The sequence below is a fragment of the Streptomyces sp. NPDC104381 genome (assembly GCF_055583745.1).
Map to the genome: position 1 here is coordinate 171,698 of NZ_JBVJNK010000002.1, position 56,735 is coordinate 228,432.

Annotated in this window: 48 protein-coding genes and 1 pseudogene (2 of these 49 running past the window's edge); 21 read left to right on the plus strand and 28 right to left on the minus strand. The window is 72.8% G+C overall.

Features of this window, described 5'->3' with window-relative positions; translation table 11 throughout:
* Positions 1-101: pseudogene (locus tag ACZ607_RS05790) on the plus strand (LysE family translocator); it begins 521 nt to the left of the window's first position.
* 130 nt (positions 102-231) lie between these two features.
* The gene (locus ACZ607_RS05795) at positions 232-606 is read left to right on the plus strand and encodes a PaaI family thioesterase (RefSeq protein WP_469733400.1); all 375 of its coding nucleotides are present in this window, start codon (positions 232-234) and stop codon (positions 604-606) included.
* 50 nt (positions 607-656) lie between these two features.
* On the opposite strand, the gene ACZ607_RS05800 is transcribed toward ACZ607_RS05795, so the two are convergent.
* Together ACZ607_RS05800 and ACZ607_RS05805 are read right to left on the minus strand one after the other, a co-directional pair.
* Positions 657-1,400 (minus strand): class I SAM-dependent methyltransferase, encoded by a 744-nt coding sequence (locus tag ACZ607_RS05800; protein WP_469732120.1) that lies wholly within the window; start codon positions 1,398-1,400, stop codon positions 657-659.
* Between the two features lie 68 nt (positions 1,401-1,468).
* Positions 1,469-2,410: an aldo/keto reductase gene (locus ACZ607_RS05805; protein ID WP_469732122.1), complete on the minus strand. Its 942-nt coding sequence runs from the start codon at positions 2,408-2,410 to the stop codon at positions 1,469-1,471.
* Positions 2,411-2,493: 83 nt separating this feature from the next.
* On the opposite strand from ACZ607_RS05805, the gene ACZ607_RS05810 reads away from it, so the two are divergent.
* Both ACZ607_RS05810 and ACZ607_RS05815 read left to right on the plus strand, forming a co-directional pair.
* On the plus strand, positions 2,494-3,111 hold the full coding sequence (locus tag ACZ607_RS05810) for a TetR/AcrR family transcriptional regulator (RefSeq protein WP_469732124.1): 618 nt from the start codon (positions 2,494-2,496) through the stop codon (positions 3,109-3,111).
* A 261-nt stretch (positions 3,112-3,372) separates the two neighbouring features.
* Positions 3,373-4,335 (plus strand): LysR family transcriptional regulator, encoded by a 963-nt coding sequence (locus tag ACZ607_RS05815; protein WP_469732126.1) that lies wholly within the window; start codon positions 3,373-3,375, stop codon positions 4,333-4,335.
* Between the two features lie 7 nt (positions 4,336-4,342).
* Here ACZ607_RS05815 and ACZ607_RS05820 read toward each other — a convergent pair whose 3' ends face one another.
* The 5 genes from ACZ607_RS05820 to ligA all read right to left on the minus strand — a co-directional run bounded on the left by ACZ607_RS05820 (position 4,343) and on the right by ligA (position 11,906).
* Positions 4,343-4,648 carry a 4a-hydroxytetrahydrobiopterin dehydratase gene (locus ACZ607_RS05820; RefSeq protein ID WP_469732128.1) on the minus strand — a complete coding sequence of 102 codons (306 nt, stop codon included), beginning with the start codon at positions 4,646-4,648 and terminating at the stop codon, positions 4,343-4,345.
* 47 nt (positions 4,649-4,695) lie between these two features.
* The gene (locus tag ACZ607_RS05825) at positions 4,696-5,493 is read right to left on the minus strand and encodes a YoaK family protein (RefSeq protein ID WP_469732130.1); all 798 of its coding nucleotides are present in this window, start codon (positions 5,491-5,493) and stop codon (positions 4,696-4,698) included.
* 163 nt (positions 5,494-5,656) lie between these two features.
* Positions 5,657-7,966 carry a protein translocase subunit SecD gene (gene secD / locus ACZ607_RS05830; RefSeq protein ID WP_469732132.1) on the minus strand — a complete coding sequence of 770 codons (2,310 nt, stop codon included), beginning with the start codon at positions 7,964-7,966 and terminating at the stop codon, positions 5,657-5,659.
* A gap of 854 nt (positions 7,967-8,820) precedes the next feature.
* The gene (locus ACZ607_RS05835) at positions 8,821-9,666 is read right to left on the minus strand and encodes a rod shape-determining protein (RefSeq protein ID WP_469732134.1); all 846 of its coding nucleotides are present in this window, start codon (positions 9,664-9,666) and stop codon (positions 8,821-8,823) included.
* 146 nt (positions 9,667-9,812) lie between these two features.
* The gene (gene ligA / locus ACZ607_RS05840; RefSeq protein WP_469732136.1) at positions 9,813-11,906 is read right to left on the minus strand and encodes an NAD-dependent DNA ligase LigA; all 2,094 of its coding nucleotides are present in this window, start codon (positions 11,904-11,906) and stop codon (positions 9,813-9,815) included.
* A 238-nt stretch (positions 11,907-12,144) separates the two neighbouring features.
* Between ligA and ACZ607_RS05845 the strand changes: the two genes are divergently transcribed.
* From ACZ607_RS05845 to ACZ607_RS05855, 3 genes are all read left to right on the plus strand, one after another.
* Positions 12,145-13,080, plus strand: a complete 936-nt coding sequence (locus tag ACZ607_RS05845; protein ID WP_469732138.1) for a DUF1996 domain-containing protein — start codon at positions 12,145-12,147, stop codon at positions 13,078-13,080.
* A gap of 93 nt (positions 13,081-13,173) precedes the next feature.
* Positions 13,174-13,803, plus strand: a complete 630-nt coding sequence (locus ACZ607_RS05850) for a DUF305 domain-containing protein (protein WP_469732140.1) — start codon at positions 13,174-13,176, stop codon at positions 13,801-13,803.
* 7 nt (positions 13,804-13,810) lie between these two features.
* On the plus strand, positions 13,811-14,866 hold the full coding sequence (locus ACZ607_RS05855; protein ID WP_469732142.1) for a LacI family DNA-binding transcriptional regulator: 1,056 nt from the start codon (positions 13,811-13,813) through the stop codon (positions 14,864-14,866).
* An 11-nt stretch (positions 14,867-14,877) separates the two neighbouring features.
* On the opposite strand, the gene ACZ607_RS05860 is transcribed toward ACZ607_RS05855, so the two are convergent.
* Together ACZ607_RS05860 and ACZ607_RS05865 are read right to left on the minus strand one after the other, a co-directional pair.
* Positions 14,878-17,223: a phage holin family protein gene (locus tag ACZ607_RS05860; RefSeq protein ID WP_469732144.1), complete on the minus strand. Its 2,346-nt coding sequence runs from the start codon at positions 17,221-17,223 to the stop codon at positions 14,878-14,880.
* Between the two features lie 102 nt (positions 17,224-17,325).
* Positions 17,326-17,742, minus strand: coding sequence for a hypothetical protein (locus tag ACZ607_RS05865; protein WP_469733402.1), 417 nt, complete (start codon positions 17,740-17,742; stop codon positions 17,326-17,328).
* A gap of 179 nt (positions 17,743-17,921) precedes the next feature.
* Between ACZ607_RS05865 and ACZ607_RS05870 the strand changes: the two genes are divergently transcribed.
* Positions 17,922-18,698, plus strand: coding sequence for an MBL fold metallo-hydrolase (locus ACZ607_RS05870; RefSeq protein WP_469732146.1), 777 nt, complete (start codon positions 17,922-17,924; stop codon positions 18,696-18,698).
* Positions 18,695-19,315: a DedA family protein gene (locus ACZ607_RS05875; RefSeq protein ID WP_469732148.1), complete on the plus strand. Its 621-nt coding sequence runs from the start codon at positions 18,695-18,697 to the stop codon at positions 19,313-19,315. Before ACZ607_RS05870 ends, ACZ607_RS05875 begins: the two co-directional genes overlap by 4 nt.
* A 15-nt stretch (positions 19,316-19,330) precedes the next feature.
* Here ACZ607_RS05875 and ACZ607_RS05880 read toward each other — a convergent pair whose 3' ends face one another.
* The 4 genes from ACZ607_RS05880 to ACZ607_RS05895 all read right to left on the minus strand — a co-directional run bounded on the left by ACZ607_RS05880 (position 19,331) and on the right by ACZ607_RS05895 (position 23,343).
* Positions 19,331-20,356 (minus strand): MBL fold metallo-hydrolase, encoded by a 1,026-nt coding sequence (locus tag ACZ607_RS05880; RefSeq protein ID WP_469732150.1) that lies wholly within the window; start codon positions 20,354-20,356, stop codon positions 19,331-19,333.
* A 13-nt stretch (positions 20,357-20,369) separates the two neighbouring features.
* Positions 20,370-21,608, minus strand: coding sequence for an aminotransferase class I/II-fold pyridoxal phosphate-dependent enzyme (locus tag ACZ607_RS05885; RefSeq protein ID WP_469732152.1), 1,239 nt, complete (start codon positions 21,606-21,608; stop codon positions 20,370-20,372).
* A gap of 116 nt (positions 21,609-21,724) precedes the next feature.
* Entirely contained in the window at positions 21,725-22,573 is an 849-nt protein-coding gene (locus ACZ607_RS05890) for an SMP-30/gluconolactonase/LRE family protein (RefSeq protein ID WP_469732154.1), read from the minus strand.
* Positions 22,570-23,343, minus strand: coding sequence for an IclR family transcriptional regulator (locus ACZ607_RS05895; RefSeq protein WP_469732156.1), 774 nt, complete (start codon positions 23,341-23,343; stop codon positions 22,570-22,572). The genes ACZ607_RS05890 and ACZ607_RS05895 overlap by 4 nt, the downstream gene beginning before the upstream one ends.
* A 213-nt stretch (positions 23,344-23,556) precedes the next feature.
* On the opposite strand from ACZ607_RS05895, the gene ACZ607_RS05900 reads away from it, so the two are divergent.
* From ACZ607_RS05900 to ACZ607_RS05910, 3 genes are all read left to right on the plus strand, one after another.
* The gene (locus ACZ607_RS05900) at positions 23,557-25,053 is read left to right on the plus strand and encodes a phosphatase PAP2 family protein (protein WP_469732158.1); all 1,497 of its coding nucleotides are present in this window, start codon (positions 23,557-23,559) and stop codon (positions 25,051-25,053) included.
* Positions 25,054-25,152: 99 nt separating this feature from the next.
* On the plus strand, positions 25,153-25,962 hold the full coding sequence (locus ACZ607_RS05905) for a class I SAM-dependent methyltransferase (RefSeq protein ID WP_469732160.1): 810 nt from the start codon (positions 25,153-25,155) through the stop codon (positions 25,960-25,962).
* Positions 25,963-26,020: 58 nt separating this feature from the next.
* Positions 26,021-26,374, plus strand: coding sequence for a VOC family protein (locus ACZ607_RS05910; protein WP_469732162.1), 354 nt, complete (start codon positions 26,021-26,023; stop codon positions 26,372-26,374).
* 13 nt (positions 26,375-26,387) lie between these two features.
* Here ACZ607_RS05910 and ACZ607_RS05915 read toward each other — a convergent pair whose 3' ends face one another.
* The 3 genes from ACZ607_RS05915 to ACZ607_RS05925 all read right to left on the minus strand — a co-directional run bounded on the left by ACZ607_RS05915 (position 26,388) and on the right by ACZ607_RS05925 (position 29,710).
* Entirely contained in the window at positions 26,388-27,305 is a 918-nt protein-coding gene (locus ACZ607_RS05915; protein WP_469732164.1) for an arginase family protein, read from the minus strand.
* A gap of 127 nt (positions 27,306-27,432) precedes the next feature.
* The gene (locus ACZ607_RS05920; protein ID WP_469732166.1) at positions 27,433-28,473 is read right to left on the minus strand and encodes an NAD-dependent epimerase/dehydratase family protein; all 1,041 of its coding nucleotides are present in this window, start codon (positions 28,471-28,473) and stop codon (positions 27,433-27,435) included.
* Between the two features lie 52 nt (positions 28,474-28,525).
* On the minus strand, positions 28,526-29,710 hold the full coding sequence (locus tag ACZ607_RS05925; RefSeq protein ID WP_469732168.1) for an alcohol dehydrogenase catalytic domain-containing protein: 1,185 nt from the start codon (positions 29,708-29,710) through the stop codon (positions 28,526-28,528).
* A 292-nt stretch (positions 29,711-30,002) separates the two neighbouring features.
* Here ACZ607_RS05925 and ACZ607_RS05930 point away from each other — a divergent pair, with 292 nt between their 5' ends.
* Positions 30,003-30,449: an SRPBCC family protein gene (locus ACZ607_RS05930; protein ID WP_469732170.1), complete on the plus strand. Its 447-nt coding sequence runs from the start codon at positions 30,003-30,005 to the stop codon at positions 30,447-30,449.
* Between the two features lie 15 nt (positions 30,450-30,464).
* Here ACZ607_RS05930 and ACZ607_RS05935 read toward each other — a convergent pair whose 3' ends face one another.
* The 8 genes from ACZ607_RS05935 to ACZ607_RS05970 form a co-directional block, all read right to left on the minus strand.
* Positions 30,465-31,553 (minus strand): glutamate--cysteine ligase 2, encoded by a 1,089-nt coding sequence (locus tag ACZ607_RS05935; RefSeq protein ID WP_469732172.1) that lies wholly within the window; start codon positions 31,551-31,553, stop codon positions 30,465-30,467.
* A 97-nt stretch (positions 31,554-31,650) separates the two neighbouring features.
* On the minus strand, positions 31,651-31,884 hold the full coding sequence (locus ACZ607_RS05940; RefSeq protein ID WP_469732173.1) for a LapA family protein: 234 nt from the start codon (positions 31,882-31,884) through the stop codon (positions 31,651-31,653).
* Between the two features lie 115 nt (positions 31,885-31,999).
* The gene (locus ACZ607_RS05945; protein WP_469732174.1) at positions 32,000-33,787 is read right to left on the minus strand and encodes a CocE/NonD family hydrolase; all 1,788 of its coding nucleotides are present in this window, start codon (positions 33,785-33,787) and stop codon (positions 32,000-32,002) included.
* 129 nt (positions 33,788-33,916) lie between these two features.
* Positions 33,917-34,861: a S66 peptidase family protein gene (locus ACZ607_RS05950; protein ID WP_469732176.1), complete on the minus strand. Its 945-nt coding sequence runs from the start codon at positions 34,859-34,861 to the stop codon at positions 33,917-33,919.
* Positions 34,858-36,858 (minus strand): S9 family peptidase, encoded by a 2,001-nt coding sequence (locus ACZ607_RS05955; protein WP_469732178.1) that lies wholly within the window; start codon positions 36,856-36,858, stop codon positions 34,858-34,860. Before ACZ607_RS05955 ends, ACZ607_RS05950 begins: the two co-directional genes overlap by 4 nt.
* A gap of 35 nt (positions 36,859-36,893) precedes the next feature.
* Positions 36,894-38,237, minus strand: coding sequence for a M20/M25/M40 family metallo-hydrolase (locus tag ACZ607_RS05960; protein ID WP_469732179.1), 1,344 nt, complete (start codon positions 38,235-38,237; stop codon positions 36,894-36,896).
* Entirely contained in the window at positions 38,230-39,063 is an 834-nt protein-coding gene (locus ACZ607_RS05965) for a M55 family metallopeptidase (RefSeq protein WP_469732181.1), read from the minus strand. The genes ACZ607_RS05960 and ACZ607_RS05965 overlap by 8 nt, the downstream gene beginning before the upstream one ends.
* A gap of 177 nt (positions 39,064-39,240) precedes the next feature.
* The gene (locus tag ACZ607_RS05970) at positions 39,241-40,242 is read right to left on the minus strand and encodes an aldo/keto reductase (RefSeq protein ID WP_469732183.1); all 1,002 of its coding nucleotides are present in this window, start codon (positions 40,240-40,242) and stop codon (positions 39,241-39,243) included.
* A 124-nt stretch (positions 40,243-40,366) separates the two neighbouring features.
* Between ACZ607_RS05970 and ACZ607_RS05975 the strand changes: the two genes are divergently transcribed.
* Entirely contained in the window at positions 40,367-41,254 is an 888-nt protein-coding gene (locus tag ACZ607_RS05975) for a LysR family transcriptional regulator (RefSeq protein ID WP_469732185.1), read from the plus strand.
* 200 nt (positions 41,255-41,454) lie between these two features.
* On the opposite strand, the gene ACZ607_RS05980 is transcribed toward ACZ607_RS05975, so the two are convergent.
* Entirely contained in the window at positions 41,455-42,462 is a 1,008-nt protein-coding gene (locus ACZ607_RS05980; RefSeq protein ID WP_469732187.1) for a chitinase, read from the minus strand.
* Between the two features lie 294 nt (positions 42,463-42,756).
* Between ACZ607_RS05980 and ACZ607_RS05985 the strand changes: the two genes are divergently transcribed.
* Genes ACZ607_RS05985 through ACZ607_RS05995 form a run of 3 tightly spaced genes read left to right on the plus strand, consistent with a single transcriptional unit; the run spans position 42,757 to position 46,525 of the window.
* Positions 42,757-43,203 (plus strand): hypothetical protein, encoded by a 447-nt coding sequence (locus tag ACZ607_RS05985; protein WP_469732189.1) that lies wholly within the window; start codon positions 42,757-42,759, stop codon positions 43,201-43,203.
* On the plus strand, positions 43,203-45,452 hold the full coding sequence (locus ACZ607_RS05990) for a bifunctional polysaccharide deacetylase/glycosyltransferase family 2 protein (protein ID WP_469732191.1): 2,250 nt from the start codon (positions 43,203-43,205) through the stop codon (positions 45,450-45,452). Before ACZ607_RS05985 ends, ACZ607_RS05990 begins: the two co-directional genes overlap by 1 nt.
* Positions 45,452-46,525, plus strand: a complete 1,074-nt coding sequence (locus ACZ607_RS05995) for an acyltransferase family protein (protein ID WP_469732193.1) — start codon at positions 45,452-45,454, stop codon at positions 46,523-46,525. Before ACZ607_RS05990 ends, ACZ607_RS05995 begins: the two co-directional genes overlap by 1 nt.
* Before the next feature lie 56 nt (positions 46,526-46,581).
* Here the strand turns inward: ACZ607_RS05995 and ACZ607_RS06000 are convergent, their stop codons facing one another.
* Positions 46,582-49,050 (minus strand): MFS transporter, encoded by a 2,469-nt coding sequence (locus tag ACZ607_RS06000; RefSeq protein WP_469732195.1) that lies wholly within the window; start codon positions 49,048-49,050, stop codon positions 46,582-46,584.
* 200 nt (positions 49,051-49,250) lie between these two features.
* A complete protein-coding gene (locus ACZ607_RS06005) occupies positions 49,251-49,694 on the minus strand; it encodes an SRPBCC family protein (protein WP_469732197.1) in 444 nt (147 codons plus the stop codon).
* A 147-nt stretch (positions 49,695-49,841) separates the two neighbouring features.
* On the opposite strand from ACZ607_RS06005, the gene ACZ607_RS06010 reads away from it, so the two are divergent.
* From ACZ607_RS06010 to ACZ607_RS06020, 3 genes are all read left to right on the plus strand, one after another.
* The gene (locus tag ACZ607_RS06010; RefSeq protein WP_469732199.1) at positions 49,842-50,891 is read left to right on the plus strand and encodes an Rv2578c family radical SAM protein; all 1,050 of its coding nucleotides are present in this window, start codon (positions 49,842-49,844) and stop codon (positions 50,889-50,891) included.
* A gap of 126 nt (positions 50,892-51,017) precedes the next feature.
* Positions 51,018-52,610: an alpha/beta hydrolase gene (locus ACZ607_RS06015; RefSeq protein WP_469732200.1), complete on the plus strand. Its 1,593-nt coding sequence runs from the start codon at positions 51,018-51,020 to the stop codon at positions 52,608-52,610.
* Between the two features lie 148 nt (positions 52,611-52,758).
* Positions 52,759-54,315: an oxidoreductase gene (locus ACZ607_RS06020; protein WP_469732202.1), complete on the plus strand. Its 1,557-nt coding sequence runs from the start codon at positions 52,759-52,761 to the stop codon at positions 54,313-54,315.
* 70 nt (positions 54,316-54,385) lie between these two features.
* Here ACZ607_RS06020 and ACZ607_RS06025 read toward each other — a convergent pair whose 3' ends face one another.
* Positions 54,386-54,958 (minus strand): adenylosuccinate lyase, encoded by a 573-nt coding sequence (locus ACZ607_RS06025; protein WP_469732203.1) that lies wholly within the window; start codon positions 54,956-54,958, stop codon positions 54,386-54,388.
* A gap of 348 nt (positions 54,959-55,306) precedes the next feature.
* On the opposite strand from ACZ607_RS06025, the gene ACZ607_RS06030 reads away from it, so the two are divergent.
* Positions 55,307-56,735: the 5' portion of a 3-hydroxyacyl-CoA dehydrogenase family protein gene (locus ACZ607_RS06030; RefSeq protein ID WP_469732205.1), read on the plus strand. The gene runs 353 nt beyond the window's last position; only the first 1,429 of its 1,782 coding nucleotides appear in the window; the start codon lies at positions 55,307-55,309; its stop codon lies off the right edge, out of view.

Genomic DNA, 56,735 nt, shown 5'->3' on the forward strand with positions numbered 1-56,735 from the left:
GGACCCGGCCCCGGGCCGCCCGGGGCGTCACCCGGATCTCGGGTGTCATGATGATCGCGATCGGCGGCTTCCTGCTGCTGGAGCGTACGGCCGGCTGGTGAGCGAGCCGCCCGTGGAGCCACGGAAGGAGATCTGATGCAGGAGCACCCCGCAGAGGACGCGAAGGAACCGGCGGAAGAGAGCCCAGGGACACAGGCCCGTATCCGCGACAGCTTCGCCCGCCAGGGGCTGATGGGCCATCTCGGCGCCCGGATCACCGAGATCGCCCCGGGCCGTGTCCGTATCGTCCTGCCGAGCCGCCCCGAAGTCACCCAGCAGCACGGCTACATCCACGCCGGCGCCACCAGTGCCATCGCGGACAGCGCCGGAGGCTACGCCGCGCTCACCCTGTTCCCGGAGAACACCGAGGTCCTCACCGTCGAGTACAAGCTCAACCTCCTCTCGCCCGCCGTCGGCGAACAGGTGGAGGCGGTGGGTACGGTGCTGCGGCCAGGACGCACGCTCACCGTGTGCCGGCTGGAGGTGTTCGGCGTGCAGGACGGCCGGCCCAAGCTCGTCGCGGCCGGTCAGCAGACCCTGATCCGCGTGGACAGCCCCGCAGCGTAGCGACGGTTTCCCGAAGTCCCCTCCCCCGCAACGGCGTTCGAGGCCCGCCGTCAGCCGCGTACCCGGAAGGCCAGCAGCCGGTACGAGGGATCGGCGCGCGGGCGGTCCGGGTCGGGCAGTGCGGTGAGCTCGGCGGCGAGCCGGGTGGCGGCCGTCCCGGGCAGGGCGAGCCGCGAGGCGTAGTCGCCCCGCAGCACCGCCCGGGCGGTGCGCAGGGGTGAACGCCCCTGCCCGTGCCCCGTGAAGCCGGCCTCACCGACCGGCTCAAGACCGCAGGTCCGCGCGTGACCGGTGACCAGATCCGCCGCGTCGGCCGGCCGTGAGCTGCGATAGGGAGCGAGGACCGCGTCGATGTCGCTGCCCACGTCGTGCCCCGCGTCCTTGTCGACCGTGGTGAGGAAGACCCCGCCCGGCCTCAGCACCCTGGACACCTCGGTCACCACCTCGCGGACAGGCCCGTCACCGCGCAGCAGGTGCAGCAGCCACACAGCACTGACCGCGTCGACCGCGTCGGCGGACAGGGGCAAGCGCCGTACGTCGGCGAGGACGACCGTCCCGATCCGCTGCCGGGCCAGCCGTGCCATGCCGTACGAGGCATCCGCGCCGAACACCCGGAGTCCCGGGCGGCCATGGGCGATCCGCCGGGTGACCAGCCCCGTGCCGCAGCCGATGTCCAGCAGCGTACGGGCGGAGCCGGGCAGCAGCCCGAGGACGGCGCCCGCCGCGGCCTCGGCCCGGGGCTCCCCGCCTCGGGTCCTGTCGTACCGGGCGGCCTGCTCGTCGTAATCCAGCACGCCGCCACTCTAAGGGCTGCCCCGCGATTCCTGGCGGGACAGCCCTCGGGCGGTGAACCCGGCCGTACTCAGCCCAGCGCGATGTCTCCCGAGCGGGGCGGCACGGCGTCGAGGGTGGAGAGCGTCGCCTCGTCGAGCGTGAGCGCTCCCGCCTCGACGTTCTCCTCCAGGTGACCGGGGTCGGCCGTGCCGGGGATCAGCAGCAGGTGCGGGGCGTGGTGGAGCAGCCAGGCCAGGCCGACCTGGGCGGGTGTGGCACCGAGGTCACGGGCGGCGGCGATCACCGCGGGCTCGTCGGACACCTTCGGCAGGCCGTCGAAGGCGCTGCCGAGGGGGAAGTAGGGCACCCAGGCGATGTCCTCGGCGAGGCAGAGCCGGAGCGCGTCCTCGTCGTCCCGCGTCAGGAGGCTGTACGCGTTCTGCACACAGGCGATGCCGGCGGGAAGGGCCCGGCGCACTCCGTCGGCGGTCACGCTGCTGAGGCCGATCGCACCGATCTTGCCCTCGTCCCGCAGGGCGGTCATCACGGCGAGCTGGTCGTCGAGGCCGACGATCTGGTCGCCCTCGGCGCGCAGCCCGGGGCCGGTGTCCGGCCGGCGCAGATTGACGAGGGGGATCTGTTCGAGGCCGAGGCTGGCCAGGTTGTCCTCGACGCTGGCGCGCAGCTGTTCGGGGCGCTGCGCGAAGCGCAGGGGTACGGGGCCGTCGGGGTCGGGATCGGCCCCGACCTTGCTGACCACGATGACGTCGTCCTCGGGGCGGACGGCTTCGCGGATCACGTCGTTGACGAAGCCGTGGCCGTAGAACTGGGCGGTGTCGATGTGGTCGATCCCCAGCTCCACGCTGCGGCGCAGGAGTGCCACGGCCGCCTTGCGGTCGCCCCTCAGACGTTCGAGTTGCATGGCGCCGAAGCCGACGCGGGAGACGGTGCGGCCCGCGAGCCGGCCGGGCCCGCCGGCGCGCCCGGCGCCGGATGCCGTGTGCTGGAGAGATCGGGTGGGAGAGGCCATGACGGTCCCGTTCTCGTGAGACGATGAGTTAAGCGGAGTGACTCCGCTTAATCCAGGCTAGCAGTAAACGGAGGACCTCCGCTTTGTCCGAGCCCGAATCCCCGACCACCGGCTCCGGCGCGCCGTCGCCCGGACGCCCGGTACGGGCCGACGCACGGCGCAACCGCGACCGGATCCTCTCCGTCGCACGTGCCGCCTTCGCCTCGACCGCCGATACCGTCCCTCTGGACGCGATCGCCCGCGAGGCCGGTATCGGGATCGGCACGCTCTACCGCCACTTCCCGACCAGGGAAGCGCTCGTCGAGGCCATCTACTCCGCGGAGCTGGACGAGGTCGTCTCCAGCGCGCCCGCACTGCTCGCCGAGCTTCCACCGGAAGCCGCCCTCCGCGCCTGGGTGGCCAGGTACGCGGCGTTCGTCGAGGTCAAGCGCGGGATGTCCGCCACCCTGCGCGCGGGCTGGGCGTCCGGCAGCATCGCCACGCCCGCGACGCGGGAGCGGATCACGGAGGCCATCGCGGTGATCCTGGCCGGTGGTGTGCGGGACGGTTCGCTCCGTGCGGACGTCGGGCCGGAGGACGTCACGATGATGCTGCTCGGGGTCTTCCTCTCCACGACGGCGAGCGACTCCCCCGAGCGGACCGGCCCGCTCCTCGACCTGGTGGTCGACGCGCTCCGGTGCTCGTCGGGGGGCAACGGCTAGGGCCTCTCGTTTGGATCATGCCGGGCTCGCGGGGTCTGGCACGCACATCTGCGGCGTTGTCGTCAGTCGGCAACGCTCCGCGTTGACTCCCTCCTCCGCCTTGCAGCTGCACGCACCAGACCCCGCTCCCTGATCCGGCCTGATCCAAACGAAAGACCCTAGCGGTCCGGACCAGGTGGCGGGCAGGCGCGGCGGGCCGCCCGTCGGGACGGCCGCGACCCGCGTATTGCCGGTGGGGGCCGGCGGCCATAACGTGCGCTCATGGAGCTGGAGTTACGTCATCTGCGTACCGTACGGGCCATTGCCGACACCGGCAGTCTGACGAAGGCCGCGGCGGCTCTGGGGCTCGCCCAGCCCGCGCTCAGCGCCCAGTTGCGGCGGATCGAGAAGGCGCTCGGCGGCTCGCTCTTCGACCGTGACCACACGGGCGCACGGCCCACCCTGCTCGGTGAACTGGTGCTGGAGCGGGCCCGGGTGGTGCTGCCCGCGGTGAGCGGGCTCCAGGAGGAGGCGGTGCGCTTCGCCAACACCTGGGCCGCCGTGGAGCGCTTCCGTCTCGGCGGGACGCACGGCCCGCTGCTCGGCGGTCTGGTCGACCGGCTGGCCGCCGCGCATCCGACGGCGCCCGTGTCCACGTACACCTCGTGGTCGGTGGCCGAGATCGCCTCGCTGCTGATCGAGGGCAGGCTGGACTTCGCCCTGATCGGGGCGTGCGGGGAGAGCCCGCCGCCGATGGCGGACCGGCTCGTCTGGCAGGTGATCGGGGTCGACCCGGTGTTCGTCATGCTGCCCGAGAACCATCCGCTTGCGGACCGGGAGGAGCTCGAACTCTCCGCGCTGGCCGACGAGTGCTGGGCCGACGTGCCCGGCGACGGCTGCTTCGCGGACTGCTTCACCGCGGCGTGCACGCGGGCCGGCTTCACCCCGGCGTCGGTGTACGAGACGGACACGGTGTCCGTCGTCCACCTGGTCCAGGTGGGCCGGGCGGTCGGACTGTGCAGGGCCACGTTCCCGCCCGCCCCGGGCCTGGTGACGCGCCCCCTCGCCGGTGCGCCGCTGAGCTGGCGCCATCTGCTGGGCCGTCACCCACGGTCCTCCACCGCCGGTGCCGCGTCCGCCGCGGTGAGCGGGCACACCCGCGCGGCGTACGCGGAGGCGGTGCGGCGCAGCGACAGTTACGCGAACTGGCTCGCCGCACACCCCCGCTTCGGCCCCGCCCCGTGAGGGCCGCCTACTGCGCGCCGTACCCGGGGGCGATCGCCTCCACCCGGGCGGCCAGCGCGAGGTCCTTGCGGGTGACGGCACCCCCGGCGTCGTGCGTGTGCACCGCGAGGGCCACCGTGTTGTAGCCCAGCGTCAGGTCCGAGTGATGGTTGAGCTCGTCCTGGATCTGGGCGACGTGGACGGTCAGCGCGGCGGCCGCGAAGTGGGACGGCAGCCGGTAGGTGCGGACGATCCGGTCCCCCTCCAGCTCCCAGCCGGGCAACTCGCGCAGACCGGCCTCGATGTCGTCTGCGGACAGCGGTTCGGTGGGCATACGGCGACTCCTGGGCGTATCGGTGCGGTCGACGGGTGCCCGTGACGTTACGGTCCGGGCCCACCGCCTGTCGCGCGTGACACGGGGCGGGGCGCCCGGCCCCGCTCAGGCCCGGCCGGCCGTGTCCAGGGCGCGTCGCTCCGGGTGAGCGGCGTCGCCGCCGCGCTCATGACGGCCAGGAGGATCACGGCGAGGACCAGCGGCAGGGACGGGTGCCCGTTCAGCAGGCCCAGGGCACCGAGGAAGGCACCGGCCAGCAGGGCGCCGGCGGACAGGACGCGGCGCCCCGACCGGCTGCCGGGCCCCGCGGCGAGACGGCTGTCGGCCACCGCGCCGGTGAGGGTACGGGTCAACACGGTCGTGGTGAGGTCGGGCACGGCGAGCGCCCGGACGGCCGCGTTCTGCACACCGAGTCCGACGCCGAGCAGCACGATGAGCGCGAAGCGGACGCCACCGGTGTACGGCCCGCCCGAGATCAGGGTGACGACCATGGCGGCGGCGACGAAGGCGGTCTCGACGAGGAGCGCGCGCTGCAACTGGCGGCCCCGGTGCGCCCTGGCCCGGTGGACCGCGATGCCGCCGGCCAGCGCCCCCGCCCCGAAGGACAGGAGCGCCACCGCCGAGGCCAGGGTCGAGAAGGTCGCCGCGCCCGCGAAGGCGAAGCCCATGAACACGACGTTGCCCGTCATGTTGGCGACGAAGACGTGCCCGAGGAGCAGATAGCTGAACGCGTCGACCAGTCCGGTGAGCACGGTCAGGATCAGCAGGACCGGCGGCAGCGGACCGTGCGGGCCCTCCATGTCCGGTACGAGCGTGTCCCGGGCCTCACGCATCACCTGGAGCATGGGCGGCACACTCCGATCACTCGATGTGATCAGGATTGTGCCGCAGCCCGGCGCCCGCGCTCCCCGTACACGCCGGGCGTCCCGCTCCCCGTACACGCCGGGCGGGGCAGCACCCGCCCCGCCCGGCACCGCTGCCGGAGCGGCCTAGACGCGCGAACACGCCCTAGACGCGCGCCCCGTTGTCGGAAGGGTCCCTGCGCGGTCCGCCGACCGACTTCTTGCGCCCCGGCGCCCGCTTGCGGGCCGGCGGCGGAGCCTTGCTGCTCTTCTCCAGGAGGAGCGCCCCCGGTACCGCCGTCATCACCGAGGAGTACGTCCCCACGCAGATGCCGATGAGCAGGGCGAGCGCGAAGTCCGCCAGCGAGTCGCCGCCCAGGACGGCGAGGGCGATCAGGATGAACAGGGCGCCCATCCCCGTGTTGACGGTGCGCGGGACGGTCTGCAGGACGGCGCGGTTGGCGACATCGGCGATCGGGGCGCGCCGGTTGCGGGCCCACAGCTCCCGTACCCGGTCGAACACCACCACGGAGTCGTTGACGGAGTAGCCGATGACGGTGAGCAGGGCGGCCAGGAAGATCCCGTCGACGGGGCGGCCGAGCCAGGCGAAGGCGCCGATCAGGATGACGACGTCGTGGACCAGGGCCCCGACCGAGGCCACGGCGAACGTCCAGCGGAACCGGGCCGCCAGGTAGGCGAGTTGCACCACCACGGCCACACCCAGGGCGATCAGGGCGTTGCGCCGCAGTTCGTCCCCGAGGCTGGGGCCGATCAGCTCGTCGCGCACCTTGGTGGCCTCGCCGCCCTCCTCGGCGAGCGCGGCCCGCAGGGCGTGTTCCCCGTCGTTGTCCAGCTTCCCGGTGCGTACGGAGAGATCGTGCTCGCCCGCGATGGTGACCTCGGCATCGGTGAAGCCCGCGGCGGCGATCGAGTCACGGGCGGTCTCGACGTCGACGGGGCGGCTCGTGGAGTACTCGACCAGCCGCCCGCCGGTGAACTCGACCCCCAGGTCGACGCCGCGCACGAGGATGCCGGCCACGGCGAGGACGACCAGCGCGGTGGACACCATCAGCCAGCGCTTCGGCGAGCGGAACAGCTGGGGGTCGCGTTCGTTCAGCCAGGTGCGGACCCTGCCGGGCCGTGCGATGCCGTTGACGCCCCGGTAGTCCCCGACGAACCGGGATCCCGCCGCGATCTCCGTGAGCGCCCTCGCGATGACCAGCGCGGAGAACATCGAGACCAGGACGCCGATGGCGAGCGTGACACCGAAGCCCTTGACCGGTCCCGAGCCGAGGAAGAAGAGCAGCCCGGCGGCGATGAGCGTGGTGACGTTGGAGTCGGCGACGGCGCTCCAGGCGTTGCGGAATCCCGCGCCGAGCGCGGAGCGCAGCGAACCGTTCCGCCGGTCCGCGTACTCCTCGCGGGCCCGTTCGAAGACAAGGACGTTGGCATCGACCGCCATCCCGATGGCGAGGACGAAACCGGCGAGGCCGGGCAGGGTCAGCGTGACCCCCAGGCCGACGAGGGCGGCGTAGGAGATCACCCCGTACGCGGCGAGGGCCATCGCGGCGAGCGCGCCGAACAGCCGGTACATCACGGTGATGAAGAGGGCGGTGGCCGCGGCGCCGATGAGCGCGGCCCGGGCACTGGCGTCGATGGCGGCCGCCCCGAGCGTCGGGCCGACGGTCCGCTGCTCGACGATCTCCACCGGGACGGGGAGCGCGCCGCCCTTGATGAGCAGGGCGAGATCGCGTGCCTCGCCGGCGCTGAACGAACCGGTGATCTGGGTCGAACCGGAGGGAAGCCCGACGTCGCAGCCGACCGACGGGGAGACCTGCGGCGAGGAGATGACCTTCCCGTCGAGGACGATGGCGACGCGACGCCGTTCGTCACCGGTCGGATGGCACGCGGCTTCCCCGGTCAGGCCGGTCCACTTCTTGCCGGCGTCCTTGTGGAAGTCGAGGGAGACGCTCCAGCCCGTGCCCTGCTGGGCGTCGAAGTCCGCGGTGGCGTCCTTCACGCCCGCGCCGGAGAGCCGCACCGGGCCGAGGTCGAGCAGACCGCCCTGCTCGTCCGGGAGTGTCGGCCCGTCCTTCGCCGTGCCCTCCTTCTTCTCCTCGGCCCCGGGGCCGAGGACGGCGTGGAAGCTGAGCTGGGCGGTCCTGCCGATGACTTCGGCGGCCTGGCGCGGGTCCTGGACGTCGGGCAGTTCGACGATGATCCGGTCCTCGCCCGAGCGGGTCAGGACGGGTTCGGCGACGCCGAGGGAGTCGATGCGCTGGCGCAGCACCTCCAGGGTGCGGTCGGTGCTCTCCCGGTCCGCCTTCGCGGTGCCGGAGTCCTTGGCCTGGAGCACCATCCGGGTGCCGCCCTGGAGGTCGAGGCCGAGTCTGGGTGACATGGTCAGCGTGATGAGCACGGAGACGAGCAGTACGGCGGCAGCCAGAACCGCTCGCACCGTGGTGGCGCGAGTCATGGGAATCCCCTTGGGTGGGCGTCGTCCGCCCTGGCCTCAGCGGGGAGGGCGGGGCGACGGGTCTGTGGAGCAGGACCGGCGAAGGGCCGGCTGACCGGCCGTCACCCCTGGAGGACCCCGCACCCCCGGCAGCGCGGCCCCGGCCCGTACGACGGCGAAGGGCGCGGCGGTGCCTCCCCACGGCGAGGCACCCCGGGGCAGCGGAAGGCCCTGCGGGCTCGGAGGCACGGCGCCGTGGCCGGGGAGAGGGACGTGGAGCGGGCCGTGCGGACGGTCCGCGCCCGCACGCTGCCCCAGGCCGAAGGCGGATGCCCGGCCCGCCTCCGCCCATAGGACGGGACCGGGCCCGACGGACGCCTCCGGCAGGGAGGCGCGCACATCGGAACCGACGGAGTACGGGGAAACGGGCCCAGCGCCGCCCGGCGCGCCACGGGTATCGAGGTCACCTGTCCCTGCGGCGCCAGGCGCGGCGCCAGGATCGGGGTCACCTGTCCCAGCGCCGCCGAACGCGGCACGGGTATCGAGATCACCTGCCCGAGCGGTGCCCGGCGCGGCGCGGGTATCAGTGTGATCGGGCCCCGCGTCGCCGAGCGCGGCGAAGGCGTCAGAGTGTGCGGGCCCGTGCGTGGCATGCGCGCCGCCGGTGTATGCAGGCGCTGGGGCGGGCCCCGCGGTGACGGGCGCCGCGCCGGGGAGCGGGACGGGAAGTGTCGCTCCCGCTGCCGTGGGCGCGCCGCCGAGAAGTGTCAGGACGGCGAGGAGCAGCGCGGCGAGGAAGTACCGCACCTCGTGCGGCGGTGGGCCGTGCGTCCCCCGCGGGGGCGCGTTCCCCCGGGGAGCCCCCGGGAGGGGGCTCACCTCAGCCGGACCGGACGCAGGGACACCGCGCCCACGCCGGAGGAGGCCAGGACGGAGTCCAGGATCAGCGCGGCACCCCGTACGACAGCGGTCGAGGGATCGGGGACGACGCGCACCGGCGCACCCAGGCGGCCCGCGATCAGGTCGGTGACGTCACGGCGGAACGCTCCGCCGCCGGTGAGCACGGGCCCACGGCGCAACGCCCCGCGCACCGCACCGTGCTGGTCCTCGTGCCACATGGACGTGATCATATCGAGGACGCTCCGGGCGAGTTCGGCAGCCAGCGAACGCGGTTCGAGATCGCTGAGCCCCGCGTCGGCCTGGCGGGCGTCGACGACCTGCCCGTCCACCAGCAGCGCGACCTCGGTCAGCTCGGCACCCATGTCGACGACCAGCACGGGGCCGCCGCCGAGCAGCCCGGCGCACGCGGCGGCCGCGCTGGCGCTGTTGAGGACCACGGCATCGGACGTGCCCAGCGCGGCGAGCAGTTCGCCCGCCAGCGCGCGGTGTTCGCGTCCGGCCAGGACCGGGTGGCTGAGCACGATCACGCTGTCCTGGCGGTGCTCACCCAGCGCGGTGTCCGCGAGACGGCCCAGCAGCCCGGCGCAGGACGCCGGATCGACGATGCGTCCCCGCCGGACCGGCCGGCCGGCGCCGTCCTCCCAGCCCGCCGGACCGCAGGTGACGGGGCCCAGCCCCGGGACCCAGGCACGGGTCCCGGAGCTGCCGAGGTCGACGGCGAGCCCTCTGACGGGACCGGGGCGGTGCGCCGCATCCGCGTGCGCCTCCCGCTGCCGGAGGACGGGCCGGCCACGCCTCCGTCCGTCACGCGAAGAACGCATCGGCCCTCACCCTCAGGTCTCCCGCCTCGGCAGTCACTCCACATCGACCGCTGATAGCGAGGCATGATTGAGCCCTCACTATGCAATACGCGGAATAAAAAGGCCACTCCCTTGATAATTCCAAGGTGCGCGGGCGTGTGTACCTTTCACACCACCGAGGCGAGATACGTCTCGACCAGCTCCGCGAATTCCTCCGGCGCGGCTATCCGGACGCCGAGGTCCTCGGCCTTGCTCCGCTTCGATCCGGCCTTCTCCCCCGCGACCAGCAGGCTCGTGCGCTTGGAGACGCTGGAGGAGGACTTTCCGCCGGCCCGCTCGATCAGCTCGTTCATCTGATTGCGCGAGAGCTTTTCCAGGGCGCCGGTCATGGCCCCCGTGACCACCACCGTCATGCCCGCGAGCGGCAGACCGGCCGCCCCGTCCTCGGCACCGTCCTCCGGCTCGGCACCGGGCTCCGGCGGCGGGGTCGCGCCGGGCTCCGTCATGGTGACGTCCGCGGCCACCAGCTTCCCGATCAGCGGCGCCAGCTCCGCCAGCTCCGTGACGACCGCCGCCGCCTTCTCCTTGCCGATGCCGTCCACCTGCTGCAACGCCTCCGCGTCAGCCGCGACGATCCGGTCCATCGAGGCGAAGTGACGGGCGATCCGCCGGGACATGGAGCGCCCCGTGCCCCGTACACCGAGGGCGCAGAAGACTCGGGAGAGCGGCTGCGACCTGGCCGTCTCGATGGCCGCCAGCAGATTGTCGGTGGAGGTCTCCCCCATCCGCTCGAGGGAGAGCAGCTGCTCCCGCTCCAGCGTGAAGAGGTCGGCGAAGTCCCGTACGAGACCCGCGTCGACGAGCTGGACGACGCGGGTGGCACCGAGACCTTCGATGTCGAGCTGGTCACGGCCGGCCGCGTAGGAGATGGAGGCGACCAGACGGCAGTCACGCCCCCGGGTGCAGCGCCAGCGCTGCTCGGTCATGTCGATCTCCGACCCGCACTGCGGGCAGACCTCGGGGAAGGCGACCGGCCGCTCCTCGCCCGTCCGCAGATGCGCGACCGGGGCCTCGATCCGGGGAATGATGTCGCCCGCCTTGTAGACCATCACGTGGTCGCCCAGGCGCAGATCGCGGCGGGTGATGTCGGCCGGGTTGTGCAGGGTGGCGTACCCGACGGTGGATCCGTCGATCTCGACGGGCTCCAGCACGGCGCGCGGCGCGATGATGCCGGTCCGGCCGACGTTCCACTCGACGTCCAGCAGCCGGGTGACCTTCTCCACGGCCGGGAGCTTGTACGCGATGGCCCAGCGCGGCGCGCGCGTCCCCGAGCCCGCGTCGCGCTGGTCGGCCGCGAGGTCCGCCTTGATGACGATGCCGTCGATCCCGAACGGCAGCGAGGCGCGCAGGGCCGCGATGTCCTCGACCCCGGTCTGCACCTCCTCGACCGTGCCGACGGTGCGCGGGGCGACCGCGGTGGCCGCGGCCGTGTGGACACCGAGGCCGGCGACATACTCCAGGACCTCGCTGTGCGGGAGCTCGCCCAGCGTGTCCGTCAGCTCGCCGGACCCGGGCAGCGCGAGCGCCCCGTACGCGAAGAAGGTCATCTCCACGCGGTACGCACGGTCCTTGGCCCGCAGGGTGCCCGCCGCCCCGTTGCGCGGATTGGCGAAGGGCGCGGCCCCGTGATCCGTGCGCACCGTGTTGGCGAGCTCGAACTGCTCCTGGGTCATGAGGATCTCGCCGCGCACCTCCAGGGTGGCGGGAGCGCCGAGCCGCTCGGGCAGGCCCAGCACCGTACCGATCGCGTGCGAGACGTCCTCGCCGGCCGTGCCGTCGCCCCGGGTGATCAGCCGGTCGAGGCGGCCCTGCTCGTAACGCGCGGCGACCGCCAGGCCGTCGAGCTTCGGCTCCACGCTCCAGGCCGCGACGGGCCTGCCTATCCGGCGCTCCACGGAGGCCGTCCACGTGACGAACTGCTCGGCGGAGAACACGTTGTCCAGGGAGAGCATCGGAACGGTGTGCGGCACGTCCCCCGAAGCCGCCCCGCCGGCCACCTTCCCGGTCGGGGAGGCGTCCAGCACCTCCTGCGGATGCTCCTCCTCGTAGGCCGCGATCCCGCGCACGAGGCGGTCGTACGCGTCGTCGTCGAGCCTGCTCTCACCTGCGGTGTAATACGCGGCGGCGGCACGCTTGGCCTCTTCCACCGCGGCCGCGTAGGCGGCGGTGTCGGCGAGCACTCCAGCTGAGTTCGTCGTCATGACCACCATCCTGCCGCCCACCACTGACAATCCCCTCCGACGTCTGTTCGGAGTCAATGACGAGAGAGCGCTCTCCCAAGATTGCCGTAGCCAACTTCGTTCAAATGGCAGGTAATTGAGGCACCGACGCGGAGTATTGACATGCCTGCATCACACTTCTACGTTCATCGAGAGAGCGCTCTCTACCCTGGCCGGACGACCGGTCAGAGGAACCCCACTTCCTCAGAACAGGAGTGCCGTGCTCTTCTTCAACAGACGTACGACCGAACACCGCGGACGCAGAGCCCTGCCACCGTGGCGCTACCGGATCGCGGGGCTGGCCGCCGCCGCCCTCGCCCTGTCCCTCGTCCAGGCCAACGCGGGCAACGCGGCCGGGGACGCGACCTCACAGGCCGGGCCGAAGGCCGCGGCCGACGTGGTGCGGGTCGCCGAGTTCCTCGCGGAATGCCCCTACACGCACCGGGCTCCCGACGACCCGATCGTCTTCCCCGGCCTGCCCGGCGCCTCGCACATGCACAGCTTCTTCGGCAACGACACCACCAACGCCCGTTCCGACCTGGCCTCGCTGGAGAAGGGCCGCACCACCTGCGCACCCACGACCGACCTGTCCTCGTACTGGGTGCCCACGCTGTACGACGGCGACAAGGAGGTGGAGCCGACCGGCACCACCTTCTACTACCTCGGTGAGGGTGTGCGGGACGACGTCATCCGTACGATCAAGCCGTTCCCCCGCGGGCTGCGGATCGTCGCGGGCAACGCCGTGGCGACCGGCCCCGACGACAACACCATCTCGCGCTGGTCCTGTCTCCACCACGGCGAGGTCAACCCGTCCCATGACTTCGTCAACTGCCCGGCGGGCTCGATGATGGAGAGCTATCTCGACTTCCCGCAGTGCTGGAACGGCACCGACCTCGACTCGCCCAACCACAAGAGTCACATGGCCTATCCGGTGGGCGGCGAGTGCCCGTCGACCCATCCGGTCGCGGTGCCCAAGCTGCGGCAGGTCCTGCGCTACCCGGTCAACGGGGACCCGGCACGGTTCCGGCTGGCCTCGGGGCGCGGCTACACGATGCACGGCGACTTCTTCAACGTCTGGCCCGAGGCCGAGATGGCGCAGCGGGTGCGCGACTGCATCAACGCCATCATCAAGTGCGGCGCCGACGGCACTCCCTGATCGACCTGATCAACCGTCACCTCCCTGTCCACCAGGTGCCTGTCCGGAGCCTCGTGCCCCGGACAGGCACCCTCGCGCAAGGACCACCCGCCGATGCCGGCTCGTCGCACCGCAGCGCTGCTCCTCCTGCTCACCGTCCTCACGTCGTGCGCCGAGGGAGGGGCCGGGGACCGTCCGGCGCGCTCCCCGTCCGCTTCCTCTCCGACGGACGCCCCTTCCTCCCCCGTCGCGGACCCGACCGATGCCGCCTGGCTCCAGTTGATGGTCCCGATGGACGAACAGGCCCTGATCCTGCTCGGCCTCGCGGCGGAGAAGGCCGACCCGGGGCTCCGGCCCTGGGCGGCGCGCCTGCGGACCGCCCAGACCACCGAACTGGCGGAGCTGCGGAAGCTGCGCGACCGGATGGGGCTGCCGGACACCGACCTGCACAAGGGGCACGACATGCCCGGCATGGTCACGGCCGGGGACCTCGACGACGCCCGTACCGCCGAGGGGGCCGCCTTCGACCGTCTGCTGGTGACACAGATCCGCGACCATCTGCGCCAGTCGGAGGAGGTCTCCCGCTCCGAGACGACGGCGGGGAGCCGGGCGGAGGCCACCGCCCGCGCCCGGGCGCTCGTCACCGCACGCGGGGAACAGCTGGCCGATCTGGCGGCGTTGTGCGCGGGCAGGGCCGCTGACGTGCCGGAACCCTTCGCCTGCCCGTCGGATCACCCGGTATAAAGACTGCATGACTGCCGACGTATCGCCGCCCGTCCGCCCCGCCACCTTGGAGGACGTGGCCGCGGTGGCGGGCGTCTCCCGGGCGACCGTGTCCCGTGTCATCAACGGCGCGACCACCGTGGACCCGGCGCTGCGCCGGGTCGTGGAGGAGGCGGTCGCCACCACGGGGTACGTCCCCAACCGGGCGGCGCGTTCGTTGGTGACCCGGCGTACGGACTCGATCGCCCTGGTGGTGTCCGAGCGGGAACGGCGCCCGGTCTCCGAGCCGTTCATCGGCCGGATGTTCTCCGACCCGCACTTCGGACGGGTGGTGGCCGGGCTGATGGACGTCCTGCGTCCCGCCGGGATCCAGATGGTGCTGATGCTCGCCGACGACGCGGGCTCCCGCGATCAGCTGCTGTCGTATCTGCGCCAGGGGCACGTCGACGGGGTGGTGCTCATCTCCTCGCACGCCGACGACCCGCTGCCCGGCCTGATCCACGACACCCGGCTGCCCGCCGTGCTGGCCGGCCGGCCCCGGCGTCCCTCCCCGCTCACCTACGTCGAGGCGGACCAGCGGGCCGGGGCCCAGATGGCGGCCGACCACCTGGCCGCCCTGGGGCGACGCCGCATCGGTACGGTCGCGGGCCCGCAGGACATGCCGGCCGGGCAGGTGCGTCTGACCGGCTTCCTGGACGCGCTGGAGCAGCACGGCGTGGGTGACGTGGTGACCGCCGAGGGGGACTTCACCCAGTCGGGCGGGGCTTCGGCGATGCGGCAGCTGCTGAAGGAACGGCCCGATCTGGACGCCGTGTTCATCGCCTCGGACCTGATGGCGCTGGGTGCGCTGCCCGTGCTGCTGCGGGCGGGCAAGGACGTGCCGGCGGATGTGGCGGTCGTGGGCTTCGACGACAGCAACGCGGCGGTGGCGTGCGATCCCCCGCTGACGACCGTACGCCAGCCGGTGGAGGAGATGGCCTCCGAGATGGCGCGGCTCCTCCTCAAGCAGATCGGCAAACCGGGCGAGGGACCGGCTCCGTCCGTGGTCTTCCACCCGACCCTGGTGCACCGCGAGTCCGCCTGACGGCCGGGTCCTCAGCCGCGCGGGCCCGGAACCGAGTCGCCCGCCACGGCGTCGCCGGGGTCGGGGGCGTCCGCGCGGGCCGGGGCATCGGCGCGAAGCGGGACCACCTCGGCGGGTACGGCGACATCAGCGAGGACGGAGGCCCCGGCAGAGGTGGGGACATCGGCCCCCGCCTGCCCCTCGGGGAGCGGTCCGTCCACCCGTACGGCGCCGGTGAAACCCTCCTGCTGCAGCGGCACCTGCGGCCCGGACAGCTCCCTCAACCAGCGTGCCAGCACCCGGTGCACGGCCTCCGCCCCCACCGGTCCGGCCTGAGGAACGCCCGGCCCGGGCTGAGGGGCGCCTGCCGGCCCGGTGTCGGACGTCCCGGGAGGGAGGTCGGCGGCCATGGCGTCGAGCGGGTCCGTCAGCGTCCGCGGCCACAGCAGGAACGGCCGTGACTGCTCGCCGCCGAGCCCGCCGTGCGAGCCGATCTGCTCCTCGAAGGCGTGTACACGGCCGGTTTCGGGGTCGTACATCGAATTGACCATGACGTCCGCGACGTGCGGGAAGCCGTCGGTGCGCCGCACCGCGTCCGCCGCGCCCGGCCCGAAGACGGCCATCGGCCCTTCGCCGTCCGTCAGCTCCGCCAGCGGGATCTCGGCCCCTCCCGGCCCGAGGACGACCGAACCGTACTTCTGGCTGCTCACGAGCAGGAAGCCGATCCCGGGGTGCGCGGCGAGGGTCCCGAGCAGTGCGGGGTAGCGCCGGTCGAGCTGCTCACGTGTGGCCCGTCCTTCGATGTCCGGGAACGACAGCAGCCCGAGATTCCCGGACGCGAGCACCACCGGGTCGGAGGGTTTGGCGGGGTGCTCGGCCTCCGACACCCCGACGACCGGCCGGTGCAGCGCGATGCGTACGGCGTCGCGGGCCTCCGAGGCGCTGCGGGTGCGCTGCGCCCGGCGGGGTACGGGCAGCCCGCAGCCCGCCCGTACGAGGTCCTTGAGCGTGAGGCCGTACCGTCCCGCGAAGGTCTCCCCCGGGCTCTGGCCGTGGTCGGAGAGCAGCACGATCCGGTAGGCGCGCGGGGTGTGGTCCGCGATCTTCAGGATGAGGCCCAGCGAGCGGTCGAGCCGTGTCAGGACCTTCTCGGCGTCCCTGCTGTGCGGCCCGGAGTGGTGGGCGACCTCGTCGTAGGCGACCAGGTCCGCGTAGACCGCGGTGCGTCCCGCGAACATGTCGCCGATGACCGCGGAGACCACCACATCGCGTTCGACGACGGTCGCGAAGGCCCTGATGAAGGGGTACAGCCCGCCGCGCTTGACCCGCGGCGACTCCTTACGCACCCGGGCCCGGACGGACTGGCCCATCTCGCGGCCCACCTCGGCGACGAAGGACAGCGCCGTACGGACCGCGTTGGCCGGGTCGGAGAAGTAGGCGAAGTAGCCGGCGCGCGAGCGGCGCCCCTTGCCGCGCCTCGCGGCCATCGAGAGGACCAGGGCGAGCTGGTCGGCGCCGCCGCTGAAGAGGTTGCCCCGGCTGGCTCCGTCGACGGTGAGGAGGCCGCCGTCATGGGTGCGGGCGATGGCCCTGCGCTGGAGTTCGAGGGCGCTCGCCGGTCTGCTGGAGACCATGACGGTGCCGGTCTCCTTCTCGAACCAGCGGAAGGCCGGGACGTCGTGGTTGCTGCCGTGCAGGATGCCGAGCTGGCTGGCGCCGGTCTGGCTGGACCAGTCCGTGGTCCACGGGGTGAGCCGGTGGCCCGCCTCGTCGGCGAGCAGGCCGGCCACGGTCGGCATGAGGCCGTCGGCCGCCGCCTGTTCGAGCACGTCGTGGCCCACGCCGTCGAGCTGGAGGAACACGATCCCGGGCGGGCCGCCCCGGCCCCGGTCCGCGGTCTGCGGCGTGCCGCTGCGTCTGCGGCGCCGGTCGGCGAGCCGGGAGAGTCTTCGCCGGTACGCGTCGTCGTCCCGGACCGCGAGTGCCGTGGAGGTCGCGGAGGCGACGGCCGACATGACGGCCGCCACCACGACGGCGGTCTCCGGGTTGGCGTCCCCGCGCCCGTCCGGGATGAGCCGCAGGGCGATGAGCAGCAGCGAGCCGTTGAGGAAGAAGACGAGGGCGCCCAGCACCAGGGCGGGCACGATGAGCAGGGCTCGGACGAGCACGGGCCACACCAGGGCGGACAGCAGGCCGAAGGCGCCCGCGCCCCAGGCCGCGGTGAAGGCGGTCCTGGTGACGGTGTCGCCGTCGTCGGCCTGGAGCTGGAAGTCGGGGAGGATCCCCGCCAGCGCCAGCATGGTGAGCGTGGAGACGGCCCACACCGAGATCACGCGTATGAGGGTTCCCCCCACCCTGCGCCATCGCCCGTCGTTCACGCCGTTCCACCTCACGTCCGGGCCCGGTGTCCGTCACGGGCCCGCATCAAGCCTGTCATAGCCCCTTCGGGCTCCTGCCGGGCCCCGGGGCCTCTCCGGGCTTCAGCAGCCGTCGTATCCTGCGGTCGGCATGGAGAGCCTGCGGTGGACGCTGGCCTTGGTGCGCGCGGTGTAGACGGGCTCCTCCAGGCCGGCGAACTCCAGTCGCACACCACGGCGGGCGCACTCCGCCGCGAAGTCCGGCACCGAGACGACCGCCCGTGCGAGCACCCGGTCGTTGGGGGCCACGAACAGCTCGACCCGCTCGTCCTCGACGCCGGACCACAGGGCGTGGTGATCGGGGCGGAGTCCGTAGACGCGGAGCTGGCGGGTGACGACGTATCCCCGTCCTGCGGCCCAGCGCGCGCACATGGCGTGCTGGCTGCGGGTGTCGACGAGGAACGGATCGCCGTCGAGCTCCTCCAGCGGTGTGAGACTGGCGATGGCCGCCACCCGTACGTCTGCGCCGACGTCGCCCATGAACGGATCCCCCCGCACTCGGATGCTGGCCACGACCCTACCCCCGCCGTAGCCCTCCGTAGCCGTCCGTGACCGCACCGGAGCAGGCGTGAAGGAGCACTCCGGCGTGGGAAGGGCGCGGACCGCATACCCTCGTACGGGAACGGTGATGGCGGGGACGCGCGGGAGGAGGCGGGGCGGTGGAGGTCACCTGGTGGGGTCATGCCACCTGCACGATCGAGGACACCGGGGTCCGGGTGCTGACCGACCCGTTGTTCGCCCGCCGCTTCGCGCATCTGCGCCGGCGCCGGGGCGAGGTCCCGCCGCCGGAGGCCGCGGTCGCCGACGCGGTCCTGATCTCCCATCTGCACTCCGACCATCTGCATCTCCCCTCCCTGGCCCGTCTCGCCCCCGGCAGCCTGCTGATCGTGCCCCGCGGCGCGGTGGGGGCCGTCCCGGGCCTCCGGCTGCTGCGCCGGGCGCGCGGGCTGCGGATCTCCGAGGTCGCCGCGGGCGATGTGGTGCGGGTCGGCGAGGTCCTGGTGCGCGCGGTTCCGGCGCTGCACGACGGGCGCCGGCTGCCGGTGGGGCCGCGCCGGGTGCCCGCTCTGGGGTACGTCGTCGAGGGCGAGGCCCGTACGTACTTCGCCGGTGACACCGGGCTCTTCGACGGCATGGCCGACGCGGTGGGGCCGGTGGACGTGGCGCTGCTCCCGGTCGGCGGCTGGGGCCCGAATCTGGGCCACCACCATCTGGACGCGACCCGTGCGGCGCAGGTGCTGACCCTGCTGGAGCCGCGGTCCGCGGTGCCGGTGCACTACGGCACGTACTGGCCGATCGGGCTGGACGGGGTCAAGCCGCACGAGTTCCACGCGCCGGGCGACGAGTTCGTGCGGCAGGCGGCGCGGGTGGCACCGGAAGTGGCGGTGCACCGGCTGGGGCACGGCGAGCATGTGAGGCCGGAGGCCCGTAGGTGATCGAGGAAGTGCTGGGGCAGCTGCCGACGGAGTCGACGCAGCAGGCCGTCGGCTACCCGTCGTTGTTCCTGCTCGTGGCGCTGGGGTCGCTGTTGCCCGTGGTTCCGACGGGGGCGCTGGTGAGTACGGCGGCGGTGGTGACGTTGCACCAGACGTCACCGTTCGCCCTGCTCGTGGTGTTCGCCGTGGCGTCCGCCGCGGCGTTCCTCGGGGACATCTGCCTGTACTGGCTGGGGCAGCGCGGGGTGCGGTCGAAGAACGGCTCGAAGTGGCTGGAGGCGATCACCAGCAGGGCCGCTCCGGAGCGGCTGGAGCAGGCTCAGCGGAAGCTGGACGAGCACGACACGATGGTGCTGGTGCTGTCCCGGCTGATACCGGCCGGGCGGATACCGGTGATGCTGGCCTGTCTGCTCGGTGAGATGCCGCTGCGGCAGTTCGCCCGGGGCGATGTGCCCGCGTGTCTGGCCTGGGCGGTGACGTACCAGCTGATCGGGATCCTGGGCGGTTCGCTGTTCCCGGAGCCGTGGGAGGGCGTGCTCGCGGCGGTGGTGCTGACGCTGCTGATCAGCGGGACTCCGGCGCTCTGGCGGCGGGTGCGGGCCCGCATGGCCGACTGAGGAAGCGGTCACCGGTCAGGCTTCCAGGACGCGCGAGGCGCCGACCGGCAGGTCCCAGAGGTCGGCGCGCGCATGCCCGGCCCGCTGCCAGGCCGTGCGGAGCCGGGTCAGCGGTTCGAGCACCGGTTCGGCGGAGAGCAGGAACGTCGCCCAGTGCATGGGGGCCATCGCGCGGGCCCCGAGGTCCTCGTACGCCTGCACGGCTTCCTCGGGGTCGGTGTGTACGTCCGAGAGCCACCAGCGCGGTTCGTACGCGCCGATCGGCAGCATGGCGAGGTCGAGGCCGGGATAGCGGCGGCCGATCTCCTTGAACCAGTGGCCGTAGCCGGTGTCCCCCGCGAAGTAGAGCCGCCGTCCCCGACCGTCGCCGAGCACCCAGCCGCCCCAGAGCGACCGGCAGGTGTCCAGGAGGGTGCGCTTGGACCAGTGGTGCGAGGGCACGAAGTCGAAGCGGACCCCGCCCAGCTCCACCGATTCCCACCAGTCCAGCTCGGTGACGCAGGTGAAGCGGCGGCGCCGGCACCAGCGGCCGAGGCCGGCGGGGACGAGGAGCGGGGTGTCCCTGGGGAGCCTGCGGAGCGTGGGGGCGTCGAGGTGGTCGTAGTGGTTGTGGCTGATGAGGACCGCGTCGACGGGCGGCAGTGCCTCCCAGCGGACCCCGACGGGGGTGATCCTGGCGGGGGTGCCCAGGATGCGGCGCGACCAGACGGGGTCGGTGAGGACGGTGAGTCCGCCGATGCGGATGATCCAGCTGGCGTGTCCGGCCCAGGTCACGGCCGTCGTGTCCGTGTCCGTGACGGGCAGGGGCTGGGGGGCGTACGGCAGCCGGTGGATGCCCCGGAGCCCCTCGGCGTTGGGCCGCAGCGAACGCTCCCTGGCCAGACGAGTCATGCCCCTGACACCAGGCAGTGGCGCGGTGAGCCGGTCGGCGAAGCTGCGGGGCCAGGTCCGGAACTCGCCGAGGGGGCGCGGAGCGGCGATGGCGGGGTCCGCGGGCGTGCGGCCGGATCCGGCGAACGGACGCTCGGTCTGTTCCGTCATCGAGAGGCTCCTGTCATCGGAGTTCATCGAGGGCTGCTGCGAACATGCTCAGTGCCCGGGCGACATGGGGCAATTCCAGGGGCTCCACCGCAGTGAGGGACTCCGTCTGCTGCTCCGGGGTCGAGCCGAGCAGGGGGCCGGTGCTCAGCCGCACACGCAGCGCTCCCAGTTCGTCCCCGAAACGGTGCCCGCCGGGAGCGGGGGCGCCGAGACGTCGCGTCAGATACTCCTCCAGCTCCATGGAGTCCGTGACCCCCCGGGCGGCCAGCCGGGCCCGCAGCGGTCCGAGGTCGGCGTAGAGATGGCGCCCGGCCTGCGGCGGCCTGGCCAGCGCGCCGACCGTGAGCACCGCGCGGTGGGCGGCGGAGGCGACGTGCGCCTGGAGGCGCGCCGCCTGCCTGATCCGCTCCCTGACGGCCTCGGGCTCCCCCAGCGCGTGGGCGGCGGCCCGGGCGACCGGCTCCGCCACGAGGGCGCCGAGCGCGGTGAGGATGTCGAGTACCCGGGCGTGGCGTGCGGCGGCGCGCGCCGTCGCGGGGAAGCGTGCGACGGCGACCGGCCAGGCGGACGGGGTGAGGGCTCCGGCCAGGTCGTACAGGACGGTGACGTCGTCGGGGCACATCTCGGCGGGGCTGAGGAGGACGGTGTCCTGGGGGCGGTGCAGGGTGTCGCGCCAGGTCTCGTCGCTGACGATGTGCAGCCCCTCGGAGACGGCGGCCTCGCACGCCTCGCGGACCAGTTCGGGCGGCGCGAGGGTCGCGGTCGGGTCGTCCACCACGGAGATCAGGAGCAGTCGGGGCCTGCCGCCCTCGGCGCGCACCCTGCGTACGGTCTCCAGCAGGGCGTACGGGTCGGGGATGCCGCCGCACTCGGCGGGTGTCGGCACATGATAGGCGGGCCGGCCCAGCAGCCGGGCCTGGGGCAGCCAGCCGGCGGGGCAGGGCCGGGGCATGAGCACGTCGCCGCCGTGCGCGGCGATCAGCGCGAGCAGGAGCGGCTGGGCGCCCGGGGCCGCGGCGACGCTCCCGGGCCCGCCGTGCAGCCCCCGGCGCTCCCAGTAGCCGCGGGCCGCCTCCCGCAGGATCGTTCCGCCTCCGGGCGGTTCGGGTCGGGTCCGTGCGGCGGAGGCGGCCAGGACGCCCGCGAGCTCGGGCAGCACGGGCAGGCCGGGATCGGGGGCCGGCGGCCCGTACCGCACGGGGCCGTGGTCCTCCTGGAGGGGGTGGCGCCGTGTCCGCTCGCTCCGGTGCATCCGGCCTCCCTCCGCCTGGGTCCGTCCAGGGCCCTTTATACGGAGGTTCCTTGGGATCCGCCCCCGGACCGGCCAAGGAAGGGGCCGTAAGTACGCATCCCGGCCCCCCGCGCGGCTCATCCGGCGAACGGCGTCCCCGGCAGGCCCTGGCCCGCGTCCGGCAGCACGAGCAGGGAGCCCGACAGCGGGTGGGGGGCGTCCAGACCCGTACGGGCGGTGGACACGTACAGATCGCGGAGGCCGGGGCCGCCGAACGCGCAGGCCGTGGGCCGCCGGACCGGCAGGTCCACCACCCGGTCCACCCGGCCGTCCGGCGTGTGGCGGCGGATCGCCGCGCCGTCCCAGAAGGCGACCCAGACGCAGCCGTCGGCGTCCACGGTCAGCCCGTCGGGCCATCCGCCGCCCTCCTCGACGGTGGCGAAGGCGCGCCGGTTCCGGACGTGCTCCCCGTCCACGTCGAAGACGTCGATCCGCCGTGCGGGGGTGTCGATGTAGTACATGAGCCGGCCGTCCGGGCTCCATCCGGTGCCGTTGCTGACCGTCACCGCGTCCAGGACGCGGCTCACCCCGCCGTCCGGGGCTATCCGGGACAGGGTGCCGCCTCCCTCCGCCTCGTCGTAGCGCATGGTGCCCGCCCAGAGCGCGCCGTCCGGTGCCACGGCAGCGTCGTTGCCCCGGCGCCCGGGGACCGGGTCGTGGACCAGCCAGGAGAAGGCGCCGTCCGCGTCGTACAGGCCCAGACCGTCCCGCAGGACGACCACGAGGCCGCCGCCCGCCCGGGGCTTGGCCGCCCCGACGTGCTGGCCGGTCGCCATGACCGTACGGCGGCCGGTCGACGGGTCGTAGGTGTGGACGCGGGCCGAGAGTATGTCGACCCAGATCAGCCGCCCGGTGGCCGGGTCCCAGGTGGGGCCTTCGCCCAGCTCGGCCCGCTCCCGCACGGCCACCTCCAGGGCCGGCCTCATATCTGCGGCCGGTGGTGTCCGAGCCGGCCGGACAGCGCGTCGGCGCCGCCCGCGGCGAGCTGCGCGAGTTCCTCCTCACGCTCCTCGGTCCAGCGGATCATCGGCACCGAGATGGAGAGCGCGGCGACGACCCGTCCGGACCGGTCCCGCACGGGCGCGGCGACACAGCTCACATCGGGGTTGGACTCCCGGTGCTCCACCGCGATGCCCCGCTTGCGGACGACGGCGAGCGCGGCCCGCAGCTCCGCGGCGTCGGTGAGGCTGTTGTCGGTCATCGCGATGAGCTCACGTCCGTCGAGGCGGGCGTCGAGCTCCGCCTCCGGGAGCGCGGCGAGCAGCAGCTTGCCGACCGAGGTGCAGTGGGCGGGCAGCTTCCGGCCCGCGGCGGAGACCATGCGGACGGCGTGGGTGGAGTCCACCTTGGCGATGTAGATGACCTCCGTGTCCTCCAGGATCGCCACGTGGACCGTCTCTCCGCAGGTCTCTGCGACCTCGCGGGCGACCTGCTGGCCCTCGGCCGCGAGGTCGAGCTTCTCGGCGTAGCGGCTGCCGAGCTGGTACGTGCGTACGCCCAGCCGGTAGCGGCCGGGCTGCTCCGGGACCGTCACCAGGTAGGAGCGCGCGGCGAGCGTGGTGAGCAGTTCGTGCACGGTGGTCCGCGGCAGTTGGAGCTTGCGGGTGACCTCGGGGGCGGAAAGGGTCCCCTCGCCCTGGAGGAAGAGCTCGAGAACATCCAGCGCCCTGGTCACCGCAGGGACGAGTCGCCCCATGATCGCCCGCCAATCTCGTTCGACACTCCGGTCAATGGCCGGAATCACGAACGCAGGCTAGCGGCAGGGAACTTGTCCGGGCAACGCCCTCGGCGGGACCGTGCGGGCAGGACGGGGCAATTGGCCATTTCTGTCCGGTTTAACCGGGATTCGATGGAGTACGGCCTGCGCGCCTCCTGGTTCACGGCCCGGTCGCAGGGTATTCGCTGTCCCATGTCGACATCGAGCAGCCTCCCCTCCCCCGGACGCTGGCGGGACCGGTTCCACCAGCGCGATCTCGCCGTGTTCCAGCGCGTCGCCGAAAGACACTGGCCCGGCGCCGAGCATGTCCTGCCACGGCTGAGCCGCAGCGCCAATCACGGGCTGCTGTGGTTCGGGGCCGCCGCGGGTATGGCGGCGCTGGGCTCCAGCGCGCGCTCCCGCAGGGCGGCGCTGCGCGGGATCGCCTCCCTGGCGGTCGCCTCGGCCGCGATCAACACCGTGGGCAAGGGGGCGGTGCGCAGGGAGCGCCCGATAGTGGATCTGGTTCCGGTCATCAGGCAGCTGAAGCGGCAGCCGTTCACCACGTCCTTCCCGTCGGGGCACGCCGCCTCGGCCGCGGCGTTCGCGACCGGTGTCGCCCTGGAGTCGAAGGGCTGGGGTGCAGTCGTCGCCCCGGTGGCGGTGGCGGTGGCCGCCTCCCGCGTCTACACCGGTGTCCACTATCCGAGCGATGTGGTGGCCGGCGCGGCGCTCGGCATAGGGGCCGCGTTCGCGCTGCGCGGCGTCGTACCGACCCGTGGACAGCTCCCGGCCCCGGGACGGCCGCCGGCCGAGGCGCCGGCGCTGCCGGCGGGCCAGGACCTGGTGGTGGTCGTCAACCGGGAGTCCGGCTCGGCGACCGCGGCGGCGACCGTCATCCGCGACGCGCTGCCGCTCGCGGAGACGATCGAGTGCGCGCCCTCGGATCTGCCCGGCTGCTTGGAGAAGGCGGCCCGCCAGGGCAAGGCCCTGGGCGTCTGCGGGGGCGACGGGACGGTCAACATGGCGGCGGCCGTCGCGGCGACCCACAGCGTGCCGCTCGCCGTGTTCCCCGGCGGGACCCTCAACCACTTCGCGTACGACCTCGGCATCGAGACCGTGCACGACACGGTGACGGCGCTGACCACGGGCGACGCGGTCCGTGTCGACCTGGGCCGGTTCCGGCCGGGGCCGAAGGGGCCGGGCGAGGCCGACGGCTACTTCCTCAACGCCTTCAGCCTGGGCGTGTATCCGGAGCTCGTACGGACCCGGGAGCACTGGGCGCCCCGGATCGGCGGGTGGCCCGCAGGCGTGCTCGCGGCCTTCGAGGCACTGCGCGGCTCACGCCCGCTGACGGCGGAACTCCAGGGCAAGCGGCGGCCGTTGTGGCTGCTCTTCGTGGGCAACGGACTCTTCCGGCGGGTGGGGCCGGCGCCGGGCCGCCGCCACAACCTGGCGGACGGACTGCTCGACGTACGCGTGGTGCACGGCGGCCGCACACCGGGGATCCGGCTGCTCGCCGCGGCGGTCGCAGGGCCGCTGAGCCGGTCGCCCGTCCACGCGGCGGTACGCCGTCGCAGGGTGCGGATCGCCGGGCTCGCACCGGGGACCCCGTACGCGTACGACGGTGAAGTGGCGCACTCCGGAACGGAGTTGCTGATCGACAAGCTGCCCGAGGCACTGACGGTGTACTGCCCGATGCCGGTGTAGCGAAGACCGCATGATGAGACGCCTATCTCAGGATCCGACATCGCGGCGTACCGTCGTCCTCATCGCCTGCGACTGAGGTCCGAGAGAGGACGTACGGCCATGCCGAAGGAAACAGCTGTCTACACCCACGGCCACCACGAGTCGGTGCTGCGTTCGCACCAGTGGCGGACCGCCGCGAACTCGGCGGCCTACCTCGTCGCCGAACTCCGCCCAGGCCAGGCGGTCCTGGACGTGGGCTGCGGGCCGGGCACCATCACCGCGGACCTCGCGTCGCTGGTGGCGCCCGGCCGGGTGACGGCGGTCGACACGAGCGGCGACGTGCTGGAGCGCGCGGCGGCGAACGCCGCCGAACGCGGCGTGGAGAACGTCGAGTTCGCCACGGCGGACGTCCACGCCCTGGACTTCCCGGACGACTCCTTCGACGTGGTCCACGCCCATCAGGTGCTGCAGCACGTCAGCGACCCGGTGCAGGCACTGCGCGAGATGCGGCGGGTGTGCCGCCCCGGCGGCGTCGTCGCCGCCCGCGACAGCGACTACGCGGCCATGACCTGGTACCCGGAGGTGCCCGGGATGCAGGAGTGGCTGGAGCTGTACGGCCGGGTGGCCCGGGCCAACGGCGGCGAACCCGACGCGGGACGCCGGCTGCTGTCCTGGGCACGGCAGGCCGGCTTCACCGACATCACGCCGACCGCGGCGGCCTGGTGCTTCGCCACCCCGGAGAACCGTGCCTGGTGGAGCGGCCTGTGGGCGGACCGTACGACCGCGTCGGTGTACGCGGAGCTGGCCGTGGACGGCGGGCACGCGAGTGCCGGGCAGCTGACCGCGATCGCGGAGGCCTGGCACGCGTGGGGCGCGGAGCCCGACGCGTGGTTCATGGTGCCCCACGGCGAGGTCCTCTGCCGGGTGTGATCCGGTGCGGGCGGGGAACCGATCACATCGCGCGTGGACGGCAACTACCCTCGTGGGCATGGAGATCCTGGGAACCACGCTGCGTATCTGCGTCGACGACCTGGAGGCCGCGGTGGCCTTCTACGAGGGCCTGACCAGCACCCCCGCACAGCGCTTCGAGCGCGGCGGGGTCTCGGTGGCCGCCATCGGCTGCTTCCTGCTGATGAGCGGCCCTGAGTCGCAGCTGGAGGTGTTGCGCAAGGTGTCGGCGACCATCGCGGTCAAGGACGTCGACGAGGCGCACGCGGCACTGACGCGGGTGGGCGCGAAGATCGTCGCGGGCCCCGTGCCCACCCCCGCCGGCCGCAATCTGATCGCTCTGCATCCGGACGGCTCGGTCTTCGAGTACGTCGACCGGAACGTGGCGGTCTAGAACCTCGGGACAGTCATCGGCCCTTCGCTTCCGGCCCGGCCTCGGCGAAGGCGCCGACGACCAGGTCGGTGAGGAGCGCGCCCGCCGTGCCGTCGGGGTCCAGGTCGGGGTCGTAGATCGTGACGTTGAGTCCCACGCAGCGCGGTGACCGGACGAGCGTGCGCAGCAGCGGGGCGAGTTCGTCGGGGAGCAGACCGCCCGCGTCGGGGCTGTCGACGGCGGGCATCACGCTCGGGTCGAGCACATCGGCGTCGAGGTGGACCCAGAAGCCGTCGAGCACCGGGATCTCCAAGGTCTGCACCACGGCGCGGGCGATGTCGGCCGGCCCCCACTCCCTGATCTCCCCCACCGTCGCGTTGGAGATCTTCAGCGTGGCCATCTCGGTGCGGTCCTCGTCCTCGTCACGCATGCCGAAGAGCCGGACGTCCTCGTCCCTGAGGTAGGGCCGCAGCCCTTCCAGGTCGGTGAGGTCCGCCTGCCCGCGTCCGGTGGACAGGGCCAGTTCCTCGCCGCCCGCCGCGCCGATCCGGTCGCTGTTGCCCGGGTGCCGGAAGTCCGCCGAGCCGTCGATCGCGGCGAGCCCGTACCGGCCGATACGGCGCAGGGCGAGGGCGGCGCCGAGCTGGATGGAACAGTCGCCGCCGAGGACGACCGGGAACTCGCCGGCCCTGACGTGTGCTTCGACGCGGTCGGCGAGCTTACGGGTGTAACCGGCGAGGGCGGCCGCGTTGAAGACCCCGTCGCCCTCCTGCCAGTCACCGAGGTCGTAGCGGGGAGGCACGACGACACCGCCCTCCAGCGCTCCGAGTCGCTGCACGATGCGCTGCTCACGGAGCGCGCCGGCCAGTTTGTAGCAGCCGGGTACGGTGCCGGGGGCGGGGGGCCGCAGCCCGAGGTTCGAGGGGGCGTCGAGGACGACGAGAGTGCGCATGCGGCCCATCCTTACCGCCGCGACCGGCCGTTGTCCCGGTGATTTACCCAAGCCCCTGTCCGTGAAAGGCCGTTCGGCAGGGGCGGAGCGTCGGCCCCGGGACCTGCCACCGGACCCCGCGGGCGTCTCATCCCCACTGCCGGCCGGCCAGCGGCGCGGTGTCCTCCCCCTCGCCGTGGGAGACGCCGTGCAGGAAGGCGCGCAGCGCGTCGGTGCCCGAGTGCGCGGGCCGCCAGCCCAGTTCCTCCCGGGCCCGGCCGCTGTTCATGACCGGGAGGCGCAGCACGGCGTCGAACAGGTGCGGGGAGGCGGGCACGGCGTGGGTGCGCCAGGCGGCGGCCAATGCGGTGCGCACCAGCGCCGTCGGGGCGGGTACGACGCGGGCGTCGAGCAGCCGGGCGAGCTGCCGGGCGTCGGTCACGGAGTCCGCGGCCAGGTTGAAGGCGCCCCGGACATCGGTGGTGACGGCGAGCCGGTACGCCTGGGCCGCGTCGTCCGTGTGCAGCACCTGGAAGCGCAGCCCCGCGAGATCGGGGACGAACGGCAGGAGGTCGGGGCGGAGCAGGAAGCCCGGCAGGTGGCGACCGCCGAAGATCCGGCGCTGTTCGCTGGCCGCCGTCCTCTTGAACAGGAACCCGGGCCGCATACGCACCACCCTGATCTGCGGATTCCGTAGCTCGAAGGTGTCCAGGACACGCTCCAGATAGGCCTTCTCCCGGCAGTACGCCGCGTCCGGCCACCCGTGGGTGGGCCACTGCTCGTCCACCCCCGGTTCCTGCTTCGGCCCCGGCGAGTACGCCCCCACCGACGAGGCGTGGACCAGAACCGGTACGCCCGAGTCCCGGACCGCGCCGAAGACCCGGAGCGAGCCCTCGACGTTGCTCCGCCAGGTGACGACGGGGTCGTGGGTCGGCTGGAAGCGCCAGGCCAGGTGGATGGCGGCGTCGGCGCCGGAGAGGTGTTCCGCCAGGCGGCGTGGGCTGTCACCGTGTTCGAGGTCCACCGTGCCCCACTCCACGCCGGGCACGGTCAGCTCCGGGCGCCGTCGCGCCAGTCCGAGCACCGAGGACACCGCGGGGTCCTCGGCCAGCGCCCGGACGACGCTGGTCCCCGCGTTCCCGGTGGCGCCGGTGACCACGACGCGCAGGCCGCGCGGTGCGTTCGTCATCGCTCCTCCTGTCCCGTGCGACGGCCCGCCGCGCGGTGGGCCCCGGGGACGGTCACGGCCTGAGCAGGGTCTTCACCATGCCGTCCGCCTTCTGCTGGAAAGTCTCGTACGCCTTCGGGGCGTCGGCCAGCGGCAGGTGGTGGGTGGCGAAGTCGTCCACGCCGAGCGGGTCGTCGTCGACGAGCAGCGGCAGGATGGCGGGCACCCAGTTCCGGACGTTCGCCTGTCCCATCCGCAGCTGGATCTGCTTGTCGAACATCTTGAGCAGCGGCAGCGGGTCGACCGCGCCGCCGTAGACACCGGAGACGGACACGGTGCCGCCCCGGCGCACCAGGTCGATCGCGGCGAGCAGCGCGCCGAGACGGTCGATGCCCGCACGCTCCATCAGCACGCGCGCCGCCGGGTCGGGCAGCAGGCCGACGGCCCACTGCCCCGCCTTGGCCACGGGCGCGCCATGGGCCTCCATGCCGACGGCGTCGATGACCGCGTCGGTGCCACGGCCGTCGGTCAGTTCCCGTACGGCGTCACCCAGGTTCTTGCCGTACTCCCGCAGGTCCAGGGTCTTCACACCCCGTGCGGAGGCCCGGTAGAGACGGTCGGAGACCAGGTCCACGCCGATCACGAGACCGGCGCCGCGGTGCAGGGCGATCCGTGCCGCCATGTCACCGATCGGCCCGAGTCCCAGGACGGTGACGCTGCCGCCCGGGGGGACGGCGGCGTACTCGACGGCCTGCCAGGCGGTCGGCAGGACGTCCGACAGATAGACGAACCGGTCGTCGGGAGGGCCGTCGGGGACCTTGACCGGGAGGGTGTTGCCGAAGGGGACGCGCAGCAGCTCGGCCTGCCCGCCGGGCACCTGCCCGTAGAGCTTGGTGTAGCCGAACAGCGCGGCGCCGCTTCCGTACTCCCGGACCTGGGTGGTCTCGCACTGCGACTGGAGTCCCTGGTCGCACATGAAGCAGTCGCCGCAGGAGACGTTGAACGGCACCACCACGCGGTCGCCGCGCTTGACGGCGGTGACGTCCCGTCCGGTCTCCTCCACCACACCCATCGGCTCGTGCCCGAGGATGTCGCCCGGTTCGAGGTAGGGGCCGAGCACCTCGTACAGGTGCAGGTCCGATCCGCAGATACCGCTGGAGGTGATCCGGACGATGATGTCCGTCGGGTCCTGGATCACCGGGTCCGGGACCGTCTCCACCCGGACGTCCCGCCGCCCGTGCCACGTCAGTGCGCGCATGTGCCCTCTCCTCACTCGCCGAGTGGGTTCGCCCCGCAGGTCGCCCATCCGTTCTACCTCCCGTCCGGGCGCGCCGTGCACAGCGGCTCCGTGCCGTGCGGAGGGCTGCCGGGGCCGTCGGGGCGCCCCGACGGCCCCGGAGAGGCGAACCGGCCCGTTGGGCCGTTCGGGTGACCCCCGGAGCGGCCGTCCGGCGGGCTCGCGGCCGCCTGGCGGGGCAAGGAGTCACGCGTAGCATGGCTGGTGACCACGTCGCCGTACCCACCCGTCCGATGTCCGCGTGGAGGGGTCCATGGCCGTCCGCCACCAGATCATCCATCAGCCGCCCTCGGTCCTGTGGTCGGTCCTGGAGCAACCGGAGCAGTACGGGAAGTGGGTGGTGGGGACCCACGACTCCCGTCTGCTCACGGGGCGGTGGCCCGAGGTCGGCTCCTCCATCGAGTACACCCTGCGCCTCGGCCCGAAGGACTTCCGGGGCCGTACCACCGTGCGCCGCCTGGAACGACCGAGGGCGCTCGAACTGGAGGTGTACAGCGGCTTCCTGGGAACCGCGCGCATCGCGTTCGACATCCGCCCCTGGGGCGACGAGACACTGCTGCTGATCGACGAGCACCCGCTGCGGGGGCTCGGCGGCGCCCTGCACAACGTGGCCCTGGAGGCGGTGCTCCAGATCAGGCACCGCGCCATGCTGGGGCGGCTGGCGTCGGTGGTGGACACGGAGGCGCACGGCGCGGGATGACGCGCGCGGCGGCCTTCAGCCGCGGGTCCTGGCCACGCACTCGGTCACCACGGTCCGCAGGCTGTCCGAGTCCGCCAGCAGCTCCCGCTGGGTCCGGGCGCCGGTCCCCCGCGTCAGCACGGCCCGCAGCGCCTTGTCCGCGGACGTGAGGTCGCCGCTGTCCTCCAGGGCGTCGCTCACATGGGCGAGCAGGGCATGGACGACGTCTCCGGCCGGTTCGGGGCGCAGGGTGAGCGGATGGAGCAGCCGGCCCTCCGTACCCGAGCGGGCGGCCTGCCAGGCGGCCATGCGCAGCACGCTCACCGGGACCGGCGCCGGCGGCTCACCGGCCCGCCAGGCGCGTGCCGCCGTCTCGACGAGACCGCGCGCGAGCGTGGCGAGCAGCACCGGGTCCGCCGGGTCCAGGCACACGTCCGCGACCCTGAACTCCACGGTGGGGTAACGGTGCGAGAGCCGTGCGTCGAAGTAGATCATCCCCTCGTCGCGCAGGACCTCCGTGCCAACCAGCGCCCGCACCTGCTCGTGGTAGCGGTCCGGTGAGCCGAAGATCTCCACCGGGCCCGCCGAGGGCCAGCGGCCCCACACCCGGCTGCGGTAACTGTCGTACGAGGTGTCCTGCCCCTGCCAGAAGGGGGAGTTCGCGCTCAGGGCCAGCAGGACGGGGAGCCAGGGACGCAGCCGGTCCAGTACGGCGACGCCCTCCTCGTCCGACTCCACCGACACATGCACATGGCAGCCGCAGGTCAGCTGCTCCTGCGCGGTCAGGCCGAACCGCTCCGCCAGCCACCTGTACCGCTCGTCCTCCCCGATGGACGGGCTGACCGGCAGCGGCGAGGTCGCCAGGGCCGCGACGGCCGCGCCCGCCTCGGCGGCGCTGTGGGCCGCCTCCGCCCGCCAGCGCAGGATCTCCTCCGCCAGGTCCTCCATCGCGCTGCGTGGCTCGGTCGCGAACTCCAGCTGCTCGTCGTGCAGTTCGGACTCGAATACGGACTCCCCCGCCGCCCGGCGCTCCGCGAGGGCCAGCACCGCCGTCGACAGTGCCCGGGGATCCCCGCTCTCCGCGTCGACGAGCAGGAGTTCTTCCTCGACACCGACAGTCCGCACACCCGTATCCTCTCAGCCGCCCGCCGCGCCCGTGGCGCGCTGCGACGCGCGTACCCCCGGTGGCGCCTTTCAGGCAGCCCGGCGGCCGAGCGGGTTGCTAGCGGGCCGCGCGCCGGCGGAACAGGTAGGCCCCGCAGAGCGCACCCGCCACGAAGACCCCGAGCAGCGCCGCCCAGAGCGGCATCGTGACCTTGGGGATGATCACCCGGATGGTGACGTCGTCGGTGTTCACACAGATGAAGACGATCGTCAGGATCGCCAGGACGGTGACGGCGATCCTGGCCGGGGTGAAGGCGTTCGTGCTCTGGCTGGACACGTCCTTGGGGCTCATGAGCGGCCCTTTCGCTGGGTTCCTGGTGCCGGCCGGGAACGGCGCGGTCCCCGGACCCCAGGATGGCTCCGCCCCGGGTCCGGGGAGCTGTGCAGCAGGGCCGTACGGGTGACGGTCAGCCCGTCACGGGGAGCTCCAGGACGCCGGTGTCCTGCGGGGCGCTGACCACGGTGACCGGCTTGAGCCCCCGGTTGCCGAAGAACGCCGTGTCGCTCGCGGCGATCACGAACCGCAGCCGGTGCTCGGCCTCGTACCGGTGCACGACGCCCGGCAGCTCGACGGTGAAGGGGCGGGTGACGTCGGGGACGCGTACGGGCGCCACCAGGCGGTTCACCAGGGTCTGCTTCCCGTCGGGCGCCACGTCGTACGCCTTGGCGAACAGCACCAGCTTGTCGGCGGCGTCACCGCTGTTCTGGACCCGTTCCGTCTTCGGCGAGACGACCTTCAGGGTGGCCTTCGGGGCCCCCACGACGTCCATGGGCGCGGTCAGCGGGGCGCTGGTCCAGCCGAGGTAGGTGCCCTTCGTGTCGTACGGCGCCGGGTCGGGCAGTCCGATGAGTCCGGCGAGGGAGCTCTCGGAGTGGCTGGTCGGAAGGAGCCAGTTGGTGTACTGGCGGCTGCCCCGGGTGACCTTCTCGCGGTCGTCCACCAGGGCTCCGTCGCCGGAGAGGTACAGCGTGCGGGTCAGGCCGGGGACGGCGTCCGCCGTGCCGTAGCCGCTCGTCCAGTCACGGTAGTACGCGAACTCGGGTCCCGTGGAAGCGGCTTCGTCGTGGTGGAGGTAGCGGTCGAACCAGGCGAGGATGCGCTGACCGACGTAGCTGGACTCCAGATCCCCCGTGGAGAGGTCGAGTTCACCGGGCACCTGGCCACCGCTGTGCCCCCAGGCCTGCCAGATCATCTTCGTCGTGGTGCCCTGCGCCTTGAGCGTCCGGTAGGTGGCGGTCGCCTCGTTGAGGTTGAACAGGCTGTCGGCCTGGCCCTGGACGAGCAGCGTGGGCGCGGTGACACCGGACAGGTAGGAGGCCGGTGAGACGCTCCGCGCGTACGTCAGCATCTCCTCGGTCGCCGCGGCCGGGTAGCGGCCGGAGTTCAGCAGGCGGATGGTGTCGCAGGCCCGCTCGGCGAAGTGCAGGCAGCCGAGACCGCCGATGCGCGACGGGTCGAGGCTCGGGACGAGCAGCGGCTGGCCCTCACCCATGAGGTAGAAGCCGTTGGTCCACTGCCACTTGAAGACACCGGGTGTGCCGGACGAGACCCCGGTGGCCGCCCCGGTGGCGTTGGGGGCGAGCGAGTACGCCAGGTCGTTCCAGGTGATCAGCGGGACGAGCGCGTCCACCCGGTGGTCGGCGGAGGCGGTCGCCATCTGGATGGCTCCGCCGTACGAGCCGCCGATCATGCCGACCACGGGGTCGCCCGGTGCGTCGGCGGTGACGAAGTCGGCCTTGGTGCCGTCGTCGGCGGCGCGGGTCCCGGCGAGGAAGTCGACGAGCCCGGAGGCCGCCTTGCCGTCGATCGCGGGGTCGTCGAGCGTGATGAGGCAGCCCGACTTGCCGAAGCCCAGGCCCGAGTAGACGAGTCCGACGTAGCCGCGCTCGGCGAAGGCCTTGCCGATGACGTCGGTGGAGCCGTCCGACTTGCTGCCGCCGAAGCCGTTGGTGGCGAGGACGGCCGGTGCCGGGTGCTGCGCGTCGACCCCGGCCGGCCGGTAGAGGTCGGCGTCGACCGTGCAGGACCGGTCGCCGGCCCGCACGGTGAACTCCAGCGGGGTGACGGTGTACCGGTCGGCGGCGGCCGCCTGAGGGGCTCCGGTCAGGGCGAGCGGGGCGAGAAGCGCCGCCCCGGCGAGCAGGGTGAGTGGACGGCGGAATCTGGGCACAGCACGCGACACATGGACCTCCACACCGAGGACACATTACCGACCGGTAAGTACCGGGCCAGGCCCATGCTGTGACACAGGTCATACCGCTGTCAACGTACGGGAGCGGAGTTTTCGGCGCGACACCGGACCGCCTTCGGAACTGACGGGCCGTCAGAGCAGCGCCGGCACCTCGGAGGTGAGTGTGCACCGGCCGCCGTCGGCGGGTGCCTCCAGCACGGCCGGCACACCGAGCGGGACGGTCAGGGCCGTCGGGCCGTGGCCGAAGCCCAGCTCCTCGACCACCGGGATCCCGAGCCCGCCCAGCCGGTCGGCGAGCACGGCCCGCACCCCGTCGTACGGACCGCAGCCCTCCCAGGAGCCGCACACCACCCCGGATATCCCGTCGAGGGCGCCGATGCGCAGCAGCCGGGTGAGGATGCCGTCGAGCCGGTACGGCTCCTCCCCGGTGTCCTCGACGACGAGCAGCCCGCCCTCGGCGGAGGTCCGGGCGCGCGGGGTGCCGGCATCGGCGGCCAGAAGGCTCACGCAGCCGCCGTAGGTGACGCCCCGGGCCGTGCCGGGGACCAGCGCGACCGCCGTGTCCAGCCCCAGGGTCCGCACCGACTCGGGTTCGAACAGGGTGGACCGCAGGGCCTGTTGCGTGGCGGCGTCCTTGAGGAAGACCTCGGTGGCGACCATCGGGCCGTGCAGCGTGGAGAACCCGGCCCGCAGCGCGAAGGCCTCGTGCAGCACGGTGATGTCGCTGTAGCCGACGAACACCTTGGGCCCGGCCGCCCGGATCGCGGGCCAGTCCAGGAGATCGACCATGCGGTGGGCTCCGTACCCTCCCCTGGCGCACAGCACGGCGTCCACCGTCGGGTCGCACCATGCCTCCTGGAGGTCCCGGGCGCGGCCCTCGTCCGGGCCGGCCAGATGGCCGAGCACGGGATGTGTGTCGAGCACGTGCGGAGCGACGACGGGATCGAGGTCCCAGCCGCGCAGCAGGTCGAGGCCGCGCTCCAGCCGTTCGGGCGGCACCGGTCCGCTGGGGGCGACGACCGCGACCCGGGCGCCGGGCCGCAACCGGGCCGGCCGGGCGAGGGGCTCCAGGGTCACTTCTTCAGCTCCAGCGGCGGGATGTCGGGGCGGTCGATGCCGAACGTCTGGGCGTACAGGGAGAGTTCGGCCTCCAGTGCGCGCCGCACGGTGTCGGCACGCCGGAAGCCGTGGCCCTCCCCCTCGAAGGCGAGGTACGCGTGCGGGATCCCGCGCCCCTCGATCGCGGCGAGGAATCGCTCGCACTGGACGGCCGGGCAGATCGGGTCGTCGAGCCCCTGGAGCAGGACGAACGGCGCGGTGAGCCCGTCCGTGTGATGGACGGGCGAGCGCTCCCGGTAGCGCTCGGGCACCTCGGCGTACGGGCCCACGAGCGACTCCAGGTACTGCGACTCGAAGTCGTGGGTCTCGCCGGTCGCCCAGCCCTCCAGGTCGAGGATCGGGTAGCTGATCGCGCCGCACGCGTACACGTCGGTCTGCGTGAGCGAGGCGGCGGTGGTCCAGCCGCCCGCACTGCCGCCCCGGATCGCGAGCCGGTCCCGGTCGGCCGTCCCCTCCTCGGCGAGCGCGAGAGCCACGGCCGCGCAGTCCTCCACGTCGACGACGCCCCACTGTTCGCGCAGCCGCTCCCGGTACGCACGCCCGTATCCGGTCGACCCCCCGTAGTCGACCTCCGCGACACCGATGCCCCGGGAGGTGAAGTAGGCGATCTCCAGGTCGAGTACGAGCGGGGAGCGGCCGGTGGGGCCGCCGTGCGCCCAGATGACGTACGGCGGCAGCTCGCCGTCCGGGCCGGTGCGGTCGGGGTGGCGCGGCGGATACACATGGGCGTGGATCTCGCGGCCCGCGGGACCGGTGAAGGTGCGGATCAGCGGTTCGGGGTGGTAGGCGGGGTCGACCGCGTCCTGGTGCGGGACGCCGATCGTCCGGGTGTGCCCGGTGGCGGTGTCCAGCTCCACCACCTCGTACGAGGTGTGGGCGCTCGCGGCGACACCGATGACCCGGGAGTCCTGCACGGCGAGCGTCTCCGCCCACGCGGTCCAGGGCCCCACGGCGTCGACCAGTTCACCGGTCTCGGGGTCGAGCACACCGAGCGCGGTGGTGCCCCGGCCGTGGATGACGGCGATCAGCCCGTTGTCCAGGAGCTGGAACCAGCGCAGGCCGATCTTCCACATCGGTCCGCCGAACTCCTCGCTCCGGCCGCCGCAGAGCCGGCTGCTGGGCACGACCGCGTCGGCCACGGCGTCGGGCCTGAGGCGCTGGAGCTCCCACCACCCTGCGACGTCCGAGACGAAGACCAGCGAGCCGTCGCGGTCCCACTCCACCTGGACGACCGACTCGTCCACGTCGCCGACCAGGGACCGGATCCCGGTGAACTCGCCCCCATCGGTCACCTCGGCCATCTTCACGACCGTGCCGTCCCACGGCATCCGCGGATGGTCCCAGGCGATCCAGGCCACCCTCCGGCCGTCGTGCGAGAGCCGGGGCCCGGTGACGAACCGGTTCCGGTCGTCGGTGAGTTCGCGCACGGCGGCGCGGTCGCCGGCCGCCGATCCGTCCAGCGGCACGGCGGCGATCACCCGCCGCACGTCGGTGGGCGACTCGCCGGTGAACTCCTCCAGCACGCACCAGACCTCACCGCGCGCGAGGTGCACCTGCGGGTCCACCCACCGCAGTCCGCCGCCGATGCCGGACACGGGGGTGAGCGGCCACGGTTCGTCGGGGCCGTCCGGGGCGTAGGCGTACAGCCGCTGGTCGGGGAAGTGGACGAAGACGACCAGCGGCCCGCCCTCCTCGCGCGGCGCCCCGGCCCACGGCGACCCGCCGTACTCGATGACGCGGCTGCGGGGGTTCCACGGCTCGGGGAGCACCGACCGGGTGGAGCCGTCGGCCCTCCGGCGCACGAGGGCCCGGCGGCCGCCCTCCGCCGGGCGCGGCTCCGTCCACCACACCTCGTCGCCGACGGTGCCCACGAATTCGGGCCGGCCGTCGTGCGAGGCGGTCAGTGCCGCGTCGATCGGTGACGGCCATGTGCCGTACGCCGCTTCGGACGTCATGGTCGATTCCCCCTCTTCGGTCGGACGTTCGGGTGTCAGGCGCTGCGCAGGAAGTGGTCCAGGACCCGGACGCCGAAGTGCAGGGCGTCGACCGGGACCCGCTCGTCGACGCCGTGGAACAGCGCCTGGTAGTCGAAGCCGACGGGCAGCTTCAGCGGCGAGTAGCCGTAGCCGGTGATGCCCAGACGCGAGAACTGCTTGGCGTCCGTGCCGCCCGACATGCAGTACGGGACGACATGGGCACCCGGGTCGAACAGCTCGATGGCCTCGCGCATCTTCGCGTACGTCGGCGAGTCGACCGGGGCCTCCAGAGGGATCTCGCGGTGCTGGAACTCCCAGTGGACGCCGGGCCCGGTCAGCCGGTCCAGGGTCGCGTGGAACTCGTCCTCGCCGCCGGGCACCATGCGTCCGTCGATCTGGGCGGTGGCGTGGCCCGGGATCACGTTGACCTTGTAACCGGCGTCCAGCATCGTCGGGTTGGTGCTGTTGCGCACGGTCGGCTCGATCAGTGCGGCGGCCGGTCCCAGCTTGCCCAGCAGCTCGTCCACGTCGAATCCGGGGGCGTCGAGGTCGACGCGGATGTGGTGGAGTGCGGCGATCTCCACGATCGCGGCCCGCACCGTCGGGGTCAGCCGGACCGGCCAACGGTGCTCACCGATGCGGGCGACGGCCGCCGCGAGCCTGCTGACGGCGTTGGCCCGGTTGACCTTGGAGCCGTGGCCCGCCTTGCCCTCGGCGGTCAGCTTCAGCCAGCCCGTCCCGCGCTCCCCCGCCGCGACGGGATAGAGCGACATGCCGGGCCCGGCATGGAAGGTGAAGGCCCCGGACTCGCTGATGCCCTCCGTGCAGCCCTCGAAGAGCCCGGGGTGCCGGTCGGCGAGGAAGCCCGCGCCGTCGTGCGCGCTGGCCTCCTCGTCGGCGGTGTAGGCGATGACGATGTCACGGCGCGGGCGCACGCCCGCGCGCGCCCAGGCCCGGACGACGGCGAGGATCATCGCGTCCATGTTCTTCATGTCGATGGCGCCGCGCCCCCAGACGACACCGTCGCGCACCTCGCCGGAGAACGGGTGGACGGTCCAGTCGTCCGGCATGGCGGGCACCACGTCGAGGTGACCGTGCACCAGGAGCGCGTCCGCCGACGGGTCCGTGCCGGCGATCCGGGCGACGACGTTGGTCCGTCCCGGTGTGCGCTCCAGGAGGGCGGGTTCGAGTCCGGCGTCCGCCAGCCGCTCGGCGACGTACTCGGCGGCCGGCCGCTCCCGGCAGGTGCCGTCACCGCGGTTGGTGGTGTCGATGCGGATCAGCTCGGAGGTGAACGTCACCGACTCGTCGAGCGCGCGCTCGTCGACCGGTCCGGTGGGGTTGTCCGCCTCAGCCATACTGCTCCTCCACGGCGGCCGACACGATCGTCGTCACCGCCTTGAATGTGCGAATACCTTCGTACATCGTCCCGCTGGTGTAGACGACACGCCGCTCACCGCTGGGCGCCACGCCGGGGACGACGGTCGCGGCGGCCCCCAGGTGCTCGGCGTCGAACTCCAGCTCCACCGTGTACGAGCCGCTCGTCATGGGTGTGCGGCGCCCGGCCAGCCCGGTCGCGCCGGCGGCGGCCGCCCTGATGTCGGCGGCGGTACGCTCCGGGGTCCGGCAGACGGCGGCGTAGCGCGAGACGTGGTCCTTCACCGCCACCGTACGTGCCTCGGGGGCGTATCCCCTCGCGTCCTCACAGGTCAGGTCGTCGCCCGTGACCAGGATGACGGGGACGCCGTACTCCGCCGCGACATGGGCGTTGAGCAGGCCCTCGCTGGCGCGCACCCCGTTGAGCCAGACCCCGGTGATGGAGTTGGCGAGGTAGGTGTGGGCGAGCACGCCCTCCGTACCGGCGCCCGTGTGGTAGCCGATGAACGCGACGGCGTCGACGTCGCCGTGCTGGATGCCCTCGACCATGGAGAGGGACTTGTGCTTGCCGGTGAGCATCTGGACGCGCTCGTCGAGCTGCTCCAGGAGCAGGTTGCGCATGGTCCAGTGGGCCTCGTTCACGAGGACCTCGTCGGCGCCACCGTCGAAGAAGCCGAGGGCCGCGGCGTTCACGTCGGAGGTGAAGAACGACCGGCACCGCTCCCACTGCGGGGTGCCGGGCAGCACATCGGCCGGCCAGGTCACTCCGGTGGCGCCCTCCATGTCGGCGCTGACGAGGATCTTCACGTGCGCGGTCCTGTCGCTGGTCGGTCGCTCCCCCGCCCGTCGCCGGGAAGAGGATCTTCGTGCCGCATCACGGTACGCGCCGGGACAGCACCGGGCCAGAGCCTTCGTGATCTGTCACTGGTCCAGTCCGGTGAAGCCGTCCGCCGCGCGGGGGCCCGGCGGCGGACGGCAGGGGGGTCAGGGGCGGCCCGTGCCCTTGACCAGCTCGTCGATGCGGGCGAGCTCGTCCTCGGTGAACTCCAGGTTCGCGACCGTCGCCACGCTGTTCTCCAGCTGGGTGACGCTGCTCGCGCCGACCACGGCGGAGGTGACCCGGCCGCCACGCAGCACCCAGGCGAGCGCCAGCTGGGCGAGGGACTGGCCGCGCTCGCGGGCCAGTTCGTTCAGTGCGCCCAGGCGGCTCACCAGGTCCGGGGTGACGGCCTCGGCCGACAGGAAGGGGCTGCTGCCGGCGGCGCGCGATCCCTCCGGGATGCCGTTCAGATAGCGGTCGGAGAGGATGCCCTGCTCCAGCGGGGAGTACGCGATGGACCCGGTGCCGAGCTCGTCCAGGGCGTCCAGCAGTCCGTCCTCGACCCAGCGGTCGAGCATGGAGTAGCGCGGCTGGTGGATGAGGAGGGGGGTGCCGAGCTCGTTCAGGATGCGGGCGGCCTCGCGGGTCTGCTCGGCGGAGTAGTTGGAGACGCCGGCGTAGAGCGCCTTGCCCTGGCGGACGGCCGTGTCGAGCGCGCCCATGGTCTCTTCGAGCGGGGTGTCGGGGTCGAAGCGGTGGGAGTAGAAGATGTCGACGTAGTCGAGGCCGAGGCGCGTAAGGCTCTGGTCCAGCGAGGAGCGCAGGCTCTTGCGGGAGCCCCATTCCCCGTACGGGCCCTCCCACATGTGGTAGCCGGCCTTGGTGGAGATGACGATCTCGTCCCGGAGCCCGGCGAAGTCCGTCTTCAGCGCGCGGCCCATGGCGGTCTCGGCCGAGCCGGGCGGCGGGCCGTAGTTGTTGGCGAGGTCGAAGTGGGTGATCCCGAGGTCGAAGGCCCTGCGCAGGATCTCGCCCTGGCTCTCGGGGGTCCGGTCGCCTCCGAAGTTGTGCCAGAGCCCGAGCGAGAGCGCGGGCAGCAGCAGGCCGCTGCGTCCGGTGCGCCGGTAGGGCATGGCGGTGTAGCGGTCGGCGGACGGAAGGTACATGCGGGCACTCCACGGGGCACGGCGTAGCGCGCCAGGTCTGGTGCGCGTCCTCAAGACTGGCGGAGATCGATCCAGCGGTCCAACAGGAGATTCCGCTGGGATTCATCGGATAGATTGCTCAATCATGGAACTGCGCCAGCTGGAGCACTTCGTCGCGGTCGCCGAGGAGCAGCACTTCACCCGTGCGGCCGAGCGGCTGGCCGTGTCCCAGTCCGGGCTGTCCGCGTCCGTGCGGGCGCTGGAGCACGAGCTGAGGACGCCGCTGTTCAGCCGGACGACGCGTACGGTCCGGCTCACCGAGGCGGGGGCGGCCCTGCTGGTGGAGGCGGAGCGCACGCTGGCGGGGGCCAGGGCGGCGCGGGACGCCGTCGACGCCGTACGGGGGCTGCTGCGGGGGACGCTGACGCTGGGGGTGGAGCAGTGTGTGGCCGGGGTCAGTACGGCGCGGCTGCTCGCGGCCTTCCACCGGGAGCATCCGCACATGGAGATCAGGCTCCGGCAGGAGGGCACGTCCAGCCTGCTGGAGGGTGTGTCCGGCGGCCGGCTGGACCTCGCGTTCGCCGCGACGGTGCACCCTCCGGAGTGGCGCGGTGAGCTGGTGCCGCTGGCGCGGGAGCCCATGGTCCTCCTGTGCGCGCCCGGCCACCGGCTGGCCCGGGAGGGCGCGCGGGTGGCGTGGGACGAGCTGCGCGGTGAGTCGTTCATCGACTTCCACCCGGACTGGGGGCCCAGGCGCGCGGCGGACGGGGCGTTCGCCTCGGCGGGGGCCCGCCGCACGGTGGCGCTGGAGGTCAGCGATGTGCACAGCCTGCTGGAGCTGGTGCACGAGGGCCTCGGGATCGCGGTGGTGCCGCAGCACTTCGCCCGTAAGCCGGAGGCACGAGGCCTGGTGGCGGTGGAGCTGGACGGGGCACATGTCTACGAGAGCGTCGTGGTGCTCCCGCCGGCCCAGGCCATGAGCCCGGGGGCGAAGGCGCTGATGACGCTGGTCCGCGAGGCCCCGCTGCGCTGATCCGGGGGCTGCTTCCGGATGCTGTGCGCGCTAGGGTCTTTCGTTTGGATCAGGCCGGATCAGGGAGCGGGGTCTGGTGCGTGCAGCTGCAAGGCGGAGGATTGAGGCAACGCGGAGCGTTGTTGATTGACGACAACGCCGCAGATGGGCGTGCCAGACCCCGCGAGCCCGGCAAGATCCAAACGAGAGGCCCTAGGCGTTCAGCCGCTCAGTGCCTCGGCGAAGGCGCCCGCCTCCTGGTCGACTCCGCTGCAGGTGTCCGATGCCGTCGTCGCGTCCTCGCCGGAGGCGCACTCCCGGTCGCGGAAGGCCGCCCAGAGGGAGAGCGCGCCGACCCCCTGGCGGGTGGCGAAGGACCGCAGGGACGCGGCGTCGTCGAGGGTGAAGGTCTCGCCCTCGACGTCGTTGACCCCGATCATCACGGTGAGGTGCAGCGCCTTCCACGCGTCGTCCTGCGACAGCCCGAGCAGGTCCACGAGCTGGTCGTGGGCCGCGGTGGCCGCCTGTTCCGCGTAGTCGCCCATGTCGCCGCCGTGGGAGGTGCTGTAGTTCATCGCCATGATGTTGACCGCCGAGATGTCGACACCCTGGTCCACGGCGTCCTGGAGGACGGCGGTCCCGGTGTCCTCCAGCCCCTCGGGCATGACGGGCAGCGTGTAGGTGACGTCGAGGTCGCGCTTCTTCTGGAGCAGGGCGAGCGCCTCGTTGCGGCGGGTGACGGAGGCGGTGTCGGTGAGCGCGTCGCCCTCGATGTCGAAGTCGGCCTTGGTGGCGCCCACGGCGTCGAGTGCCTGGGCGTAGACGTCGGCCAGTTCCTCGGCGCTGTCGCAGGCCAGTGCCGCCTCGATGCCCGCGGCGCCGCCGAAGGAGACGCGCAGGTCCGCCCCGGTGGCGGTGAGCGTGTCGGCGCGGGCCGCGACCGCGTCGCTGCCGATCGCCGTGGTGCCGCCCCACAGGGGGGTGCAGTCCGATGTCCCGGAGGTGGTGACGAAGGCCAGGTTGTACGTGTCGGGGGAGCCCGCGCTGTCGGTGTCGGCTGCCGTCGTGGAGCTCACGTACGGCGTGTACGCGGTCCGCGCGGCCTCCCGTGGAGGCGGCGCGGACCCGTTCGCCTGGTCGGCGACCCCGCCCGTCGAGCAGGCCGAGCAGGCGAGGCCGAGTGCGATCAGCCCGGCGACGGCCGAGGAGACCCGTGTGCGCCTTTGCATGTCGTGTGTGCACCTGCTCTCGGGAAAGGGGTCCGCAACGGCAGCGGGTGCTGCCGGGACACCATGAACCTCTCACACCGGGAGCCCGCGCGAAGCCACAGGAAACTCATGGGAAGCGATGCGCGGCAGCCATGGATCCGGGTCAACTCCCCTGCTGCGAGCGGCCCGAGGAGCACGGGGCGGGCGCGAGAAGACTGGCGCACTCTCAGCGGTCCGACAGGTTGGGGCCCCTTTCACAGCGTGCGGCCAGGAAAGCTCCAGACTTCGCACATCAAGCTTCGCCACCATGCGCACATGCAATCCGACCCCGTCATCGAGAAAGACCCGGCGCCGCGCGGCCGACGCCGGGCACATGCCGGCCCGGCCCGCTCGGCCGAGCGCCGCAGTGCGGCCGGCCGGCCGCAGGAGGGGCCCGTCTTCGTGGACAGCTCCGGGCGCCGGGCCAGGCTGCTGCGCCGCGCCGGCATGCTGCTGGGCGCCGTCTGCGTCGGGTACGCCGGCGTGCTGGGGCTCGCCTTCATGGGCGGCATCTCCCTGACCCCCTCCCAGTTGCTTCCGTTCGACGGCGGCCCGGCCGCCGAGGCCGGCCCGGGCGGCGGGACGCGCCCCGGGTACGGCATGCCGCCGAGCGGTTCCGCTCCCCCGAGCGGGGCGCCCGTACCGCCGGTGTCCGGCGGAGCGACGCCGTCCGGCCAGGCCTCCGCATCGGCCTCGGCCTCGGCATCGGGTGGGGCGAACTGATGGCCTCTTCCCGCCGCAGGCACGCCACGCCCGGCAGGATCGGCCGGGTGGGGCGCCAGGCCGTCCCCCGGCCCCGCGTGGTCATGGCCCTGCTGCTGTTGCTGGGGCTCATCTGCATGATGCTGCTGGACGGCTATCTGCGCGCCGAGATCGGGGACGACCAGCGGATCCGTACGGACGCCTCCGCGGACTCCGTGCCCGACGACGTGCTGGAGGGCGGGCCGATCCTGAGCTTCCCCGGCGGCACCGCCCGCACGCAGTCGGTTCCGGACAGGACCATCGTGCTGACCTTCGACGACGGCCCGGACCCCGAGTGGAGCGACGAGGTCCTGGACATCCTGGACGAGAACGACGTGCCGGGGACGTTCTTCCTGGTCGGCTCGATGATCTCGCGCTATCCGGACGTCGTACGCAGGATGGTCGACGAGGGCAACGAGGTGGGGGTCCACACCTTCACCCATGTCGACCTCTCCTACCAGAGCGAGGCGCGCGTCAAGCGGGAGATCGCCCAGACACAGCTGGCCCTCGCGGGAGCGGCCGGCATCACGACGACGCTGTTCCGCGCGCCGTACTCCTCGAAGACCGACGCGATCGACGACTACAGCTGGCCCGTCTACGAACGTCTCGGCGCGATGGGCTACACCAGCGTCTTCATCGACACCGACAGCGAGGACTGGCAGCAGCCGGGTGTCTCCAAGATCATCAAGTGGGCGACCCCGAAGGACGGCGAGGGCGCGTCGGTGCTCTTCCACGACGCGGGAGGCGACCGCTCCGAGACGCTGGAGGCGCTGCCGAAGTACATCAAGAAGATGAAGGCGAAGGGCTACACCTTCACCACCGTCAGCGGTGCCCAGCAGCAGGACGCGTCCGCCACCGGGGAGGACGGGGCCGACACCGACGCCGCCGTGCCGCCCGGTCCCGCGCAGGCGGGCGGTGGCCAGGGCACCACCGAACAGGCCGCCCACCGCAAGGCGGACACCGCGAGCCTCTGGGAGGGCCGCGCCCTGCTGGCGGCCGTCGCCGTCGCGGAGTGGGCGGTGCCCGGCCTCGCGACGCTGCTGGGGGTCGTCGGGGTGGCCGTCATCGGCCGGTTCGGGATGATGCTCCTGCTCGCCCGGCGCCACTACCGGCAGCGCAACAGACGCCGGTTCAGCTGGGGTCCGGAGGTGACCGAGCCGGTCAGTGTGATCGTCCCCGCGTACAACGAGAAGGAGTGCATCGCCAGTACGCTCAACTCCCTTGCCGCCAGCACCCACCCGATCGAGATCGTGGTCGTCGACGACGGGTCGACCGACGGCACCGCGGAGATCGCCGAATCGCTCGGCCTGCCCAACGTCCGGGTGATCCGGCAGGAGAACGCGGGCAAGCCGGCGGCGCTCAACAACGGTGTGCGGCAGGCGCGTCACGACATCGTCGTGATGATGGACGGCGACACCGTCTTCGAGCCCGACGCGGTGCACCAGCTCGTCCAGCCGTTCGCCGAACCGGGGATCGGCGCGGTCGCGGGCAACGCGAAGGTCGGCAACCGCTCCACGATGATCGGCGCCTGGCAGCACATCGAGTACGTGATGGGCTTCAACCTGGACCGCAGGATGTACGACCTGCTGGGCTGCATGCCGACCATCCCCGGTGCCATCGGGGCCTTCCGCCGCCAGGCGGTGCTGGAGGCCGGCGGGATGAGCGAGGACACGCTGGCCGAGGACACCGACATCACCATCGCGCTCCACCGCGCGGGCTGGCGCGTCGTCTACGCCGAGCACGCCCGCGCCTGGACCGAGGCGCCCGCGTCGATCGGCCAGTTGTGGCGCCAGCGCTACCGCTGGAGCTACGGCACCATGCAGGCGCTGTGGAAGCACCGCCGGTCCGTCACCGACCGGGGCCCCTCCGGGCGCTTCGGCCGGATCGGGATGCCGCTCGTCGTCCTCTTCCAGATCGTGACCCCGGTGTTCGCGCCGCTCATCGACGTCTTCACCGTGTACGCGATGCTGTTCGTGGACTTCCGTGCCTCGCTGCTGGCCTGGCTGGCGGTCCTCGCCGTGCAGCTGTTCTGTGCGGCGTACGCCTTCCGGCTCGACCGGGAGAAGTACAGGTACCTGCTGATGCTGCCCCTCCAGCAGCTCGCCTACCGGCAGTTGATGTATCTGGTGCTGATCCACTCCTGCGTCACCGCCGCGACCGGCGGCCGGCTCCGCTGGCAGAAACTGAAACGCACCGGTGAGGTGGGCACGCCCCACGTGGGTGCGTCGTAGTGGCGGGGGCCCACCGCAGGGCGGCGGCCGCGCCGTCCCCGTCGGCGGTGGCGGGGACCGGCCGTGACCGCTCCTTCGACGTGCTGCGGGCCGTGGCGCTCGTCCGGGTGGTGACGTACCACACCTTCGGGTGGCCGTGGCTGGGGTACGTCTTCCCGTCCATGGGCGTGATGTTCGCGCTCGCCGGGTCGCTCATGGCCCGCTCGCTGGAGCGGCCCGCGGCGGGGGTGCTCCGCAGCAGGCTCCGGCGGTTGCTGGTCCCGGTGTGGCTGTTCGGCCTCGTCCTCGGGGTGGCGATGCTCCTGCACGGCTGGGTGCCGGGCCCTGACGTGCTGCTGTGGGTGCTGCCGGTCGGCGATCCGCCCGGTGACGCGTGGGGTGAGCAGGCGTGGGCGGTGCTCTGGTACCTGCGCGCGTACCTGTGGTTCGTGCTGCTGTCTCCGCTGCTGCTGCGCGTCTTCCGGCTGGCGCCCCTCCCGGTGCTCGCCCTGTCCCTGGTGCCCGTCGTGGTGCTGGAGACGGTGACCGGCGTGCCGGAGGGCCGGCTGGGGAGCGCGCTCAGTGACGCCTCGGTGTTCCTGTTCTGCTGGCTGCTGGGCTTCGCACACCGCGACGGGGTGCTCGACCGGCTGCGCGCGCCCCAGGTGGTGGCGGCCGTGGTGCCGTTGATGGCCGTCGGGGGCTGGTGGGCCGTGGGGCACCCGGTGGACGGAGTGTCGGACCTGGACGACATCCCGCTCGCGCAGGCGCTCTGGTCGGCGGGGTTCGTGCTGCTCCTGCTGCGCTTCCGGCCCCGCTTCGACGGACTCGTACGCCGTCCGGTGGCCGACCGGGTCGTCACGGTGTTCAACGCCCGGGCGGTGACGGTGTACCTCTGGCACGAGGTGGCGTTGATGGTCTCGGTTCCGCTCATCGATCTGATGTGGGAGGTACCGGCGCTGGAGGAGCGTCTGCCGCTCGACAGCCCGTGGTGGCAGTTCGGTGTCGCGTGGGTGCTGATCGCCGTGGCCGTGGTGTGCTTCGGCTGGGTCGAGGACGTCGCGGCGAGGCGGAGGCCCCGGCTGCTGCCGTGAAGGCCCGGGGGGGTGCGGACGCCGACGTCCGCACACCCCGCGGAATTGACGTCTCGTCAGTCCTCGTGGCCCAGCTGGAGGTCGCGTTCGGTGCGCCCGCCTCCGGGGAGCTGGAGCACGGTGGCGACCGGCGGATAGCCGGCGGCGATCACCGTGTACTCGCCGGTCGACAGGTCCACGAAGCGGAACGCCCCGTCGGCCCCCGTGGTCAGGGTGTCGACGACGTTGCCCGCCGCGTCCAGCAGCGTGACCCTCGCGTCCTCGACGGCCCGCCCGCCGGGGGCGCGTACGACCCCGCGCAGCACGGCGCCGCCCGCCAGCTCGATGTCCTGCCGGGTCTCCCGGGCGGCCTGCACGCTGACCGGGAGGGCGGCGGGGCGGAAGGCAGGGGCACTGGCCGCGAGGGTGTACTCGCCGGCGACCAGTTCGCTGATGACGTAGGCGCCTTCGCGTCCCGTGCGGGTGGTCGCGACGACCTCGCCCCGTACGTCGGTGAGCGTGACCGCCGCGTCCCGGACGGGGGCGCCGTCGGGTGTGAGGACCGCACCGGCGAGCCGCCCCGCCCCGCCGAGGACCACGTCCAGGTCCACCGGCCGGTCGCTGACCGTGACGCTGACGGCCTGCGGCTGGTGCCCGCCCGCAGCGGCGATCAGCACATAGGCACCGGCCGCGGGGGCGCTCAGCGCGTACTGTCCGTCGTCGCCGCTCGCTCCCCGTCCGACCTGCCGTCCCTGGCCGTCGATGAGGGTGAGCGCGGCCCGCCCCACGGTCGTACCGTCGGGGTGCTGGACACGTCCGGTCACCGGGAGCCCCGGGAGCGGGCCGGGCTGCGGCGGGCCGGGGTCGGTGCGGGCGGCGGGGATCGTGGAGTGCGCCGCGGCCGGGTCGGGGGCCGTCTGCGGGGTGTGGTGGGACACCAGCGGTTTCTCCTTGAGGAAGAAGGCGAGGAAGAGGCCGAGCAGAAGCACCGGCACCAGGTAGAGGAAGATCCGCGGCATGGCGTCGGCGTACGCCTGGATGTAGGCGTCGCGCAGTGCGGGCTCCATGGTGTGGACGAGCTGCGGGGTGATCGACTCGGCGTCGGGCAGGTCGGCGCCCGAGGGCAGCCGCACCCCGAGCGCGTCCGCGAGCCGTCCCGCGAAGAGGGTGCCGAAGATCGCGGCCCCGACGCTGCCGCCGATCTGCCGGAAGTAGTTGTGGGCGCTGGTGGCGGTGCCGAGGTCGGAGGGGCGTACGGAGTTCTGCACGGCCAGCACCAGGACGGACATGACGAGGCCGATGCCGATACCGAGGACGGCCTGCCAGATGCCGTACTCCAGCGGCGAGGTGTCCGTGTCGAGGAGGGAGAGCAGCCACATGCCGACGGTCGACACGGCTCCGCCGACCAGCGGGTAGACGCGGTAGCGGCCGGTACGGGAGACCAGCTGTCCGGAGACGACGGAGGCGATGACGATGCCGCCCATCATCGGGAGCATCAGCAGCCCCGACTCGGTGGCGGAGACGCCCTCGACCATCTGGAGGTACGTCGGCAGATAGCTGGCGGCCCCGAAGAGCGCGACGCCGACGACCGCGCCGACCAGCGAGGTGACGTTGAAGACCGAGTCGCGGAACAGGCGCAGCGGGATGACGGGTTCGGCGGCGCGGTGCTCGACGACGAGGAAGAGCAGGGTCGTTCCGGCGGCCCCGGCGGCGAGTCCCAGGATGGTGCGCGAGCCCCAGGCGTACTCGGTGCCGCCCCAGCTGGTGAGCAGCACCAGGCAGGTCGACGCGGCGGCCAGCAGCAGGGCCCCCAGCACGTCGAGGCGGGGGCGGACGGTCGGCTTGGGGAGTTTCAGGACGAGCGCGATGACGGCGAGGGTGACGAGGCCGAACGGCACGTTGATGTAGAAGCACCAGCGCCAGGAGGCGTGGTCGGTGAAGAAGCCGCCGAGGAGCGGTCCTGCCACCGAGGCCAGGCCGAAGACCGCCCCGATGAGGCCCATGTAGCGGCCGCGTTCCCTGGAGGGGACGATGTCGGCGATGATCGCCTGGACGCCGATCATCAGTCCGCCGCCGCCGATGCCCTGGACGGCGCGGAAGGCGATGAGCTCGTCCATGGTGCGGGACCAGCCCGCGAGGGCGGAGCCGATCACGAAGACGACGATCGCGAACTGGAAGACGCCCTTGCGGCCGAAGAGGTCGCCGAGCTTCCCGTAGATCGGCAGGCCGATCGTGGAGGCGAGCAGATAGGCGGTGACCGCCCAGGACATCTTGTCCAGGCCGTGCAGCTCACCGACGATCTTCGGCAGGGCGGTGGCGACGATCATCTGGTCGAGCGCCGCGAGCAGCAGGGTGAGCATCAGCCCGAGGAAGACCAGCCGGATCCTGCGGGGGCTGATCTCGTCCGGCGGTGCGGGCGGCCCGGCGGCGGACGGTGGAGGGGGTGGCTCGGACTTCAACGCGACACCGGGCTCCACCCAGGTCCCGGGCACCCCGTACTCCGTACCTCCCGGCTCGTCCTCCACCAGGGTGATCCCACCCACCACGTAACGCTCCCCTCGTCGCAGCTGCGCCGCCCATTTGTCGCACCAGGCGGCAAGGCGGGGCAAACGCGACCAGGCGCACGCAGGGCGCACTCGGAGGGCTTATGCGCCGGTGGGAGGCGTTGCGGCGCACAACCGGCCACCCCGGAAAACCACTCGTTCCGGTGAGGCCGGCCGTGACGCCAACAGGGGGTTGTGCAGGGTTACTTCTCGACCTCGCCGGCGAGGTTCTGCAGCAGTTCGTCGTAGATCCGGCCGAGCCCCTTGGGCGCGAACGTCTTCTCGAAGAACCCGCCGATGCCGCCGGCGCCGTTCCACACGGTGGTGACGACGGCCTTGGACTTCCCCTCACCGGCGGGGGTGACGGTCCAGGTGGTGACCATCGAGGAGTTGCGGTCCTTCTCGACCAGCCGGCCGTCGGTGGGCTCGGTGACCTCCAGCAGGCAGTCACGGATCCGCTTGCTCGTCGCCTGGAGCTTCCAGTGGACGAGGGTGCCTTCGCCGTCTCCGCCCTCGCGCACCTCGTACTCGCTGAAGTGCCCGGTCAGCACCTTGCCCCGGACCTCCTTGTAGTCGGCCAGCGCATCGAACACCGTCTCTGCGTCCGCCGCGATGATCCGCTCTGTCGTGGCCTCGACCTGCGCCATGCCTGCTCCTCCACCACTCGGTTGTTCGGGGTGCTGTGAGCCAACCACCTCGGGTACGGCGCCTCAAAATCGGGACCCGCGCTCCGCCGCGCACGATCAAGGGAACACATGTTCTATTCTCTGCGGAGTGCTACCAAGGAGGCGTTCATGCGCTGGGACAATCTGGCAGAGAACACCACAGAAGCGGGCAACGGTGCGCTCTTCGCCGCGGACGCGGTGACGACGCGCACCTTCGACACCCCCGAATTCCGGGGCATCACCTTCCATGAGATCCGGGCCCGCTCGATCGTGAACCGGGTGCCCGGGGCGTCGCGCATGCCGTTCGAATGGACCGTGAACCCGTACCGCGGCTGCACCCACGCGTGTGTGTACTGCTTCGCCCGCAAGACCCACAGCTATCTGGACCTGGACACCGGCCTCGGATTCGACTCCCAGATCGTCGTCAAGGTCAACGCCGCCGAGCTGCTGGGCCGCCATCTGGCCTCCCGCCAGTGGCACGGCCAGCACATCGCGATGGGCACGAACGTCGACTGCTACCAGCGGGCCGAGGGCCGCTACCGGCTGATGCCCGGCATCATCACGGCCCTGCGCGACCACGCGAACCCCTTCTCCATCCTCACGAAGGGCACGCTGATCCTGCGCGACCTCGACCTCCTGCGGCAGGCCGCCGAGGTCACCGAGGTCGGCGTCTCCGTCTCGGTCGGGTTCACCGACCCCGAGCTGTGGCGCACGGTCGAGCCGGGCACTCCCTCCCCCGAACGCCGCCTCGACGTCGTCCGCGCCATGACGGACAACGGGATCGGCTGCGGTGTGCTGATGGCCCCGGTCATCCCCTTCCTCGGCGACCACCCCGACCAGCTGCGCGCCACGGTCCGCGCCATCGCCGCCGCCGGGGCGACGTCGGTGACCCCGCTCGTCCTGCATCTGCGGCCGGGCGCCCGCGAGTGGTTCATGCGGTGGGTCGCGCGGCACCATCCGCACCTGGTGCGCCGGTACGAGCGGATGTACGCGGACGGGGCGTACGCGCCGACCTGGTACCAGCGCTCCATCACCCGCCGGGTCCACGAGCTCGCGGCCGAGTTCGGCATCGGCCCTGCCGACCGGGGCGGCGCCCGCCGCATCGACCGCGAGGCCGGGACCGGGCCGGCCCCGGCCGGCGACCACGCGCCCGGCCCCACCCAGCTGACCCTGCTCTGACCGCACCGGTCTCCCTGCCCGAACGGGTCAACTCTCGACGACAGGTGTCCTCCCCCGCCCCGATCCGGGAAGCATGCGGCCGGGGCTGTGCCACCCACAGCCGCGATCCCCGACACGGGAGGCCCTATGACGAAACGTGCAGGAATTCTGGTAGCCGTCGGCGCCACGGTCGCCGGACTGGTGACCGCCGCGCCGTCCACCGCGTCCACCACGCCCGCCGGGACGGGCGCGACCGCCCCACGCGCCGCCGCGCCGCTCAAGTGGAAGGCCTGCGGGACGAAGACGTATCCGGCCCTTCAGTGCTCGACCGTCCGCGCACCGCTCGATCATGACAACCCGTCGGGTCAGCAGGTCACGCTCGCCCTCTCCCGGATCCCGCACACGGCGAAGACCTCGCAGGGCCCCCTGCTGGTCAACCCCGGCGGCCCCGGCGGCAGCGGGCTCTCCATGGCGGGCTTCGTGGCGTCCTCGCTGCCGGCGAAGCTCGCCGCGCAGTACGACGTGATCGGGTTCGACCCGCGCGGGGTCGGGAAGAGCACCCCGGCCCTGGACTGCGTGCCGAAGTACTTCGAGCCCGTACGCCCCGACACCGTGCCGGACTCCGACGAGGCGGAGAGGACCGCCCGCAACCGCGCGGCGTCCTTCGCCACCGCGTGCGGCGAGAAGCACGGCGACCTGCTGCCGTACATGGACACCGTCAGCGCGGCGAAGGACCTCGACGTCATCCGCCGGGCGCTGGCCGCCCCGCAGATCAACTACTTCGGCTACTCGTACGGCACCTATCTGGGCGCGGTCTACGCCAAGCTGTTCCCCGAGCGCGTGCGCCGGCTGGTGCTGGACTCGGTCGTCGACCCGGACGGTGTCTGGTACGAGGACAACCTCGGCCAGGACCACGCGTTCGACGCCCGCCACAAGGCGTTCGCCGCCTGGGTCGCGAAGAACGACGCCACGTACGAGCTGGGCAAGGACCCGGCCGGGGTGGAAGCCGCGTGGTACCGGATGCGCGACGCGGTGAAGGAGCACCCCGCGGCGGGCAAGGTCGGTCCGGCCGAGCTGGAGGACACCTTCCTGCCGGGCGGTTACTACGACGGTTACTGGCCGAGGCTGGCCGAGACGTTCGCGGCGTACGTGAACGACGGGGACCAGGAGGCCCTCGCGACCGCGTACGAGGACTTCGCCGCCGTCGACAGCAGCGGCGACAACGGGTACTCCGTGTACGCCGCCGTGCAGTGCCGCGACGCGGGCTGGCCGCAGACCTGGAGCACCTGGCGCGACGACACCTGGGCGGCGCACCGCAAGTCGCCCTTCATGGCCTGGAACAACACCTGGTACAACGCCCCGTGCGCCACCTGGCCGGTGGAGCCGCTGGAGCCCGTGCGGGTCGACAACGACGACATCCCGCCCGCGCTGATCTTCCAGGCCACCGACGACGCGGCCACACCGTACGAGGGCGGCGTCACCATGAGCCGCGGGCTCACGGGCTCCTCCCTCGTCGTCGAGCAGGGCGGCGGCAACCACGGCATCACCCTGAGCGGCAACGACTGCCTGGACGCCCATCTGATCGCCTACCTGACGGACGGCACCACCCCGAAGGGCGGCGCCGGAGGCGCGGACGCGGTCTGCGACGCCCTGCCGGAACCGAAGCCGGCGCCCGCGACGAAGGCGGGCGCGAACATGAAGGGCAGGACGTTGCACGGCCTGCTCGGCTTCCGCGGCTGATCTCCGGCCGAGAAATGCCGGGCCCCGCGCCGGGGGCGTACGCAAGGGTGGACCGCGTGACCTCGCGCCCCACCCCCGCGTACGCCCCCGGCGCCGTCCCCTCCCGGAGTGAGCCGCTTCCCGAAGGGCGGATCACTAAGCTGCACGGGTGCTCACATACGACGAACTGACCTCACCGGAGCGTGAGTTGTGGGACGCGTTCCCCGAGGGGCGCCGTGTCGACCTGCGTACGGGAGCCGCGCGGACCGACCGTGTCGCCGAGGGTGTGGGGTGGGGCGCAGGGCGGACCGTCAGGGCCGCCGTGATCGTGGTGCTCCTCCAGGGCGCGAACACCGCGCAGCCGGGTGCCGTCGCGTGTCTGAGGCTCACCGGGGCGCGGATATCCGGGCACCTCGACCTGGCCGGCGCTCAGATCGCTCATGCTCTCTGGTTCGAGGACTGCTGGTTCGACGAGGGCGTGGACCTCTTCGGGGCGTCGGCCCAGTCGATCGCGATCGTGGGCAGCCGGGTGCCGGGCGTGGAAGCCGGTTCGATCCGCATGGAGGGCCGCCTCGACCTGCGGCGTTCCCGGCTGGAGAGCGGTTCCGCCTCGCCCTTCCACCGCAGGGACACCGCCTTGTCGCTCATCAACGCGCGGGTGAACGGTGCCGTGAACCTCAACGGCACCGAGATCCTCGCGCCCGGGGAATGGGCGGTGTCAGCCGGCGGCCTGGTCGGGGAGGGCGGTGTCTACTGCCAGGACGGATTCGTCGCGCACGGTGAGATCCGCCTCATGGGGGCGCAGTTGCCGGGCGGACTGCACATGAGGGGCGCACTCCTGGAACGCCCCGGCCCGCGTGGGGCGGCGCTCACCCTGGACAACGCCGTGGCCTCGACGCTCGACCTCTCCGACGGGTTCGTCGCGAACGGGACCGTACGGCTGCGAGGTGCCCGGATCTCGGACAGCCTGACCTTCGCCGGAGCCGTCCTGAACGGGCCGCCCGACGGCCACGGCCCGACACTGGCCGGCTCGTTGATGCAGGCCGTCGAGTTCGACTTCAGCCCTGCCCGGCCACCGTCCGGCATCGTGGACCTGCGGGGCGCGCAGGTGTCCTACCTCCACGACCACGAGCACAGCTGGCCGGCGGTGGTGGAACTGGACGGCTTCGTCTACGGCTCCATCAGGGTGGCCGAGGCCGGCGAGCGGCGCGAGGCGGTGGGGCAGCGGAACTCGGTGGCCCATCGCGTGGCGTGGATACGACGCGGCCCGGGCTACAGCCCCCAGCCCTACGAGCAGTTGGCGGGCTGGTACCGGAAGGCCGGCCACGACGACGACGCCCGCCGCGTACTCCTGGCCAAACAGCGCCACCGGCGTCGCACCCTGCCCCCGGCCGCCCGTGTGTGGGGGCATCTGCTCGACGTGACCGTCGGCTACGGCTACCGCCCCTGGCTGGCCGGCGTCTGGCTCCTCGTGCTGGCCTCGCTGGGGACGCTGTCCTTCGGCACCCACTCACCGGCCCCGGTCAAACAGGACGAGGGCACGCCGTTCCAGCCTCTCGTCTACACACTCGACCTCTTGATCCCCATCGGTGGTCTGGGGCAGCGCACGGCCTGGTACTGGACCGACGGCGGTCTCCAGTGGCTGGCCTACCTGCTGATCGCCCTCGGCTGGGTTCTGACGACCGCCGTCGTCGCGGGTGTCACCCGCACCCTGCAGAAGAACTAGGGCGTGCGTGCCAGGCCTCGCCGGGCAGGCGGGACTCCCGGAACGCGCCCTGGCGGGCGGCGGCCGACGCTCACCCCGCCCCCAGCCGGCTGAGCGCCTCCGCCGCCGCGTCGCCGAGTCGGGGGTGCGGCAGTGCGGCCTCCAGGACCGGGCGGGCCCTGGCGTCGGCCAGGGTTCCCAGGCCCTCGACGCAGGCCAGGGCCACGCGCCAGTGCGGTTCCTCGGGGGTGAGCAGGCGGGACAGGGTGGTCATCAGCGCGGGCGCGGATTCGGGGGCGCGCAGTGCGGTCAACAGGCGGACCGGGTGCAGGGCGTAGGCCGTCCGCAGGCCGTTGGTGGCGAGCGCCGCCGCGGCTCGGGGGGTCCGTGGGTCACCGAGGAGCAGCAGGGCGTACGCGGCGGAGACGCAGCGCTCGGGGTCACGGTGGTTGAGCAGCAGCACCAGCGCCTCGAAGGCCCGGCGGTCGCCGCGGCAGCCGAGGCGGAACGCCGCCATCTCCCGGGCCCAGAGGGGGCGTTCGCGTTCGACGAGGACCCCGGCCAGCTCCTCGTCGTCCTCGGTGGCCAGAAGCCGCTGGAGGACGTCCGGGTCATCCGCCTCGTGCGCGAGCCGGTCGGTCAGCGAGCGGAACTCCTCATTCATGACGGTGAGTTTATCGACGGACACGCATGGTGTGCGGCGAACTGTGTGCCAGCGCACAAGCGCCCAGGGCTGGCGCGCTCGTTACTCGCCGGTTAAGCTCAGGTGAGCGGGACACACTCCCCGCCGGCTCCGGTGGCCTGGTGACGCAGCCACCCGGAGTGCTTGTCGGTTCGGCAGTTCGTGAGACGTGGCTCCGGGACAGAGCCCCGTCACCTTTCCCCCCGGTGTGCCCCGAGCGGCCGGGACCGCGCACCACGACACGCGTTTGCTCCGCACGCCGAGCGCCGGTCGATTCCGGCCCCGCGCCGCCGTGCTCCTCACAGTCGTCACTCACCCTGGAGTCCCGTGATGGACACCCCGCTCACCACCATTGCCGTCGTCGGCCTCGGCACCATGGGCACCGGCATCGCCGAGGTCCTGGCCCGTGCGGGCCGCGAGGTCGTCGGCATCGACATCAGTGAGGCCGCCGCCCGGCAGGCCGTCGCCTCCCTGGAGGCCTCCACCGCGCGCTCCGTGGCCCGTGAGCGGATCTCGGAGCAGGAGCGGCGCGACATCCTCGCCCGGTTCCGTACGTTCTCCGACCTCCAGGCCGCCGCGGACGCGGAGCTGGTGATCGAGGTCGTGCCGGAGACGTACGAGCTCAAGCAGCAGGTCTTCCGCGAGCTGGACGCGGTGGTCTCCCCCACGGCGATCCTCGCGACGGGCACGAACGCGCTGTCCGTGACCCGGCTGGCCGCCGAGTCGCAGCGCCCCGAGCGCGTCCTCGGCCTGCACTTCTTCAACCCGGCGCCCGCCATGAAGCTCGTCGAGGTGGTCTCCTCCGTGCTGACCGCCCCGCCCGCCGTGGAGAGCGTCACCCGGCTCGCCCGTGAGCTGGGCAAGGAACCGGTCGCGGTCGGTGACCGCCCCGGTTTCGTCGCGGACGGCCTGCTCTTCGGCTATCTCAACCAGGCCGCGGCGATGTACGAGGCGAACTACGCCTCCCGTGAGGACATCGACGCCGCGATGAAGCTGGGCTGCGGCCTGCCGATGGGCCCCCTGGCGCTGCTCGACCTGATCGGCGTCGACACGGCCCGCACGGTTCTGGAGGCCATGTACGCGGCGTCCCACGACCGGCTGCACGCCCCGGCACCGGTGCTCGGCCAGCTCAGCGAGGCCGGTCTGACCGGCCGCAAGGCGGGCCGCGGCTTCTACACGTACGACACCCCCGGCGGCCAGACGGTGGTCCCGGACGCCCTGACGCCGGCGGAGAGCGCGGGTGCGGTGACCGGGCGCACGGTGTCGTCGGTGGGTGTGGCCGGGTCGGGGACCATGGCCTCGGGCATCGCGGAGGTCTTCGCGAAGGCCGGGTACGCCGTGGTGCTGGCCGCCCGCAGCCAGGAGAAGGCGGACACGGCCAAGGCGCGGATCGCCACGTCGCTGGGGCGTTCGGTCTCGAAGGGGCGGCTCACCGAGGAGGCACGGGACGAGACGCTCGCCCGTATCACCCCGGCGGGCTCGCTGGACTCCTTCGCCGACGTCGATCTCGCGGTCGAGGCGGTCGCCGAGGACCTGGAGGTCAAGCGGCAGCTCTTCCAGACCCTGGACAAGGTCTGCAAGCCGGGTGCGGTGCTCGCCACCACCACCTCGTCGCTGCCGGTCGTGGCGGTCGCCCGGGTGACCTCGCGCCCCGAGGACGTCATCGGGATGCACTTCTTCAACCCGGCGCCCGCGATGAAGCTCGTCGAGGTGGTCCGCACGGTGCTGACCGCCGACGACGTCCACGCCACGGTCCGCG

Excerpts from the sequence above, each read along its gene's own strand:
- ACZ607_RS06005 (WP_469732197.1), bottom strand. The coding sequence starts at position 49,694 with ATGGCGCAGGTCGAGGCCACGACAGAGCGGATCATCGCGGCGGACGCA.
- ACZ607_RS05905 (WP_469732160.1), top strand. The coding sequence starts at position 25,153 with ATGCCGAAGGAAACAGCTGTCTACACCCACGGCCACCACGAGTCGGTG.
- ACZ607_RS05940 (WP_469732173.1), bottom strand. The coding sequence starts at position 31,884 with ATGAGCCCCAAGGACGTGTCCAGCCAGAGCACGAACGCCTTCACCCCG.
- ACZ607_RS05930 (WP_469732170.1), top strand. The coding sequence starts at position 30,003 with ATGGCCGTCCGCCACCAGATCATCCATCAGCCGCCCTCGGTCCTGTGG.
- ACZ607_RS05990 (WP_469732191.1), top strand. The coding sequence starts at position 43,203 with ATGGCCTCTTCCCGCCGCAGGCACGCCACGCCCGGCAGGATCGGCCGG.
- ligA (WP_469732136.1), bottom strand. The coding sequence starts at position 11,906 with ATGACGACGAACTCAGCTGGAGTGCTCGCCGACACCGCCGCCTACGCG.
- ACZ607_RS05795 (WP_469733400.1), top strand. The coding sequence starts at position 232 with ATGGGCCATCTCGGCGCCCGGATCACCGAGATCGCCCCGGGCCGTGTC.
- ACZ607_RS05835 (WP_469732134.1), bottom strand. The coding sequence starts at position 9,666 with ATGCGTTCTTCGCGTGACGGACGGAGGCGTGGCCGGCCCGTCCTCCGG.
- ACZ607_RS05850 (WP_469732140.1), top strand. The coding sequence starts at position 13,174 with ATGCCGGCTCGTCGCACCGCAGCGCTGCTCCTCCTGCTCACCGTCCTC.
- ACZ607_RS05880 (WP_469732150.1), bottom strand. The coding sequence starts at position 20,356 with ATGACGGAACAGACCGAGCGTCCGTTCGCCGGATCCGGCCGCACGCCC.
- ACZ607_RS05915 (WP_469732164.1), bottom strand. The coding sequence starts at position 27,305 with ATGCGCACTCTCGTCGTCCTCGACGCCCCCTCGAACCTCGGGCTGCGG.
- ACZ607_RS05900 (WP_469732158.1), top strand. The coding sequence starts at position 23,557 with ATGTCGACATCGAGCAGCCTCCCCTCCCCCGGACGCTGGCGGGACCGG.
- ACZ607_RS05955 (WP_469732178.1), bottom strand. The coding sequence starts at position 36,858 with ATGACGTCCGAAGCGGCGTACGGCACATGGCCGTCACCGATCGACGCG.
- ACZ607_RS05815 (WP_469732126.1), top strand. The coding sequence starts at position 3,373 with ATGGAGCTGGAGTTACGTCATCTGCGTACCGTACGGGCCATTGCCGAC.
- ACZ607_RS05865 (WP_469733402.1), bottom strand. The coding sequence starts at position 17,742 with ATGGGCGACGTCGGCGCAGACGTACGGGTGGCGGCCATCGCCAGTCTC.
- ACZ607_RS05820 (WP_469732128.1), bottom strand. The coding sequence starts at position 4,648 with ATGCCCACCGAACCGCTGTCCGCAGACGACATCGAGGCCGGTCTGCGC.
- ACZ607_RS05895 (WP_469732156.1), bottom strand. The coding sequence starts at position 23,343 with ATGGGGCGACTCGTCCCTGCGGTGACCAGGGCGCTGGATGTTCTCGAG.
- ACZ607_RS05975 (WP_469732185.1), top strand. The coding sequence starts at position 40,367 with ATGGAACTGCGCCAGCTGGAGCACTTCGTCGCGGTCGCCGAGGAGCAG.
- secD (WP_469732132.1), bottom strand. The coding sequence starts at position 7,966 with ATGACTCGCGCCACCACGGTGCGAGCGGTTCTGGCTGCCGCCGTACTG.
- ACZ607_RS05920 (WP_469732166.1), bottom strand. The coding sequence starts at position 28,473 with ATGACGAACGCACCGCGCGGCCTGCGCGTCGTGGTCACCGGCGCCACC.
- ACZ607_RS05855 (WP_469732142.1), top strand. The coding sequence starts at position 13,811 with ATGACTGCCGACGTATCGCCGCCCGTCCGCCCCGCCACCTTGGAGGAC.
- ACZ607_RS05970 (WP_469732183.1), bottom strand. The coding sequence starts at position 40,242 with ATGTACCTTCCGTCCGCCGACCGCTACACCGCCATGCCCTACCGGCGC.
- ACZ607_RS05825 (WP_469732130.1), bottom strand. The coding sequence starts at position 5,493 with ATGCTCCAGGTGATGCGTGAGGCCCGGGACACGCTCGTACCGGACATG.
- ACZ607_RS06025 (WP_469732203.1), bottom strand. The coding sequence starts at position 54,958 with ATGAATGAGGAGTTCCGCTCGCTGACCGACCGGCTCGCGCACGAGGCG.
- ACZ607_RS05980 (WP_469732187.1), bottom strand. The coding sequence starts at position 42,462 with ATGCAAAGGCGCACACGGGTCTCCTCGGCCGTCGCCGGGCTGATCGCA.
- ACZ607_RS05890 (WP_469732154.1), bottom strand. The coding sequence starts at position 22,573 with ATGAGGCCGGCCCTGGAGGTGGCCGTGCGGGAGCGGGCCGAGCTGGGC.
- ACZ607_RS05960 (WP_469732179.1), bottom strand. The coding sequence starts at position 38,237 with ATGGCTGAGGCGGACAACCCCACCGGACCGGTCGACGAGCGCGCGCTC.
- ACZ607_RS06015 (WP_469732200.1), top strand. The coding sequence starts at position 51,018 with ATGACGAAACGTGCAGGAATTCTGGTAGCCGTCGGCGCCACGGTCGCC.
- ACZ607_RS06010 (WP_469732199.1), top strand. The coding sequence starts at position 49,842 with ATGCGCTGGGACAATCTGGCAGAGAACACCACAGAAGCGGGCAACGGT.
- ACZ607_RS05885 (WP_469732152.1), bottom strand. The coding sequence starts at position 21,608 with ATGCACCGGAGCGAGCGGACACGGCGCCACCCCCTCCAGGAGGACCAC.
- ACZ607_RS05910 (WP_469732162.1), top strand. The coding sequence starts at position 26,021 with ATGGAGATCCTGGGAACCACGCTGCGTATCTGCGTCGACGACCTGGAG.
- ACZ607_RS05985 (WP_469732189.1), top strand. The coding sequence starts at position 42,757 with ATGCAATCCGACCCCGTCATCGAGAAAGACCCGGCGCCGCGCGGCCGA.
- ACZ607_RS05925 (WP_469732168.1), bottom strand. The coding sequence starts at position 29,710 with ATGCGCGCACTGACGTGGCACGGGCGGCGGGACGTCCGGGTGGAGACG.
- ACZ607_RS05805 (WP_469732122.1), bottom strand. The coding sequence starts at position 2,410 with ATGGCCTCTCCCACCCGATCTCTCCAGCACACGGCATCCGGCGCCGGG.